The sequence below is a fragment of the Cryptosporangium minutisporangium genome, from assembly GCF_039536245.1.
Classification (GTDB): domain Bacteria; phylum Actinomycetota; class Actinomycetes; order Mycobacteriales; family Cryptosporangiaceae; genus Cryptosporangium; species Cryptosporangium minutisporangium.
Map to the genome: position 1 here is coordinate 56,571 of NZ_BAAAYN010000019.1, position 47,826 is coordinate 104,396.

Genomic DNA, 47,826 nt, shown 5'->3' on the forward strand with positions numbered 1-47,826 from the left:
TTCGCTCTGGGCCGGCGCTCGGAGCGGATGCTCGCGTCGCTGAAGGACTGGATGGGCGCCCACAACGCGGTCATCATGTCGGTCCTGTGCCTGGTGATCGGGGCCAAGCTCATCGGCGACGCGATCGGGGCGCTCAGCGGGTGAGGACGGCTGCTCCGGGCGGTGGTTCCGCTGGTCCGGCGGTGCCGGCCCCGGGGGCACTGACGAGGACGCGAGGGCACCTGCCCGCGCCACGACGGCGGAGCGGGACGTCGTGCGGCCGGCCGACCGGGCGCCGGATCCGGAAGCAACCGACGCCCGCCCGGCAGGCGTAGATCTAGAAGCCGACCACCGGATGGGGGACGTAAGGCTTCCCGAGTGTCTCGAGTTCCTCGGCGGTGAGGTCGATCTCGACCGCCGCCACCGCATCGTGGAGATGCGACAGCTTGCTCGCACCGACGATCGGCGCGGTCACCCCCGGCCGGTGCAACAGCCAGGCGAGCGCGATCTGCGCACGCGGGACGCCGCGCTCGGCGGCGATCCGGGCGACCGCGTCGATCACCGCGCGGTCGGCCTCCTCGGTGGCGTCGTAGAGCGAGCGGCCGAAGCGGTCGTTCGCGCTGCGGGCGGTGGTGACCTCGGGGTCGCGGGTGAGGCGGCCACGGGCCAGCGGCGACCACGGGATGACGCCGATGCCCGCGTCGAGGCAGAGCGGCAGCATCTCCCGCTCCTCCTCGCGGTTGAGCAGGTTGTAGTGGTTCTGCATGCTCACGAACTTCGTCCAGCCGTGTCGCTCGGCGGTGTGCAGGTACTTCGCGAACTGCCACGCCCACATCGAGCTGGCACCGAGGTAGCGGGCCTTGCCGGCCTTCACGACGTCGTGGAGCGCTTCGACGGTCTCCTCGATCGGCGTGTGCGGATCGAACCGGTGGATCTGGTAGAGGTCGACGTAGTCGGTGCCGAGGCGGCGCAGGCTGTGGTCGATCTGGGCGAAGATGGCTTTGCGGGAGAGTCCGGCGCCGTTCGGACCCTCGTGCATCCGACCGTGCACCTTCGTGGCGAGAACGACCTCGTCGCGGTTTGCGAAGTCGCGGAGCGCGCGGCCGACGATCTCCTCGCTGCTGCCGTCCGAATAGACGTTCGCGGTGTCGAAGAAGTTCGCGCCGCTCTCGAGCGCCTTACGGATGAACGGACGGCTCTCGTCCTCGGGCAGGGTCCAGGTGTGGTTGCCGCGGTTCGGATCGCCGTAGGTCATGCAGCCGAGGCAGATCCGGGAGACTTCCAGGCCGGTGTGTCCCAGTCGGGCGTATTTCATGGGGCGATCTTCCCTCGGCTCGGGCGGTCAGGCTCCCGTGAGGCGGTCGTGCCAGGCGACCGCCGCCGGGTCGGTCAGGCTCGCCACCTGATCGATGACGACGCGGAGCCGCGCGGCGTCGTCGGGTGCGCTTCTCCACAGCGGGGCGAACACCGGGTCGAGCTCGTCCGGAGCCTTCCGCAGCAACGCCTCGACCAGCGTCACCAGGATCTCCCGCTGCCACTCGTAGCGGGCGTCCGCACCCGGGCGGTTCATGACGTAGCGCAGCGCCAGCCCTTTGAGCAGGGCGCACTCGGCGCGGATCGTTCTGGGGACGATGAGGTCCGCCGCGTAACCGCGCAGAGGCTCCGGCCCGGCCTTTTCCCGGGTGGCGCGCACCGCCACGGCGGACAATCGGCCGACCAGCGCGCTGGTCACGTGCTTGAGCCGGGACTGGGCGAGGTAGCTCCCGTCGTACCCGGCGAGCCCGTTGACGACCGGCTCGGCGAGCAGTTCGTCCAGGACGGTCTGCAGGTCGCTCGGGCTCTCGGGTGAGTAGGCGCGCGCGACGTCGGCGCAGAGCGCGAGCCGCTCGTCCGGGTCGGCGAGCAGCTCGATCCGGACGTGCCCGGCGTGCACACCGTCCTCCAGGTCGTGCACGGAGTAGGCGACGTCGTCGGCCCAGTCCATGATCTGCGCCTCGAGGCACCGTTTGTCCTGCGGCGCGTCGTCTCGGTACCAGTGGAAAACCGGGAGGTCGTCGCGGTAGACGCCGAACTTGCGGGTGCCGGGTTTGCGCTCCCACGGGTACTTGGTGATCGCGTCGAGCGTGGCGCGGGTGAGGTTCAGCCCGGCGCCGGGGACCTTGGCCTCCAGGCGGCTCACCACCCGCAACGTCTGAGCGTTGCCCTCGAAACCGCCGGCGGCTCGTGCGACCTCGTCGAGCGCGTCCTCGCCGTTGTGACCGAACGGCGGGTGCCCGAGGTCGTGCGCGAGGCCCGCGGTGTCGACGACGTCCGGGTCGGCGCCGAGCGCGACGCCCATCTCGCGGGCGATCTGCGCGACCTCCAGCGAGTGCGTGAGCCGGGTGCGGAGGAAGTCGTCCTGGCCTCCGGTGATCACCTGGGTCTTCGCCGCCAGCCGCCGGAAGCCCGCGGAGTGCAGGACGCGGGCCCGGTCGCGTTGGAACGGGGTCCGGCCGGTGCCGGGGTCCTTCGCCGGCTCGGCGACCCGGCGCTGTGCGCCCCGTGTACCCCAGGCGTCGTCGTCCATCACGACGCAGCGTAACTCGCTCCGGGTGGGGCAGCCCTCGCCCGGCGCGCGCCGCGGCCGCCCGTGCTCGGGGCGCCCTGCCTCACGCGCTGTGGGCGGGGATGGTTGGCGTGCTTCCCGGGTGGCGCGGACCGCTACCAGACCGCGCGGGCTGACCCGGACACGAGCACCGACCACACCCCCTGCCGGACCTCCCACGACCGCCGACGCACCTCGTCGCTCACCTCGCCGTCGGTGTTCACCCGGAACGGCTCGGCGCCGTCCGCCACCAACAGCGACACGTGCCGGCCGCGGTGTACCCGCACGTCTTCTCGCCTGATGTGGACGCCGTCCCGCAGCGCCATCCCGTACGCGTACCGGTTCCGCGGACCGTGTACCGCGGCCACCACCACGTCCAGCAGCCCGTCGTCCGGCTCGGCGTTCGGGGCCAGCGGTGTGCCCCCACCGATCGACCGCCCGTTGCTCACCCCCAGCATGAGGATCGGCCGGCCGGCGTCGTGGACCCGCACACCGTCCACTTCGACGTCCATCGCCCAGCCCTCGCTGCTGAACCCCGCGACCAGGCCGCCCAGCGGATAGGCCGCCACCCCGAGCGCGGGCTTCCAGCCGGTGGCCAGCCGGCCCGCCTCCGCCCCGACGCCGGCGTGGGCGGCGTTGACCAGTACCTCACCGGTGTCGTCGACCGCGATGTCGAGGGTCCGTGGCCGTCCTTCCAGCACGGTCTCGGCCGCGCCGACCGGGTCGAGCGGGATCCCCAGCGTCCGCGCGAGGTCGTTGCCGGTACCCAGGGGAAGGAGCCCGAACGGACGTCGTGGATCGAGCAGGTGCGCGTTGTAGAGCAGCTGGACCGCCGCGTGCAGCGAGCCGTCACCCCCGGCCAGCACGGTCAACCGCTCCCGGTGGACGCGGAGCGCGGCACCGAGCGCATCCAGGTCCGCGGTGCGGACCACGATGACGTCGGCCACCCGGCGTAGAACATCGACGGCCTTGTCGACGGCGGCGAGTTCGGTGCTGCCAGCACCCTCGTTGACGACCACTAGCAGCTCTTGCGCCATGTGCCGACCCTAGCCAGGACGGTTGTCCACAGCGACTCGGGCACCGCTGCGGAACGTCGTACCGGCCTGCCAGAGTGCTCTCGTCATCCGCCGGAGCGCGTTCCCAGGAGAGTTTGATGTCCGCTTCCGAAGCCAAGCTTGCGACGATCCGTAAGCTGCTCGCCCAGGCCGAGGACGCAGCCGCCAGTCCGGCCGAGGCCGAGACGTTCACCGCCAAGGCCGCCGAGCTGATGGCCCGGTACGGCGTCGACCGGGCGATGCTCGCCGATGGCGACGAAACCGTCGACGCGATCGCCGACCGGGTGATCCGCCTCGATCCGCCCTACGCGCTCGACAAGATAGGCCTGCTCAGCGGCATCGGGCAGGCGCTCGGGCTGCACGTCGTCCAGCGCACCGGGTTCGGCGTGCGCGGCAAGGAGATCTCGGCGCTGCTGTTCGGGTACTCGTCCGACCTCGAGCGTGCCGAGATCCTGTTCACGTCGCTCCTGGTCCAGGCCGCGCGTGGACTGGCCGCCGCCCGGGTTCCGACGCACGAGAACAAGGCCGCGTACCGGCGCGCGTGGCTGGCCGGGTTCAGCACGACCGTGCGGCTGCGGCTGGCCGACGCCGAGCAGCGGGCGCGCGCGGAGGCCACCGAGGCGGCGTCCACGAGTGCGACGGGGCGCCCCGCTGAGCTCGTGCTCGCCGATCGGCGGCACGTCGTCGACCAGCGCTTCGCCGAGGCGTTCCCGAGGTTGCGGTCGGCGCCCCGCCGGGTGCTGAGTGGCAGCGGGCACGGGGACGGGATCGTCGCCGGCCACCGCGCCGATCTCGGCGGCGCCGCCCTGCCGACGCGACGCCGCTCCCTCGGCCGCTGACCCGGAGGCACCCGCCCGCGGCGGCTCCCCCGCGTCAGCGGCTGTCCGAGCCGCCCTCCTGCGCCACCGTGGCCCGCGCCGCCTCGAGGCGCGCCACCGGCACGCGGAACGGCGAGCACGAGACGTAGTCCAGCCCCACCTTGTTGAAGAAGTGCACCGAGTCCGGGTCACCGCCGTGCTCACCGCAGACACCGACCTTGAGGTCCGGCCGGGTGGCCCGCCCCTTCTCGGTACCGATCCGCACCAGCTCTCCGACGCCGTCCTCGTCGATCGTCTCGAACGGGCTGACGCCGAAGATCCCGACCTCCAGGTACGTGGAGAAGAACGCCGCCTCCACGTCGTCGCGGGAGAAGCCCCACGTCGTCTGGGTCAGGTCGTTGGTGCCGAACGAGAAGAACTGGGCGGCCTCCGCGATCTGGTCGGCGGTGAGCGCCGCCCGGGGCAGCTCGATCATCGTCCCGATCATGATCGGCAGGTCGCAGCCGGTCTCCTCGGCGACCTCCTTGAGCACCTGCTCGGTCTCGCCGCGGATGATCTCCAGCTCCTGCACCGAGCCGACCAGCGGGATCATGATCTCCGGCCGGGGATCCTTGCCGAGCTTCACCAGCTGGGCCGCCGCCTCGGCGATCGACCGGGTCTGCAGGTTGAACAGCCCCGGCACGACCAGTCCCAGCCGGACGCCGCGCAGCCCCAGCATCGGGTTCTGCTCGTGCAGCCGGTGGACGGCCTGCATCAGCCGCAGGTCGTTCTCGTTCTTCTCGCCCCGCGACTCCGCCAGCGCGACCCGGACGGACAGCTCGGTGATGTCCGGCAGGAACTCGTGCAGCGGCGGGTCGAGCAGCCGGATCGTCGTCGGCAGCCCGTCCATCGCGGTGAGCAGCTGCAGGAAGTCCCAGCGCTGCAGCGGCAGCAGCGCTTCGAGCGCCTGGTCCCGCTGCTCGTCGTCCTCGGCCAGGATCAGCCGCTCGACGTGCTGACGCCGCTCGCCGAGGAACATGTGCTCGGTGCGGCACAGTCCGATGCCCTCGGCGCCGAACCGCCGTGCCCGCTCGGCGTCCTCGGCCGTGTCGGCGTTGGCGCGGACGCCCATCCGGCGGGCGCTGTCCGCGTGCGTCATGATCCGGTGCACTGCGGAGACCAGGTCGTCCTTCGCCGTGGAGACGTCGACCTGACCCTCGAAGTACTCGACCACCGGCGAGTCCACGACCGGTACCTCACCGAGGTAGACCCGGCCGGTCGAGCCGTCGATCGAGATGACGTCGCCCTCGTGCACCTCGGTGCCGTCCGGCGCGGTGAGGAACCGGCGCTTGGTGTTGACCTGCAGTTCCTCGACACCGCAGACACAGGTCTTGCCCATGCCCCGGGCGACCACGGCCGCGTGCGACGTCTTGCCACCGCGGCTGGTCAGGATGCCCTGGGCGGCGATCATGCCGTTGAGGTCGTCCGGGTTCGTCTCCCGGCGAACGAGGATGACCTTCTCCCCCGACCGCGACCACTTGACCGCGGTGTACGAGTCGAACACCGCCTTGCCGACCGCGGCACCCGGCGACGCCGATATGCCCCGACCGAGCTGGTGCACCTTCGCTGACGTGTCGAACTGCGGGAACATCAGGTGGACGAGCTGCTCACCGGTGACCCGCTGGACCGCCTCGTCGAGGTCGATGACGCCCTCGTCGACCAGCTGCGACGCGATCCGGAACGCGGCGGCTGCGGTGCGCTTCCCGACCCGGGTCTGCAGCATCCAGAGCTGGCCGGCCTCGATCGTGAACTCGATGTCGCACAGATCGCGGTAGTGCCCCTCCAGCGTGGCCATGATCTCCATGAGCCGGTCGTAGGAGGTCTTGTCGAGCTTCTCCAGGTCCTGCAGCGGCACCGTGTTCCGGATGCCGGCGACGACGTCCTCGCCCTGGGCGTTCTGCAGGTAGTCGCCGTAGACGCCCTGCTCGCCGGTGCCCGGGTCACGAGTGAACGCGACCCCGGTGCCCGAGTCCATGCCCATGTTGCCGAAGACCATCGCGACAACGTTGACCGCGGTACCGAGATCGGCCGGGATGCGCTCCTGCCGCCGGTACAGCACGGCGCGGTCGGAATTCCAGGAGTCGAACACCGCGTTGATCGCCGCGGTCAGCTGCTCCCGGGGGTCCTGCGGGAAGTCCGCGCCGGTGTGCTCCCGCACGATGCCTTTGTAGACGTCGACCAGCTGCCGTAGGTCGTCGGCGTCCAGGTCGAGGTCGTTGTGCGTGTCCTTCGCGCGCTTGATCTCCTCCAGCGCCTCCTCGAAGGCCTCACCCTCAATGTTCTGAACGGTCTTGCCGAACATCTGGATGAGCCGTCGGTAGGAGTCCCAGGCGAACCGGTCGTTGTCGGCCTGGCGTGCGAGCCCCTCGACCGACTGGTCGTTGAGACCGACATTGAGGACGGTCTCCATCATCCCCGGCATCGAGAACTTCGCCCCCGACCGGACGCTGACCAGCAGCGGGTCGTCCGGGTCTCCGAGCTTCTTGCCCCGGGCCTTCTCCAGCGCGGCCAGGTGAGTGGCGACCTCTTCGTCCAGGCCTTCGGGGGTCGAGCCGGTGTTCAGATACGTCGTGCAGGCCTCGGTGGTGATCGTGAACCCGGGCGGGACCGGCAGACCCAGGTTGGTCATCTCGGCGAGGTTGGCGCCCTTGCCACCGAGGAGGTCCTTCAGCTCCTTGTTGCCCTCGGCGAAGGCGTAGACGTACTTCTTCCGATCGTCCTTCAACGCGGCCTCCGTTTGGTGTGCATCAACCGACGGGTTACCGGCCTCGTCGTCGCGGAGCGTCACGGGTTCGGGCACGAGTCGTTCTCCCTCGTCACCGGCGCTGGGGATGGCCAGAGGTTAGTGAGACCGTCTCCATGCTGGTGCCCGTTGTGAGCAGACGCACGCCGCTTGCACTGACTGTTCCGATTCAGCCCGGCCGGGTTACCCGCAAACCTCCATAACCGCACGTGAGAAGGGTCGCACGTAGCTTCGCAGACATCGAGCGGTAACCCGTTGAGCGGAAGACTGGTGCGGTCTCGCTACGCTGCGCGCGGGATCCGGGTGACCGTCGGAGAGAGACACGCGTGAGCACGGCGCAGCCCCTTCGGAACAACGACCCGCGGCAACTCGGGCGTTACCGACTAATTGGACGGCTCGGCGCCGGCGGTATGGGCATCGTCTACGCCGGAATCGCCGAAGAGCCCGACGGCCGCGAGCGCCAGGTGGCCGTGAAGGTGATCCATCCGCACCTGGCCGACGCTCCCGAGTTCCGGACCCGCTTCCGGTCCGAGGCTGCCCTCGCGGCGCGGGTGGCCCGCTTCTGTACGGCTGCTGTCCTCGATGTGGACGTGGAGGGCGAGCAGCCGTACCTCGTCACGGAGTTCGTCGACGGTCCCACGCTGCAAGAAGTCGTCGACGAGCAAGGACCGTTGAGCGGTGGTGCGCTCGATGCGGTGGCGATCGGCATCGCAACCGCGCTGGTCGCGATCCACGAGGCCGGCATCGTGCACCGCGATCTGAAGCCGAGCAACGTCATCCTGTCGCGGTTCGGGCCGCGGGTGATCGACTTCGGCATCGCCCGAGCCGCCGACCTGGTGAGCGGGCTGACCAGCGGCGCCATCGGCTCGCCGCCCTACATGGCGCCGGAGCAATTCCGCGGTGACCCGATCACCGCCGCGACCGACATCCACGCCTGGGGCGCCGCCGTGTGTTTCGCCGGCACCAGCCAGCCGCCGTTCGGAGTGGCGGCGCCGGAGGTGATGCTGTTCCGGACGCTGGAGCAGACCGCGGACGTGAGCTCGCTGGACGAGCCGATCCGGGACCTCGCGGCGGCGGCGCTCAGCAAGGACCCGGCCGAGCGGCCGACCAGCCGGCACCTGCTGGAGACGCTGGCGCTGCACCGCCCCGGCGCGGTCCCCGACCTTCCGCTCGGCGCCCCCACGTCCGAACGTGCGGCGGCGCGCGGCGCGGCGTCCCCAGGTCTGGCGTCCGTGGAGCCGGCGTCCACCGGGGTGGCGTCCGACAGCACTACGGCACAGCTGAACGCCGACGGACGACTCACCGCGCAGACACCGACCGACGCCGCACGTCCGCAGCCAGGCCCGCCCCCGGTGGCCGAGGACACCGCGGCCGAGGACGCGGTCACGCCGGACGCTCCGCGGCGGCGGCGGCGCGCGCCCCTCCTCGTGGCCGGCGCGCTGGTCACCGCGTTAGCGGCGGGCGCCGCCCTCTGGGCGACGTCGCCGTGGCAGGCAGCGGAGCCGACGACCGAGCCGTCGAAGGTCTCCGACCTCACCGTCCGTCAGTACGACGCCGACGACGGTGCGCTCGGCCCGGCAACGCCCCCGTCCAGCGCCCGCCGTGGCGGAACCGTCGTGCTCTTCGCGACCGCCCAGTACTGGGAGCTGGATCCGACGCTCAACCGCTACGCCGACGGGATGATGGTCAGCAACCGCCTGCTGGCCCGCACGCTCACCAGCTACCGCCGGGCGAGCGGCCGGACGACGCTCGTCGGCGACCTCGCCACCGACACCGGCCGCAGCACCGACGGCGGCCGCACCTGGGAGTTCACGATCCGGCCCGGCGTCACGTTCGCGAACGGCCGGGCGGTCACCGCGGAGGACGTCGCCCACGGCGTCGGCCGTTCGTTCGGCACGAAGGGCGGCTTCGACTATCTCGAGCGGTGGCTCGCCGGCCGGGACGACTTCCGCGCGGCCTGGTCCGGTCCGACCGCGTCGGCGCAGTACCCACCGGGCATCGAGGTCCTGGACGCCCGCACGATTCGATTCCGGTTCGCCCGGCCGCACCCCGACTTCCCGGCGGTGGCGGCGCTGCCGTCGACCGCCGCGGTCCCGAAGGGCTGGAAGCCGACGAAGACCGAGCCGGTGCCGGTCACCGGGCCGTACAAGGTCGCCGCCGTCGGTAAGGACGAGCTCACGCTGGAGCGGAACCCGGCGTGGAACCCCGAGTCCGACCCGATCCGGACCGACTACCCGGACCGCTACGTCGTGCGCTTCAACGTCGAACGCGACGACGTGACCACGCAGCTGATGGCCGACGAGGAGCCGACCGGCATCCAACTCGGCACGATGGAGCCGTTCCGAGCCACCGAGGCGTACCAGCGCGGCGTGGCCAACCGACTGGTCGAGGGGGACGGCCAAGGCCACCGCGACCTCTGTTTCAACACCCAGCGCGTGAAGGATCCGAAGTTACGGCAGGCGCTGAGCCTGGCGTTCAATCCCGAGGCCGCCCTGGCCGCGCTCGGCGGTATCCACGTGGGCACGCTGACCACGAGCCTGCTCTCGCGGCGGCTGCCGGGTTACCCGCCGGACCAGATCCCGGGCCAGCGCTTCGGCGATCCGGATACCGCGGTCCAGCAACTGGACGGCGCGGACGTCACGCTGGTACTCGGACACATGGACAACCCTGACGGGGAGCGCTTCGCCCCCGCGATCCAGGCGGCGTTCGCGCGTGCCGGGGTGAAGGTCTCGCTACGACCGATCCCCTATAAGAGGTACGAGGCGACAATCGGCCGCCGCGACAACCCGTACGACATCTACCTCTGCAGCTGGGCGCCGGACTACCTGGACGGCAACGCGATGCTGCCGCTGCGGTTCGGCGGCGACACGATTCGCGCGGCGGGGAACACGAACCTCAGCTACCTCGATGTCCCCGCGCTCGACGCGGAGTTCGCCCGCGTCGCCGCGCTCCCCGATCGCCGCGTCGCGGCCGAGGAGTACGCAAAGCTCGACCGGCGGATCCGGGAGCAGTACGCGCCGGCGATTCCGTTCTTCGACCAGCGCCGGCTGGCGCTCCGCGGCTCGGCGGTCGGGAGCCTGTTCGTCAGCCCGCTCTGGGGGGTGCCCGACCTGGCGCAGGCGTGGGTGCGGACCTGACCGGGCGATACGGTGTGCGGGTGACAACCGTGTACAAAGTTCTCCGCGCCGACGAGTGGGCAGCCGCGCAGGCGGTGGAGCGTTACGAGGGCTCCCCTGACGATCTGCGCGACGGTTTCGTCCACCTCTCGACCGCTTCCCAGCTCCCCGGGACGCTCGACCGGCACTTCGGTGGTGAGACCGGGTTGATGCTGCTCACGGTCGACGCCGAGGCGCTCGGCGATTCGCTGCGGTGGGAGGCGAGCGCCGGCGGCGAGGCGTATCCGCACTACTACGGCGCGCTGCCGATGTCGGCCGTCACCGAGGCCACCCCGGTCCGCTCAGACCAGTAGCCGATCCAAAGCCCCGTCCTCGGCAAATCTGAAGCCCCTGCTTCGGCAAATCTAAAGTTCAACCCTCGGCAGAGACACCGCTCTCGTCCATCACGTGGTCGTCTTGATCTCGACGCGCTTAGCCGCCGGAGACGTCTAGTTCGGCGTCGACCGGGGCGGCGAGCGCGTCGGGATCGTCGAGCCATCCCTCGGGCAGCACCACCCGCCGCGCTCCGGTGGTGCGTCCGCGGGGCTCGCCGAGCTCCGCGGACGGGAACGGTGCGTCCGGGTCGAGGCGGGCCAGCAGGTCGTCGAGCTCGGCCAGGGTGCTCACCATGCCCAGCTCCCGCCGCAGCGTCGAGCCGACCGGATAACCCTTCAGGTACCAGGCCACGTGCTTGCGGAAGTCGGGCAGGCCACGGTCCTCACCCATCCACTCGGCGAGCAGCTCCGCGTGTCGGCGCATCGTCACCGCGACCTCGCCGAGGTTCGGGCGCACCCGCTCCGGACGCCCGGCGAACGCCGCCGCCAGATCCGCGAAGAGCCACGGCCGTCCTAGACAACCCCGCCCGACGACCACCCCGGCGCAGCCGGTCTGGGCCACCATCCGGACGGCGTCGTCGGCTTCCCAGATGTCGCCGTTGCCCAGGACGGGCACCTCCAGGGCCGCGGCCAGCTCGGCGATCGGCTCCCAGTTCGCGCGGCCCCCGTAGAACTGCGCGGCGGTGCGTCCGTGCAGCGCCACCGCGGCCACACCGGCGTCCTCGGCCGCGCGGCCGGCGTCCCGGAACGTGACGTGGTTCTCGTCGATGCCGATGCGGAGCTTCACCGTGACCGGCACGTCCGTACCGGCGGTGGCACGCACGGCCCGCTGGACGATCTGCGCGAACAGCTTGCGCCGGAACGGGAGCGCGGAGCCGCCGCCCTTCCGCGTCACCTTCGGCACCGGGCAGCCGAAGTTCAGGTCGACGTGGTCGGCGAGGTCCTCCTGCACGACCATCTCGACGGCCCGCCCGACGACGTCCGGATCGACGCCGTAGAGCTGGATCGAGCGGGGCTGCTCGTCGGGGGCGAACGTGATCAGCTTCATGGTCTTCTCGTTGCGCTCGACCAGAGCGCGGCTGGTGATCATCTCGCTGACGTAGAGCCCGGCGCCGTGCTCGCGGCAGAGCCGCCGGAACGCGACGTTCGTGATCCCGGCCATCGGCGCCAGCACCACCGGCGGGTCGACGATGTGCGGGCCAACGGTGAGCGGGCGAGCAGCGGTCAGAGCGGAAGACACGCCCTCCAGCGTCTCACGTCCGCCGGAGTGCCCCGCCGAGCCTTCCGGCCGACCTGCACCAGTGGTTGTCGCACCGTCCGGGCAGCGCACGAGGTGGCTGTCGCACCTTCCGGGCGATGCACAACATGGTTGTCGCGCTTTCGGGGCACCGCGCGAGGTGGTTGTCGCGCCTTCCGGGCACCGCGCGAGGTGGTTGTCGCGCTGTACGTGCCCTGGCACGGCAAGCGCGACAACCATATCGGCGGCACCCGGAAACAACGACAACCACCTCGGCGTGCACCCGGAAGCGTCGACAACCAGGCCCTCGCCGCCAGCGGGTCGGCTCGGCTCGCAGGGACGGCCCGCGCTCAGTGGATCGCGACGTCGGTGGCGCGCAGCGCGGTGCCCGCACGCCCCGACCGGGTGGCGAGCACCTCCGCGACGATGCTCACCGCGGTCTCCGCCGGGCTGCGCGCGCCGAGATCGAGCCCCACCGGCCCGTGGATCCGCGCCAGATCCTCGTCCGGCACCCCCGCCGCCCGGAGCCGCTCCCGCCTCGCCGCCTGGGTGCGCCGGGACCCGAGCGCCCCGAGGAAGCCCCGGCCGTGCGCCAGCCCGATCCGCAGCACTTCGTCCATCGCCGGGTCGTGGTTCAGCAGCACGAGCACGTCGGCGGGTCCGAACGCCGATACCGCCGCCACGGCGTCCGCCACCGAGGACACGTCGCGAGCCGACCAGCCGAGGAGCGACGCCTGCGCCGCCAGCGCCGACGCGAGCACCCCACCGCCGACGGTGACCACGGTCGGCGTCGGCACCCACGCGTCCACCAGGACGTCGTCGACCACCGCCCGACTGGTGGCACCCGTCGCGAGCAGCCGCGCCGCTTCGCCAACCGCCGCCGAGACCCCCTCGGCACCCCCGACGAAACCGCCCCCGCCCGGTGACCCGGACGGCTCCGACAACCCGGACGACCTCGACCCCGGCCCCGCGGACCCCGGCGACCCCGAGCGCCCCGGCCCCGGCGACGGAACCACCGCCGACTCCCCCGACGTCAGCGACGTCACCAACGCCACCGGCGTTCCGGCCGCCAACGCCGCCCAGACCGACGGCTCCGCCGCTGCGTGCACCAGCACCCGGGCCGACCCGGCGCACGCCAGGCCCGCCGCGACGGCGTCCGACTCGCTCACCGGCGCCCGGACGACCGACGGCTCACCCGACAGCGCCGCGGGCACGGCTCCGGAGATCACCGGATCCGCGACGCCGTGCAGCAACTCACCCACCCGCGCACCGTCGTCCCGCACCGCGAGCACCTCGCCCACGGGTACGGCACCGAACCCATGCACGTCGACCACCCGCGCGACCGCGACCCGATGCCCCGCGTCCAGCCACTCCGTCACCGTGCGCCCGATTTCCCGCATGGCCCCATCCTGCCGATAGGTTGCACATTCGCGTCCGCCATAGGGTCCAAAAATGTGCACCGCCTCGGCCGGCCCCCAAGCGATCACTCCATTCCGCGCTTGCCTGGGGTCCAGTGCGCCGAGACCCGCACCGAACGCCGCGGCCAGCCCCGCTCGTCCCGCAGGTACTGCCGCACCGCCAGGCACGCCTTCTGCTCCCCGGCCACGTACGCCGCCCCGGGCTCGTCGGGCAGGTCGAGCGAACGAACCGCATCCAACAGCCTTCCGTCCAAACACCACGGCAAGTCGGCCCCGAGCGGCGGGATCCGGTCAGCGGCGACCAGCGCCCCGTGCACCCGCGCGGAACCGGGCAACGCGGCCCGCATCGCCAGCAGCGGCACGGCCCCGGTCTGGTCGCCGATGAACAAGTGCCACGGCGCCGCCGGATCCAGGCCGAACACCCCGCGCGGCGACGTGAGCGCCACCCGGACGCCTGGCTCCGCGGCGGCCATCCAGCGGCTGCCCGGCCCGTCGGCGTGCGAGAACCCGCGCAGCACGAGCGTCGCGCCGGAGTGCGTCCAAATGGAGTAGGTACGCAAGCTCAAGCCGTTGCCGACGGAGAGCCGAACGCTCTGCCCCGCCGTGCACCGCCAGGCGCCGAACTCGGGTGCCGTGAGCGTGACCTCACGCGCCGAGCCGCCGATCGGGGTCACCGCGACGACCTCTGCGGACGTCAGGACCCGGTGGGCCAAAGACGTAAGCATGTTGACCATGCGCAGCAGCCTGGACCCTAATGTCCACATGAGGTCAAGCCGAACGATCGGGCAGGCCGCGCAGGAGTGCGGTGTCCGCGTCCACCTTCTCCGTCAGTGGGAGGACGCCGGGCTGCTGACCCCCGCCCGCGTGCACGGACAGCGCCGGTACACCGAGCCGGACGTCCTCCAGGTCAAGCTGATCAAGTTCGGACGCGAGCTGGGCATCGGCTTGGCCGGGCTGCGCGAGCTGCTCGCGGTCCGCGACACCGCCGACCGCGATGCGGTGCTCCGGCGGCGGAAGCAGCAACTGGAGCACCACATCGCCCTGGCCAGGCGCCAGCTGGAGCTGATCGAGCACGGCTTGGCGTGCCCGCACCCCGACTACCGCAGCTGCCCCGACGCGGTCGCCCTCGCCGGCCAGCCAGTGCTGGCCGACTGACCGACGCCTCGCTCACGCGGGGCACCGGGAAGGCGGATCAGCAGCCCAGCAGCCGCGTCGCCAGGTACGCCTCGACCGCGTCCAGACCCACCCGCTCCTGCGACCGGGAGTCGCGCTCCCGGATCGTCACGGCCTGGTCGTCGAGCGTCTCGAAGTCGACCGTGATGCAGTACGGCGTCCCGATCTCGTCCTGACGCCGGTACCGACGGCCGATCGCGCCCGCGTCGTCGAAGTCCACGTTCCAGTTGCGGCGGAGCGTGGCCGCCAGGTCACGCGCCTTCGGCGAGAGGTCGGCGTTCCGGGACAGCGGCAGCACCGCCGCCTTCACCGGCGCGAGCCGCGGGTCGAGCTGCAGCACCGTGCGCTTCTCCGGCACGCCCTTGGCGTTCGGCGCCTCGTCCTCGGTGTAGGCGTCGAGCAGGAACGTGAGCACGGTGCGGTCGACACCGGCGGCCGGCTCGATGACGTACGGCGTCCAGCGCTCGCCCTTCTCCTGGTCGAAGTAGGAGAGGTCAGCGCCGGAAGCCTTCGAGTGCGCCGACAGGTCGAAGTCGGTGCGGTTGGCGATGCCCTCCAACTCTCCCCACTCGGTGCCGGCGAAGTCGAACTTGTACTCGATGTCGACGGTGCGCTTCGAGTAGTGGGAGAGCTTCTCCTTCGCGTGCTCGTAGAGCCGCAGCCGCTCCTTGTTGATGCCCAGGTCGACGTACCACTGCAGACGGGTGTCGATCCAGTACTGGTGCCACTCCTCGTCGGTGCCCGGCGGGACGAAGAACTCCATCTCCATCTGCTCGAACTCGCGGGTCCGGAAGATGAAGTTGCCGGGCGTGATCTCGTTCCGGAAGCTCTTGCCCTGCTGGGCGATGCCGAACGGCGGCTTCTTCCGGGCGGTCTGCTCGACGTTGCGGTAGTTGATGAAGATGCCCTGCGCGGTCTCCGGGCGCAGGTAGGCCAGGCCCGACTCGTCCTCGACCGGGCCGAGGAACGTCTTGAGCAGGCCGGAGAACTGCCGAGGCGCCGTGAACGCGCCCTTCGTGCCACAGTTCGGGCAGTTGACGTCCGCCAGCCCGTTCGCCGGCGGCTTGCCGTGCTTGGCCTCGTACGCCTCTTCGAGGTGGTCGGCGCGGAACCGTTTGTGGCAGCTCTGACACTCGGTCAGTGGGTCGGTGAACGTCTCGACGTGGCCGGACGCCTTCCAGACCTCGGGCGCCAGGATCACGCACGAGTCGAGGCCGACGACGTCGTCGCGGCCGGTCACCATCGTCTTCCACCACTGGCGCTTGACGTTGGTCTTCAGTTCGACACCGAGCGGACCGTAATCCCAGGACGCCCGCAGGCCTCCGTAGATCTCGCTCGACGGGAACACGAAACCCCGTCGCTTACTCAGGTTGACGATGACGTCCATGCGGTCGGCGGGCACCGGGATCTCCATCCGGACTGGCAGTTCGGCGGCTTTGACGAGCCAGGCTACCCCGCGGACGCCGGGCAGCCGCCACCCCATTACGCCCTAGTCGCTGATCGTGTATCCGCTTTGCCCGATCAGCGAGGACAGATCACCGCCGCGTTGGTGTCGTCGAACAGGACCGGGAACGTCTCCTGCCGCGACGAGTTGCCCTGCCGGGCGACTCGTGCGGTGACCAGCCAGTTGTTCTCCGCGTCCACCTCGATGTCCGAGCCGACCTGGTATTCGGTCACCCGGGCGGTCTCCTCCTCGCCGGTGAACTCGGTCAGCGTGCGCTCGACCTTCTCTTCGGCGCACAGCCGCGAGTACGCCTGCGGGTACCGGCCCGCTTGCAGGTCACCGAGGTACGCCTCGACCGTCCCGACCGCGTCCTTCTGCAGCGTGTCGTAGCCGTACCAGACCAGGCCGCCGATACCGGTCACGCCGCCACCGCAGCAGAGCAGCAGCGTGGCGCCGAGCACCAGCGAGACGATCAGCACGGTCCGGTTCGGGCGCGGCACCGGCGGCGCGAACGCCGGGACGGCGCCCATGCCCGGAGGCGGGCTCGGCGGTGGTGGCAGCGCACGCAGTGCACGCTCGGCCCTGCGTTCGCGCTCGCTCAGCACGGGCGGCGGTCCAGGAACGCCGGGGACACCGGGGCCTCCCGGAACTCCCGGGCTTCCTGGGCCAAACCCGGCGGGGCCCGGAGCACCGGGGCTTCCCGGAATACCGCTCGGCGCACCGTAGGCCGGCCCGCCGTAGGCAGGTGTTCCTTCACCCGACGTGCCGTAACCGCCGCCAGAGGGTGGAACCCAGGTCATGACCGCTCACTCCGCACTCCCCCAGCCTGCCAAACCGCAGCGCGAACGGATAGCGGAGTCCCCTACTGAAGCAACTGGCGAAGCCGCCGGGATACTCAGCCGGACGTAGCCGGACGGTCACCGACCCGCGTCACGTCCGCGTCGGGAGCCCGATCCGTCCGGCCGGCCGTCTCCACCGCTCCGTCCCATGCCCCCATCAGCTCGAACGCGCTGGGCTCGTCGCTCGACTCCGCCAGCAACGTGCTCGCATGGACCTTCACGTCGAAATCCGACAGCGCGCGCCGGAAACTGCCGACCGAGTCCCACTCCGTGGTCAGTGCCCATGCCGTCGGCACATCGGCGGAGCGACCGATCCGCCCCCGGACGAACCCCGGCCGGACCGCGAACGCGCCGAGCGCCGCCCTGGCCCGCTCGAGGAACCCGGGACCATCCGCTTCCGGCACGTCGAACCGGCTGATGACCAGCACTACACTTCCTTCTCTCTTCGCTGCCACGATGGGTGGCCCACACGCTACCGATCCGGAGGCCTCGTGTCCGAAGCCCAGCGTCGTCTCGGGCCGCGATCGGCAGCCCTGCTGGCGTTCCTGCTCCGGTTGCCGCGGTTCGTCCTGGTGCTCGGCATCGTGGCGCTCGCCCTCGCCGCCGCGTTCCTGCCCGGCCTACCCGGCGCGGTCCTCGTGCTGGTGATCGCCGGTTTGCTCGCCTGGCTCGCGTGGCTCGCCTGGGACTCTTCGAGTCCTGGCGCCCGCCTCGGGCGGATGGTCGCGATCGTGGCGCTGCTCGCCTTCACGGTCACCAAAATCTGATCTACGCCTGCCGGGCAGGCGGCCCGGGCGCCGGTTCCGACGCGCCGCGGGCCGGGGCCGCGACGTCCCGCTCCGCCGTCGAACTCCCGAGGGTGCCCTCGCGTCCTCGTTACTACGTCGCGCACGCGCCGCTCGTCCCCACCGCCGGCCCACCGTCCGCCGGGGCGCGCCGGGTGGGCGGAACGCCCGCGAGTGGGCAGAATCACCGAGCGTAACCCCCGGATTGCTCCCTAGCGAGTTTGACATTCAATGTCGTGTGTAATGAGAATCGTTGTCATGTACCGCGGACCCCTCCGCGCGGTCGTCGCCGCGCTCCTCGCTGTCGGCGTCGCTTCGGCGGCAGCTGGCTGCTCCTCCTCCGATTCCAGTGCCGCCTCCGAGGGCGGCAAGCTCGACGTCGTCACGGCGTTCTACCCGCTGCAGTACGTCACGCAGCAGGTCGGCGGCGACCGGGTGGCGGTGACCAACCTCGTCGAACCCGGCACCGAGCCGCACGACCTCGAGCTGAGCCCGAAGCAGGTCGCCGAGGTGAACGACGCCGACGCGGTCGTCTACCTCCGCGAGTTCCAGCCTGCCGTGGACGACGCGATCGACCAGGGCGCGAAGGACAAGTCGCTCGACGTCGCGTCCGTCGCGCCGCTGGAGGACGGCTACGTCCCGCTCGAGGAAGGTGAGCTGCACGAGGACGAGAAGGGCAAGGACCCCCACGTCTGGCTCGACCCCACCCGCCTCGCCGGCATCGCCGACGCGGTCGCCAAGAAGCTCGGTGACCTCGACCCCGATCACGCCGCGGAATACACCGCCAACTCCAAGGCGCTGAACACGAAGCTGGACACGCTCGACGCCGAGTACAAGTCCGGTCTGGCCAGTTGCAAGCAGAAAACGATAGTCGTGAGCCACAACGCGTTCGGTTACCTCGCTACGAGGTACGGTCTCACCCAGGTGCCGATCACCGGGCTCACACCCGAGGAGGAGCCGTCGGCGGCTCGCCTGGCTGAGGTCGCGACGTACGCGAAAAAGAACGGGGTCAAGGTGATCTTCTTCGAGACGCTGGTCAGTCCGAAGATCGCCCAGGCCCTGGCCAGCGAGGTCGGCGCGAAGGCGGAGGTGCTCGACCCGATCGAGGGCATCGAGAAGGACTCCGCTGACGACTACTTCTCGGTGATGCGCAGCAACCTGACGAACCTGCGAGGCGCATTGTCGTGTCAGTGAGCGAACCCGCCCCAGTAGCCGAGACCGGCGCCGCAGCCCAGGCAGGCGCCGCGGCCGAGGCTGCCGCGGACGCCGATACGAACCCTGCCGGGACCAACCCGGTGGCCGCCGTCGAGCGCGCGACCGTCGTGCTCGGCGAGCGTCAGGTGCTCCGTGACGTCTCGCTCAGCGTCACCGCAGGCGAAGTCGTCGCGCTGCTCGGATCCAACGGTTCCGGGAAGTCGACGCTGGTCCGGACGCTGCTGGGGCTGGTTCCGCTCTCCGCCGGTGACGCCCGGCTCTTCGGCACCCCGGTCGGGGCGTTCTCCGACTGGCGCCGCGTCGGCTACGTGCCGCAGCGGGCCGGTGCCGCGACGGGCGTGCCGGCAACCGTCCGCGAAGTGGTCACCAGCGGGCGACTCGCCCGCCGCGGCTTCCTCCGCTTCGCGTCCGCCGCCGACCGGGCCGCGGTCACCGACGCGCTCGAGACCGTCGGCCTCGCCGACCGGGGCCGCGACCGGGTGTCCACGCTCTCCGGCGGCCAGCAGCAGCGTGTGCTGATCGCCCGCGCGCTGGCCGGCGCACCGGACCTGCTGGTCCTCGACGAGCCGAACGCCGGAGTGGACGCCGCCAGCCAGCGTGCGTTCGCCGACACGGTCCGCCGGCTCGTGGAGCGCGGGACGACGCTCCTGGTCGTCCTGCACGAGGTGGGGCCGCTGGCCGACCTGATCACCCGCACGGTGGTGCTCGACCACGGACGCGTCATCCACGACGGCGCGCCGTGGGCCGACGGGCACGTCGGAGCCCACTGGGTGGAGGGGGGCTACTGGATCGACACCGACCGGCACCACGTCCACGGCAACCCGACGACGAGTCCCTCCGGCGAGTGGGACGGCCTACCCGATCACGCCGGGCCGACCCGGTCCAGGCGGTGAACGCATGAGCATCCTGCAGTACGACTTCATGGTCCGCGCCCTGATCGCGGCGGTGCTGGTCGGGCTGACCGCCCCCGCGGTCGGGATCTACCTGGTCCAGCGGCGGATGTCGCTGGTCGGCGACGGCATCGGCCACATCGCACTCACCGGCGTGGCACTCGGCTTCCTCACCGGGAACTCCCCGGTGTTCAGCGCGGTGGTGGTGGCCGCGCTCGGTGCGGTGGCGGTCGAGTTGATCCGCTCGCGCGGTGGGGCGTCCGGCGACGTCGCGCTCTCGCTCCTCTTCTACGGCGGTATCGCCGGCGGTGTGCTGCTGATGAGCCTCGCGCCGAGCGGCGGCAACGTGAACCTGCTCGGGTACTTGTTCGGCTCCTTGCTGACCACGGCGCCGTCCGATCTGATCGTGATGGGCGTACTCGCCGCCGCGGTGCTCGTCTTCACCGTGGGGCTGCGGCCGTGGCTGTTCGCGATCTGCCACGACGAGGAGTTCGCCCGGGTCTCCGGGTTCCCGGTGCGCCTGCTCAACATCTTGCTGGCGGTCTCCGCGGCGGTGACGGTGACCGTCGCGATGCGGGTGGTCGGGGTGCTGCTGGTCAGCGCGCTGATGGTGATTCCGGTGGCCACCGCGCAACAGGTCTCGCGAGGCTTCGTCGCCACGATGGCCGGCGCGATGGGGCTGAGCGTCACGGTCGCGCTGACCGGCGCGGTCGGGTCGTTCTACCTGGACGTTCCGTCCGGCGCGTCGATCGTCGTCCTGGCCGTGCTGGTGTTCCTCGTGGTGACCGCGGTGGCCGCGGCCGTCCGGCAGCTCCGGCGTCGCTCCGCGGCCGCCCGTCCCGACCGAGGGCCGATCGTGGCCGCCGCATCGGCCGGGTCCGGCACCGCCTCGCTGGACGGTGCCGGCACGGCGGCTGAGTCGGCTGAGTCGGCTGCACCGGCCGCTTCGACCGGCGCGGGCGCGCCGAGCCGATGATCCGCCGCACGGTCGCTCGCGGCGCGCTCGGAGAAGCGGCCGTGCCGGAGGCCGTTGCGCACCCCGCCCCATCCGAACCCGCCCCATCCGGTCCGGCCGAACCCGATCTCACCGACACCGCGCCCGGCGGGACCGCGGTGTCCGCGTCCGCCGACGCGGACCGCTCGTCCGCGGCCGACCGATCTGCCGTGGGGAGCTACGCACCGGCGGCGGAGCTGCTGCGGGCGCTCGCCTCGCCGCTGCGGATCGCGATCGTCATGCGGCTCGACGACGGCGACCAGTGCGTCCACGAGCTGGTCGACGCGCTCGGGGTCCCCCAGCCGCTGGTCTCGCAACACCTGCGCGTGCTCCGCGGTGCCGGTGTGGTGGTGCCGCACCGGCGCGGACGTGAGGTCGCCTACTCGCTCGCCGACTCGCACGTGGCACACGTCGTCCGCGACGCGGTAGCCCATTCCGCGCATTCGGTTCGAGGACACATCGCCGGAACGCCGTCGACCTGAGAAGATGGACGGCGAGCCCGCCCGGCGGGCCGGAGAGGATGCACAATGCAGGCGAGCGTCGGCCGTACCACGCGTCAGCGGACGGCAGTCATGGCGTTGCTCTCCGAGGTCGAAGAGTTCCGCAGCGCACAAGAGCTGCACGAGCTACTCCGCCAGCGTGGCGATTCGGTCGGTTTGACCACCGTCTACCGCACCCTGCAAGCGCTCGCCGACGCCGAAGAGATCGACGTCATGCGCCCGCCCGGCGGTGAGCACCTCTACCGCCGCTGCTCCAGCGGCCACCACCATCACCTGGTCTGCCGGGCCTGCGGCCGCACCGTCGAGGTCGCCGGCCCGACCGTGGAGAGCTGGGCGAACCGCGTCGCAGCCGAGCACGGCTTCGCCGACGTGTCACACACCCTGGAGATCTTCGGCACCTGCGCCGAGTGCGCCGCCCGCGCCTGAGCGGGCGTTCGGCAGCAGCACGGCCTTACCGGTGATCCGGCCCTCGGAGAGCGCCGCCAGCGCCGCCTGCGCCTGATCGAGCGGGTAGCGGGCGGTCACCGCGGAGTTCAACGTGCCCGTCGCGGCCGCGGCGAGCACGGTGGCCAGGTCGGACCGGAACGCGGGGGTGGCCTCGCGGACGTAGTAGAGCGACCCCCGGCGTCCGTCGCCGCGCACCCGGCTACCCAGGTTCCATCCGGCGATCCGCCGTAACGCGCTCACCGCCGGCGCGAACCGCCATCCGGTGCTGTGCAGCGTCGACTGGCTGCCGAACCAGACCAAGCGCCCGCCGCGCCCGAGCAGCGCCCACGAGTCGGCCAGGCCCGCTCCGCCGATCGGATCGAAGACCGCGTCCACACCGTCCGGTGCCAGCTCGCGGATCCGCGCAGGCAGGTCGGGCTGGTGGTAGTCGAGCGGTTCGCCGCCGAGCGTCCGCACCAGGTCGTGTTTGGCCGGAGACGCCGTGCCGAGGACGCGTGCCCCGGCCGCGACGGACAGCTGCGTGAGCAGCGTCCCCACCCCGCCGGAGGCGCCGAGGACCAGCACCGTCTCGCCCGCCTGCACCCGCGCCGACCGGTGGACCAGCTGATGGGCGGTGACGCCGTTGGTCACGAGCGCGACGGCGTCCGCGGCGTCGAGCCCGTCGGGCACCGGCACCAAGCCCTTCGCCGGGAGCACGACATGCTCGGCCCAGGCGCCGGTGCGGGTCATCGCCGCGACCCGCTGCCCCGGCCGGAACCCGCTCGCCGCACCGGCCTCGACCACCGTGCCCACCAGGTCGTAGCCGGGCACGAACGGGTAGCGCGGCTGGCCGGGGTAACGGCCGATCGCCATCTGCACCTCGGCGAACATCACGCCGGCGGCCTCGACGCCGATCCGCACGTCGCGCCGCCGCACCGGAGGAAGCGCCCGGTCGGTGACGACCAGCCCCGCCGGACCGTTCGGACCGGTCAACACCGCTGCACGCACGTTCATTGTTATTCCCTCTCTTCTCTGTTAGAGGTTCTAACGCAAGAGTGAGGCTGTTACAGTGACGCTGTCAAGGGGGTAACGATGGGCACAGTCGACCGGCGCGAGCGGTACCGGGAGCAGACCCGCGAGGAGGCGAAGGAGGTCGCGCTGCGCCAGCTCGCCGAGTCGGGGCCCGGTGGGCTCTCGCTCAACGCGATCGCGCGGGAGATCGGGCTCTCCGGCCCGGCCCTCTACCGCTACTTCGCCAACCGCGACGCGCTGCTCACCGCGCTCGTCGTCGACGGCTTCCACGCACTCGGCGACGCGCTGGAGCGGGCTGCGGCGGACGCCGCAGCCCAGGCGCCGGAGCAGCGGCTACGAGCGGTTTTCCGTGCGTGGCGGAGCTGGGCGCTGGCCGAACCGCACTGGTACCAGCTGCTGTTCGGAACGCCGGTTCCGGGCTATCAGGCACCGGAGAGCACGATCGACGCCGCCGCCCGGAGCTTCGCCGCGGTGCTCCGGCCGGTCCGCGACGTGGCGGCCGAGCGCGACCGCGCCGACCCGACGCGGACGCCGCCCTCGCCGGGGCAGCTGGACGAGCAACTGGCGCGCTGGTACGCGGATCCGGGGGTGCCACCGCACCTGGTGCGCGCCACCGTGATCAGTTGGACACGGCTGCACGGCGTGCTCAGCCTGGAGGTCCAGGGCTCGTTCGGGCCGATGCAGTTCGACACCGCGCTGCTGTTCGAGTCCGAGGTGGACGCGCTCCTCGCGGCCCTCTGACGCTCGGCGGACGTCAGCTGTCGTACGGCTCGGCGGGCGGCTCGATGCGGGTCAGGGTGCGGACCGCGATCGTCGGCACCGCCTCCCGGCTGACCGGGTCGGTGCGGCGAGCCGGGTCGTACCCGCCGACGACCGTGATCCAGGCGTCCCGCTCCAACGTCGCGGGTTGGACGCCGGCCAGCGCGACCTTGAGCGGACGCCCGTCGGCCGCGCAGCAGCTCAGCACGATGCGGGTCAGGTACGCCGTGCCGTCGGGGCCGACCGTGACGAAACCGGTGAGCCGCGCCTCGCGTCCGCGGAGCGAAGCACCATTCTCCCAGATCGCGCGCGTGACGTAGTCGAGCACCGAGATCGTGACCGGGTCGCCTGCCGGCAGCGGTGGCAGGTCTGAACTCGGTTGCTGGACCGCGGTCGCCCCCTGCTTGTCCGCGGCGTACGAGCCGAGCGACGGCGGTCCGATCAGGAAGATCGTCAGCACGGGGAGCAGCAGCAGCCACGCCACCCGCGGACCGCCGTGGTGCGCATGCCCGTGCCCGTCGTCGGCCTCATTGGACTCGCTGGCCTCGCTGGACTCGCTGGCCGCGTTGGCCTCGACAGGCGGGGCCGAGTTTCCGAACAGTTCGCGCCAGAGAGTGATCACCGCCGCGACGACCAGGACGACGCCGGCCGCGACGAGGTACCAGCGCAGCCCGGGCTTCACGTACCGCAGATAGACGTCGGAGAAGACCGTGATCCGCAGTAGCGCGCCGCCGATCAGCAGCAGGACGATGCTCTGCGCTTCGCGGTTCACAGCAGCAGCCCTCCGACCAGAACGCTCACCAGGACCGCCACGGTGAACGTCACCGGGCCGAACCGGAGGGCGAAGCCACGCCCGAACGTCCCGGCCTGCATCGCGAACAGTTTGACGTCGATCATCGGCCCCACCACCAGGAACGCGAGCCGCGCCGTCAGCGAGAACTGGGTGAGCGACGCGGCGACGAACGCATCCGCCTCCGAACAGATCGAGAGCAGCACCGCGAGCAGGGCCAGCGCCAGCACCGCGAGCACGGGTTGCTCAGCGATCGCGTCGAGCCACTGCCGCGGCACCGTGACGTTGAGGAACGCCGCGGTGAGCCCACCGACGACCAGGAAGCCGCCCGCGTGGATCGCGTCGTGCCGAACCGACAGCCAGAACCCGGTCCAGCGAGACACGCCACCCAGGTCGGGCCGGGGCGGAATCCGGATCCACTCGGCCCGGCCGAATCGCAGCCAGAGCCAGCCCATCGCCACCGCGGTGAGCACCGACGCGACGAACCGCGCGAGCACCATCTCCGGCCGTCCAGGGAACGCCACGGCGGTGGCGACCAGCACGACCGGGTTCACGGCCGGAGCGGAGAGCAGGAAGGTCAGCGCCGCCGCGGGTGCCACCCCGCGCCGCACCAGCCCGCCGGCGATCGGCACCGAGCCGCACTCACAGCCGGGCAGCGCGACCCCCGCGACCCCGGCGACCGGCACCGCGAGCGCGGGGTGGCGTGGCAGCGCCCGGACGAAGAACGACGTCGGGACGAAGACCGCGATCGCCGCACTGATCAGGACGCCGAAGACCAAGAACGGCAGCGCTTGGACGACGATCGAGACGAAAATCGTGGCCCAGGTGCGGGCGGCCGGACTGTCGAAGAGCCCGACCAGCGGACCGCGGAACACCACGACCGCGATGAGGACGCCGGCCAGTACCTCTACCGAGCCGAGCCGGCGGGGGGTGGGCGCTTTCGGGGGTGCGTCCTGAACCGACACGATCTGCACCCTACCGGCGCGGGCCGTAGGCGTCGGGACTGCCCACAGGCACCAAACGTGAATAAGACATTCATTCTTTTGGACGAACATCCTGCGGCTCAGTGTGAGCAGGGGCACACTTATCGCCAGCGGCATCGTCTCGGAAGGGGTCGCCACCTTCCGGGACGGTGTCCTCCCGCGGCATCCGCCGAGACGCCGCCCTGCGGCGCACCCCTCGCGCACCGCAGGGCGGCCTTTCCCCCTCCCAAGGGTTCTGTGCCGTGGGCTGACTTGACTCGCCGATCCGCCATGACCATGCCGCATCGCTCTCAGCCGTGGGCTGACATTGACTCGCCGAGCCGCCATGACCGGGCCGTATCGCTCTCAGCCGTGGGCTGACATTGACTCGCCGAGCCGCCATGACCGGGCCGTATCGCTCTCAGCCGTGGGCTGACATTGACTCGCCGAGCCGCCATGACCGGGCCGTATCGCTCTCAGCCGTGGGCTGACATTGACTCGCCGAGCCGCCATGAGCTGCATCGCCCTCAGCCCATGGCGGTCGGCGGGTCCGCCCGGGCACGACGGCACAGGTGGGGTTTCCGCAACCGTCGCGCCCGGAACATCACCCGGCATCCGAAGGGCCCGCAACGAACGCCGGGGAGAGCGGACCGCGACCAGCGGCGTCCGGAGTAATCCGCCGCCGGACCGCTGAGACGCGCGGCCGGGCGCCAGACCGGGAACTGGCACCCGACCGCTCTCCACCCGACGCTCCCCGGCGAGGCGAACCCCGCGACCGTCGGGCGAGACCGCCCGACTCCATGGGACCCCGCGGGACCGTGGATCGGTAGAGTGACGCAGCGTTCACTCACTTTCACCTTGCGTTAAGTCTGTTACCCCTCGGTAGCTGCAGCAGGCACCGGGTTGGGTACCGCGCCGCCGTAGCGGCGGTCGCGGGACGCGTAGGTCTCGCACGCCCGCCAGATGTTCCGGCGATCGAAGTCCGGGAAGAGCGTGTCGTCGAACACCAGCTCCGCGTAGGCCGACTGCCACAGCAAGAAGTTGGAGATCCGCTGCTCACCGGAGGAGCGGACGAACAGGTCCACGTCCGGGATCTGCGGTTCGTCGAGGTACCGCGCGAACAGCTTCTCGGTGATCTTCTCCGGCGAGATGCGCCCGGCCGCGACCTCGCGCGCGATCGCCGCAGCGGCGTCCACGATCTCCGCCCGCCCGCCGTAGTTCACGCAGAACTGCAGCGTGAGGACGTCGTTGTCGCGCGTCATCTCTTCGGCCGACTCGAGCTCGGCGATCACGCTCCGCCACAGCTTCGGACGACGTCCGGCCCACCGCACCCGGACGCCCATCGCGTGGAGCTGGTCGCGTCGACGGCGGATCACGTCCCGGTTGAATCCCATGAGGAACCGAACCTCATCCGGCGAGCGCTTCCAGTTCTCGGTGGAGAACGCGTACGCCGAGAGGTACTTCACGCCCAGTTCGATACAGCCTTCGATGACGTCGAACAGCGAGTCCTCGCCACGCTTGTGCCCTTCGGTGCGGGGCAGGCCGCGCTGCTTGGCCCAGCGGCCGTTGCCGTCCATGATCAGCGCGACGTGCCGGGGCACCAGGTCGGCCGGGATCGCCGGGGGGCGCGCGCCGCTCCGGTGGGGCTCCGGCGGGCGGACGGCGCGCCGCTTGATCATCGAGACTTCTCCCCTGTGTTCGTGCGATCGACCAGCGGCAACGAGCGTAGGCCCCGTTCCAGGTGCCACTGCAGGTGGGCCGCCACCAACCCGCTGGCCTCGCGGCGGATCGGTCCTTCGGTGCGGCCGGCGTGGTTCCAGTCGCCGTCCAGCAACGCGACCATCAGCTCCAGCGCCTCCACCGACGGGGACGCCGACCCCGGCGGACGACAGTTCCCGCAGACGCAGCCACCGGCCTGCACCGAGAAGGCCCGGTGGGCACCGCGCAGGCCGCAGACCGCGCACGCCATCAGCGCGGGCGCCCAGCCCGCGTAGCTCATCGCGCGCAGCAGGTAGGCATCCAGGACGAGCGGCGCGTCGTGCTCCCCGGCCGCCAGCGCCCGCAGCGCCCCCACCGTCAGCAAGTGCAGCCGGAGCGCCGGTTCCCGCTCCTCGGCCGTCAACCGCTCCGCGGTCTCCGCGATCGCGCTCGCCGCCGTGTACCGGCCGTAATCGTCGACGATGTGCTTGCCGAACGGTTCGACGGTCTCCACCTGGCTGACGACGTCCAGCGAGCGACCCTCGTAGAGCTGCAGATCGACGTGGCTGAACGGCTCCAGCCGACCACCGATCCGGCTCTTGGTCTTGCGGACACCCTTGGCCACCGCCCGGACCCGGCCGTGCCTGCGGGTGAGCAGCGTGATGATGCGGTCGGCCTCACCGAGCTGCTGCACCCGGAGGACGACGCCGATGTCCCGGTAGGTGGGCACTCAGCAGTCCTTCTCAGAAGCCCAGCCGGCGGAGTTGACGCGGATCCCGCTGCCAGTCCTTGGCGACCTTCACCCGCAGGTCGAGGTAGATCCGCGTGCCGAGCAACGCCTCGATGTGCCGGCGGGACGTCGAGCCGACGTGCTTGATCCGCTCCCCGCCCGCGCCCAGCACGATCGCCTTCTGGCTCGGACGCTCGACGAACACCGTCGCATGTACGTCGAGCAGGTCGTCGCGGCCCTCGCGCGGCTCCATCTCCTCGACCACGACCGCGAGCGAGTGCGGCAGCTCGTCGCGGACGCCCTCCAGCGCGGCCTCGCGGATCAGCTCGGCGACCATCACCTGTTCGGGTTCGTCGGTCAGCTCGCCGTCCGGGTAGAGCGGCGGCGACTCCGGCAGGTACTTGGCCAGCAGGTCGGCGAGGAGGCCGACCTGCTCACCGGACTTCGCCGAGACCGGCACGACCTCGGCGAATTCGCCCAGTTGGGAGACCGCGAGCAGCTGCTCGGCGAGCCGCTTCTTGTCCACGAGGTCGGTCTTGGTGACCACCACGAGCACGTTCTTCTTCTTGAGCCCGGCGATCTCGTCGGCGATGAACCGGTCACCGCGACCGACCGGCTCGTCGGCGGGGACGCAGAGCGCGACCACGTCCACCTCCGACCACGTGGCGCGCACCAGGTCGTTGAGGCGCTCGCCGAGCAGCGTCCGCGGCTTGTGCAGGCCAGGGGTGTCGACGAGGACGAGCTGGGCGTCCGGCCGGTGGACGATGCCGCGGACGGTGTGGCGGGTGGTCTGGGGTTTGCTGCTGGTGATCGCGACCTTCGTGCCCACTAGCGCGTTCGTCAGCGTGGACTTGCCCGCGTTGGGGCGGCCCACGAAGCACGCAAACCCGGCACGAAATGAGAGGTCATCGGTCACCCCTTCATTCTCCCACTCCGCATGGCCCGCTCAGGGGCGAGCCTGACAGCCGCGCGCGAGGCGGTCGACGCCGATTTACGTCAAATCCGTTCCCAGCACCTCCGTGGAGGCGGATTTGACGTAAGTCCGCGGGCGGACCCGCTCAGACGCGGGAGCGGATCGCGCCGGACGGGTCGGCGACGAGGATCGGCGCGGCGGCGGTGAGGTCGTGAACGGCGGCGACGCCCAGGGCGTCGGCCTCGTCGGCGGTGGTGACCACGGCGGCCGCCTCCAGGCCCGGTGCCCCGCTGGACACCGCCATAGCGACCGCCACCTGCAGCGCGGAGAGCCCGAGCGACGGCAGGGCCACGGTCGACGCGGCGTAGGTCCGGCCGTCGGTGTCCCGCACTGCCGCTCCCTCCGCCGCACCGGTGCGCGCCCTGGTGGCACGAGCGAGCGTGACGATCTTCGCGTCTTCGGCGCTCAAATCAGACATCGGCGGTGCGACTCTCCTCGCTCAGTTCCTCTTCGGTCTCCGACTGGGCCTCCAGCCTCCGCACCAGCACGGTGCCGATCCGGTTCCGGCGCCCGCCGGCGCTCTCCGCGGTCAGCTCCAGATTCTGGATCCGGACGCTCGCTCCAGGGATCGGCACCTTGCCCAGCTCGTGGGCGAGCAGGCCACCGACCGTCTCGATGTCGTCGGAGTAGTCCGGCAGCTCCACGTCGAGCAGCTCGCCGAGGTCCTCGACCGGCAGCCGGGCCGTCACCCGCACCGACCCGTCGTCCAGCTCCTCGACCGGCGGCCGTTCGTTGTCGTACTCGTCGGCGATCTCCCCGACGATCTCCTCGAGGATGTCCTCGATCGTCACCAGACCGGCGGTGCCGCCGTACTCGTCGATCACGATCGCCATGTGGATGCGCCGCTGCTGCATCTCCCGGAGCAGGTCGGCCACCGGCTTGGACTCCGGCACGAACTCGGCGTCGCGCATCACCTGCTCGACCCGGAGCTGCCGGTCGGCCTCGGGCTGGCCCTGAACCCGCCGCACCATGTCCTTGAGGTACACGACACCGACGATGTCGTCGATGCTCTCGCCCAGCACCGGGATGCGGGAGAAACCGCTCCGCAACGCCAGCGACGTCGCCTGCCGGACGGTCTTCGTCCGCTCGATCCAGACGATCTCCGGCCGGGGCACCATCACCTCGCGGACGATCGTGTCGCCGAGCTCGAAGACGGAGTGAATCATCTCCCGCTCTTCGCTCTCCACGACCCCGCGCTCCTCCGCCAGGTCGACCAGCTCGCGCAGCTCGGTCTCGGTGGCGAACGGGCCCTCGCGGAAGCCGCGGCCGGGCGTCACCATGTTGCCGACCAGGATCAGCAACCGGGCCAGCGGATTGAGCACGCGGCCGAGCCACCGGGTGATCCCGGCGCTGGCCAGCGCCACCGGGTAGGGGTGCAGACGACCGATCGTCCGTGGGCCGACGCCGACCAGCACGAAGCTGACGACGGTCATGCTGCCGGCGGTGACCAGCGCGGCGAGCCAGCCCGGCCCCCAGCGGTCAATTGCTACCAGCGCGACCAGCGTCGTGGCGGTCAGCTCGCAGGCCAGCCGGATCAACAGCAGCAGGCTGACGTGCACCGGCAGGTTGCCGACGAGCGCGAGGAGGTTCGCCGCGCCCCGCGTACCGGCGCGCAGCATCTCCTCGGCCCGCGCCCGGGAGATCTGGTTGAACGCGGTGTCGGCCGCCGCGACCGCCCCGGCCACGACGACGAGCCCGGCGGCGGCCGCCAGCAAGCCCGGCGTGTTCATCAGTGATCGGAGATCGTCGGCTTGAGCGGGATGTCGGCGACAGCAGGGATACCGATGCTGCGCCGGTACGCGCTGATCAGCCGGTTCTGCAGACCGAACATCTCGCGCTCCTCCTCCGGCTCGGCGTGGTCGTAGCCGAGCAGGTGCAGGATGCCGTGGACGGTGAGCAGCATCAGCTCGTCCTCGGTGTTGTGCCCGGCGACCTTGGCCTGCCGTTCGGCCACGGCGGGGCAGAGGACGACGTCACCCAGCAGCGTGGGCTCCGGGCCGTCCTCGTCCGCACCCGGGCCTCGGTCGGCGTCGAGCTCGTCCATCGGAAACGCGAGAACGTCGGTCGGGCCGGTCTTCTCCATCCACCGGTGGTTCAGTTCGGCCATGTAGCCGACGTCGACCAGCAGGAGGGACAGCTCGGCCATCGGGTTGACACCCATCTCGTCCAGGGTGTTCCGCGCGACCGCCAGCAAAGCGGTCTCGTTGACCTCGTGGCCCGACTCGTTCGAGATCTCGATCGACATCGTCTACAGCGTCTCCAGACCGTTCCCGGCTCGTCCGTCGCCTGCTATCCAACACCGCCAGCCGGGCCCACGCGGAGCAGGCCCGGCCGCGGCGGCCGCGTCGAGTCAGCTACGACGGGCCGGACGCCCGCCCGCAGCCCGCCGCCCGCTCCCGTCGCGGGATGCCGGCGGGTGGTCGGAGTCGTACCGCGCGTACGCGTCGACGATGTCGCTGACCAGGTGGTGCCGCACGACGTCGGCGCTGCCCAGCTCCGCGAAGTGCACGTCCTCGACGCCGTCCAGAATGTCGCGGACGACACGGAGGCCGCTGGTGGCGCCCCCCGGCAGGTCGATCTGGGTCACGTCGCCGGTGACGACGATCTTCGAGCCGAACCCGAGCCGGGTCAGGAACATCTTCATCTGCTCGGGAGTCGTGTTCTGCGCCTCGTCGAGGATGATGAACGCGTCGTTGAGCGTGCGGCCACGCATGTACGCGAGCGGCGCGACCTCGATCGTCCCGGCCTGCATCAGACGCGGGATCGAGTCGGGGTCGACCATGTCGTGCAGTGCGTCGTAGAGCGGCCGCAGGTACGGGTCGATCTTCTCGAAGAGCGTCCCGGGCAGGAAGCCGAGCCGCTCGCCTGCCTCGACGGCCGGGCGGGTCAGGATGATGCGATTGACCTGCTTGGCCTGGAGCGCCTGGACGGCCTTCGCCATCGCCAGGTACGTCTTACCGGTACCGGCGGGGCCGATGCCGAACACGATCGTGTGCTCGTCGATCGCGTCGACGTAGCGCTTCTGGTTGAGCGTCTTCGGACGGATCGTGCGACCACGCCTCGAGATGATGTTGAGGGTGAGCACCTCGGCCGGGCGCTCCGCGCTACCCGACTTCAACATCGCGATGGTGCGGTTGACAGCGTCCGGAGTCAGCACCTCGCCGCGTTCGACCAGCGTGAGCAGCTCGGCGAAGAGCCGCTCGGCGAACGCGTTGTCAGCGGGGGTACCGGTCAGCGTGATTTCGTTACCGCGGACGTGGACGTCGGCGGTGACCGAACGCTCGATGAGACTGAGAATGGCGTCGCCGGAGCCCAACAGGCTGACCATCGCGTGGGCGTCGGGGACGACGATGCGGGTTTGCGCCGTGGTCGGCGCTTTGATCTCTGCCATGGGCCGGCCAGGGAGGCCGCTTCCGCCTGCTCTCTTACTCGGGATCTGACTGATTTGTCGGACGTACCCGGAGAGACTCAGCGCCCAACGGGGACGGCACCCTTCGATTCTACCGGCCCAACCCCCCACCTGCCTCGTGAGAATCAAGCCACCCGGCGCCACGGGGGACGAAGTGGGCTCCAATCCCCCGCCGCCGAGGCGCGACCACCCGAGCCGCCGCCCGCAGCGCGGCCGCGCGCACGTTCGGGCGCGCTTTCGGGAAACCACCTGGCGACGGGCGCGGAAGGACTGGCTCAGGGCGGCCGGAGAGCGGTGTCGCGCCCTCGGGACGTCAGTGAGCCCACTCGTCGTAGGTCTGTTGGGTGCGCGTGAAGCGGTAGGTGGCCCACCGCATCAGCTCCACCTTCCCGTCCGGACCGCGGAACAGCTCCAGCCGCTCGCCGGCTTCCCGCCCGGAGACCGTGCGCAGTAAGTCGGGCGCCTCGAACGCGAAGATCGCCGGCGGTGCGGCAGCCACCGCGCTCACCGACCGGCCCTCGAGATGGCCACGGTGCCAGCGGAACACGAACTCGCTGCCCTCCGACCACCAGCGCCCGAGGATGTCCACGTACTCCCGGGGCACCGGCTCGCCGATCGTCCAGGGCTGGATGTCGACCGGATCGTGTTCCAGGCTGGCGGCGATCAGCCTGTGCGGCGCGGCGGTGATGCCACCCGCGGTGCCGGACGAGCCGAGCACGGCGGCGCCGATCGTCACGCCCCGGCGGCACCAGACCCCCGCCAGGAAGCCGGGCATCGCCCCGTTGTGACCGACGTCCAACGCCCGGTCGGAGCCACTGCCCTGCGGCTTGGTCTGCAGTCCGAGACCCCAGCCGGTGTGCCAGTCCACCGGGTCGGTCACCACGACCGGCTCGTACATCTCCTCCAGCGTCGAACGCGCCAGCACGGCCGGGTCCGGCTTCGCGAGGAACAGCGCCCAGCGGGCCATGTCCCCGGCGGTGCTCCAGAGCTGAGCGGCCGCAGCGGCACCCTTCAGGTCGAAGTGCGGCTCCGGCCGGGCGTGGTCGGAGTACTCGTCGACGAGGTACCCCTGCGCGGCGGGCTCCCGCGGCAGGAGCGTGGTGTCGGTCAGGCCCAGCGGGTTGAGTAGCCGATCAGCCAACGCTTCCTCCCAGGTGGCGCCGGTCTTCGCGGCGACCAGCTGGCCGAGGAGGGCGAACCCCAGGTTCGAGTAGTGCCAGCGGCGGCGAGGGCTCAGGACGGCTTCGGCCTTGGCGACTTCCTCCAGCATCCGGGCGTCGTCGGGGACGTCGAGGGTGTCCCAGACGTTGCCCCAGGGCTCCCGCTGGAGCCCGGACGTGTGGTTGAGGATGCTACGGATCGTGAGCTGACCGTGCGCCGGGACCGCGAGGTGGGCGTCGATCGGGTCGTCGAGATCGAGCATTCCCGAGTCGCGTAGCTGCAGGACGAGCACCGCGGTGAGCGTCTTCGTGACCGAGCCGATTCTGAACTGTGTTTCGGGTCGAACCTCCGCGCCGTCTCCGGCGTCTCCGATGTAGAAGCTCCAGTCCGGACGATCGGCGCGGAACACCGCCGCAGCCACGGCCGGCACTCGCTCGTCGGCTTGGAGCGTACGAATGATCCGCTCGCAGGCAGCCGTCGCCTGGTCGGTCGGTGCCATCCCGGTTCTCCTCTCACCGCCGCACCCGAGAGGGTAACCACCGTCCGTACGGTTATGCCGTTTACACAGACAGTGTGACTTTTCCGTGCCAGCTCGGTGGAACCCCGTTACGCGGCGCTTTTGATTGAATACGGAGCGCGAGATTCAGGTCCAACGACCCGTGCGCGTGTTCACGACGGCCAGCGCCGCCACCCCGGCGGTCGACGTCCGGAGCACGGTCGGGCCGAGCCGCACCGGAACGGCGCCGGCGGCGACGAAGGCGTCCAACTCGTCCGGCGCGATACCGCCCTCCGGACCAACCACCAGCGCCACCGACGTCAGTCCGGTCGCCAGCGCGGTCACCGCCAGCGGCTCGACCGCGTCCTCGTGCAGTACGAACGCCGCATCCATCGACGTCAAGATCTTCCGAACGTCCGCAGTGGACGCCAAATCGGCGATCTCCGGCAGCCACAGCCGACGGGACTGCTTCGCGGCCTCCCGCGCGGTACTGCGCCAGCGCGCGAGCGCCTTGTCGCCGCGGGCTTCCTTCCACCGGGTGATCGACCGCGACGCCGACCACGGCACCACCACGTCGACGCCGGCCTCGGTCATCATCTCGACCGCGGCCTCGCCGCGGTCACCCTTCGGCAACGCCTGAACGACGGTGACGACCGGCGACGGCCGAGGCACCCGCTCCACGACGCGGACGTCGAGCCGCAGCGAGTCGCGCTCGGCAGCCACCACGACGCAGGACGCCCGGCCGCCGGCACCGTCGGCGAGCAGCAGCGTCTCCCCCGGCCCCAGACGGCGCACCAGTGCGGCGTGCCGCCCCTCGGGGCCGTCGAGCACCGCCGGGCCGACGGCCGGCAACTCTGCGATCAAAAAGACAGGATCGGTCATGACGACTCCTCCTTAGCGGTCGGAGCCGTCATGACCGATCGATCAACTCTGCTAGCCGCACTTCGCGCAAGCGCTCAGTCAAGCGTGTCCATTGAATGCGTCACGGACTTTGGAGAAAAAACCGCCTTGCTGCCGCATCGGCTCCGGGCGCTCCTCACCCCGCAGCTTGGCCAGTTCGCGGAGGAGACGCTCTTGCTCGGTGTCGAGGCGGGTCGGCGTCCGCACTTCCAGGTGGACGTGCAGGTCGCCGCGACCGTTGCCCCGTAGGTGCGGGACGCCACGCCCGCGGACGCGGACCACCGTGCCCGGCTGGGTGCCCGCCTTGACCTCGATCTGCTCCTCACCGTCGAGCGTCTTGAGGTTGAGCTGGGTGCCGAGTGCCGCCGCGGTCATCGGCAGCGAGACGCGGCAGTGCAGGTCGTCGCCCTGGCGGGTGAAGACGTCGTGCGGTCGCTCGTGCACCTCGACGTAGAGGTCACCGGGCGGACCACCACCGGGGCCGACCTCACCTTCGCCGGCCAGCCGGATCCGCATCCCGTCCTCGACGCCGGCCGGCACCTTGACGGTGAGGGTCCGGCGGCTGCGCACCCGGCCGTCACCGGCGCATCCGGGGCAGGGGTGCGGGATGACCGTGCCGAAGCCCTGGCAGGCCGCGCAGGGCCGGGACGTCATGACCTGGCCCAGGAACGAACGCTGGACCGTCTGCACCTCGCCCCGCCCGCCACAGACCTCACAGGTCGCCGGGTGGGTGCCGGGTGCGGTGCCCGCGCCGGAACACGTGGAACACCGGACCGCGGTGTCGACGGTCAGTTCCTGGTTGACGCCGAACGCCATGTCGACCAGGTCGAGGTCGAGCCGGATCAGAGCGTCTGAACCCGGTCGGGTGCGCGGACGCGGGCCGCGGGTGGTCGCGCCGCCGAAGAAGGCGTCCATGATGTCCTGGAAGCCCATGGTGAACGGGCCACCAGGGCCACCGCCGGGGCCGCTGCCCCCGCCGGGAGCCAGCGGGTCGCCGCCGAGATCGACGAGCTCGCGCTTGGCCGGGTCGGAGAGCACCTCGTACGCGGCCGAGACCTCCTTGAAGCGCTCCTGCGCCTCGGCGTCGGGGTTGATGTCCGGGTGTAGTTCCCGAGCGAGCCGGCGGTAGGCCCGTTTGATCTCCTCGGGCGTCGCGTCGCGCTCCACCCCGAGGATGCCGTAGTAGTCCTTCGCCACGTGTGTGTCCCCAACTCCGGAAGGCATATCCCTACCCAGCCCCGCTCAGTTCCCCGCGAGAATTTCACCGACGTACCGCGCGACGGCGCGGACCGCGCTGATCGTGCCGGGATAGTCCATCCGGGTCGGACCGACCACCCCGAGACCAGCCAGCGCGGTGTCACCAGCACCGTAGGCCGTCGTCACCACCGAAATGCCCCGCAACTCCTCAACCTGGTTCTCGTCGCCGATCCGGACCCGCAACATGCTCGGCGAGTCGACCTCGCCGACGAGCTTGAGGAGCACGACCTGCTCCTCGAGCGCCTCCAGGATCGGGAAGACCGACCCACGGAAGTCCACCGTACTGCGCGTGAGGTTGGCGGCGCCCGCCAGGACGACGCGTTCCTCGCGTCGCTCGACGAGCGTCTCGAGCAGGACGCTGGCGACCGTGGTGAGCGCCGGACGCAGGGCGGGCGTGATCGTGTCGAGCAGTTCCTCGACCCGTCCCGGGGCGTCGGAGAGCCGCTGCCCCACGAGCGCGTTGTTCACCACCGTCCGGAGGACGTTGACGTCGTCGTCGCCGATGCCGGCCGGGAACTCGACCGTGCGCTGGTCGACCCGGCCGGTGTCGGTGATCAGTACCAGCAGCAACCGGTTCACCGACAGCTGGACCAGTTCGATGTGGCGCACCGAGCTGCGAGTCAAGCTCGGGTACTGCACGACCGCGACCTGGCGGGTGAGCTGCGCCAACAACCGCACCGTGCGCGCCACGACGTCGTCCAGGTCGATCGCACCGGTCAACAGCGTCTGGATCGCCCGCCGTTCGGCGGCTGACAGCGGCTTCACACCGGCGAGCCGGTCGACGAAGAGGCGGTAACCCTTGTCGGTCGGGATCCGCCCGGCGCTGGTGTGCGGCTGGGCGATGTAGCCCTCTTCCTCCAGCACCGCCATGTCGTTCCGGATCGTCGCCGGGGAAACTCCGAGTTGGTGCCGTTCGGCCAATGCCTTGCTGCCGACCGGTTCCTCGGTGTTGACGTAGTCCTGCACGATCGCCCGGAGAACGGCCAGCTTCCGCTCGTCGAGCGTCACGCTGTCACCTCCCGACCACCCTGCTCCCCGGAGCGGGCCCCATGGAGTGGCCCCTCGATCTTGGCACTCCGTTGATGAGAGTGCCAAGCATACGGGCGGATAGGGCCGTCCGCTTCCTTCGTGCGCGGAGAATCACCCGCCGAACGGCGAATTCACGGGGCGCACTCGCGTCGCTACGGTCTCAGGCCCGGGCGGTCGCCTGTTCGGTGAGGCCGTCGCAGATCACCCGGCAGATCTCGCCCAGTTGGGCGACCTGCTCCGGGCTGAGGCGGTCCATCAAATGCTTCCGCACCTCCGCGACGTGTGCGGGCGCGGCGGCCTTGAGTACGGAGTAACCCTCGTCGGTGAGGACGGCGAGCGCGCCGCGTCCGTCGGTGGGGCAGCTCTCCCGGCGCACCCAGCCGCGCTCCTCCAGCCGGGAGACCGCGTGCGACAGCCGGCTGCGGGAGGAGAGGGAGGAATGCGCCAGCTCGCTCATCCGTAGCCGGTGGCCGGGGACGTCGGACAGCCGGACGAGGATCTCGTAGTACGTGTGGGGCATACCGGCGTCGCGCTGCAACTGGCGGTCGAGCGCCTCGTTCAACAGCCGGTTCGCTTCGATGTACGAGCGCCAGGTGCGCTGCTCATCCGGGCTGAGCCACCGCGTCTCCGCCACTGGACCACCTTCGCTCTTTCGCCTGCATCAGCGCCCCGAAGCCTAACCCGATCGTTGTGTCAGACCGGGTACTCCGGGTGGGCGTCTGTCACTCCGTCAGCATCCGACCTCACCGGTTGTGAGCAGGCGACTTCTGTCACAGCCCCGACTGTCACCGGCGGACAGCAGCCGTACGCTGCCTGCGTGACCGATCCCACCGCGCCGCGGCCGCCCGGTTCGCCCGAATCTGCGCCGTTCAGCGCCCCTCCGGGTCACCCGACGTCCGGCCCGGCGTACCCGACTTCCGGACCGGCTTACCCGACCTCGTCCGGGGGTGCGCCGACGTCCGGTGGGGCCTACGGGAGCCCGGGCGACTACGGCCCGCCTGGCGGTTACGGCCGGCCCTACGGACAGCCCAGCAGTTACGGCCAGCCGGGTGGCTACGGGCAGCCGGGCGGTCACGCGCAGCCGGGTGGGCACGGGCAGCCGGGCGGTTACGCACAGCCGGGCTATGGGCAGCCGGGTGGGCACGGGCAGCCGGGCGGTTACGCACAGCCGGGCTATGGGCAGCCGGGTGGGCACGGGCAGCCGGGCGGTTACGCACAGCCGGGCTATGGGCAGCCGGGTGGGCACGGGCAGCCGGGCGGTTACGGGCAGCAAGCCGGGGTGAGGCAACCCACGCACGGCGGATACCCGGCCGCGGCACCGGTCGACGACACGCAGACCTGGAACCTGGTCGCGCACTTCGGTGGCGTTCTCGGGGTGGTCGTCGGCGGGACGGTCGCCGGGTGGGTGGCGCCGCTGATCGCCTACGGTGTCCGCGGCAACACGAACCCGAGCGTCCGTGCGCACGCGGTGGAGGCGCTGAACTTCCACATCACGTGGGCGATCGCGAACGTCGTCGCGCTGACGATCTTCTTCTGCGGCAGTGCGATCACCTTGGGCTTCGGCGCGTTCGTCCTTTGGGTGTTCCCGCTGGCCACGTTCCTGATGTCGGTGGTGTTCGGTGTCATCGCCGGCGTCAAAGCCGCGAACGGCGAGCTGTACCACTACCCATTGACGGTGAAGCTGATCAAGTAGCGGCTCGCGCGCTCAGGGCAGCAGGGCGCGTACCACCGCGTCGGCGAGCAGGCGACCGCGCAGCGTCAGCACCGCCTGGCCACCGCGGTGGGCCGCTGGGTCCAGCAGCCCGTCGGCCACCGCCTGCGCCGCTGCGGCGCGCCCTGCGTCGTCCAGAACCGGCAGGGGCAGTCCGTCGGCCAGACGGAGCCGGAGCAGCACGTCCTCCACCCGCCGGTCCTCGGCCTCGAGGACCTCCCGGGCCTGCGCCGGCGAGGTCTTGCCCGCCAGGCGGTCGGCGTACCGCGCCGGGTGGCGCACGTTCCACCAGCGGACGCCGCCCGCGTGGCTGTGCGCGCCCGGGCCGACGCCCCACCAGTCGCCGCTCCGCCAGTACAGCTCGTTGTGGCGGCACCGCGCAGCCTCGTCGGCCGCCCAGTTCGACACCTCGTACCAGTGCAGGCCGAGGGCCGAGAGCGCGGTGTCCGCCATCAGGTACCGATCGGCGAGCACGTCGTCGTCGGGCGCCGGCAGCACGCCGCGGGCGATCTGCCGCGCCAGCCGCGTCCCGTCCTCGACGATCAGCGCATAAGCGCTGACGTGGTCCACCCCGCCCGCCGCGACGGCCTCCAGCGACGCTGCCCAGTCCTCGTCGGTCTCCCCCGGCGTTCCGTAGATCAGGTCGAGGTTGACGTGCGCGAACCCGGCGCCCCGCGCCTCCTGGGCGGCCTGCACCGCCCGCCCCGGCGTGTGCCGCCGGTCGAGTACCGCGAGCACGTGCGAGCGCGCCGACTGCATCCCCAGCGACACCCGGGTGAACCCGGCTGCGCGCAGGGCGGCGAGCGAGGTGGGGTCCACCGACTCGGGGTTCGCCTCGGTGGTCACCTCGGCGTCGGTGGCGAGCCCGAAGACGTCGTCGATCCGGCCGAGGACCCGGGCGAGGTGGTCGGGCGGGAGCAGTGTCGGGGTTCCGCCGCCGACGAACACCGTGTCCACCCTGGGCAGACCGCCCGGTGCACCGCCGAGCACGGTACCGGCCAGATCGACTTCGGCGAGCGCCGCTTCCAGCCAGCTGTCGGCGTCGGTTCGTCCCGCGCTGCCCAGCTCACCGGGGGTGTAGGTGTTGAAGTCGCAGTATCCGCAGCGCGCCGCGCAGAACGGCACGTGCACGTAGATCCCGAAGCCACGCTCACCGAGCCGAGCGAGCGCGCTCTCGGGGAGTCGGCCGTCGTCCGGGGCGGGCTGCCCGTCGGGCGGTGGTCCAGCCATGTCTCCAGTGTGTCAGCAGTTTTGCGGAAGCAGCGCTTCCTCCTCACCGCATGCTTACGCGGACGTCGTAGGCTCGGGAGCGGGCGCCTCGGTACCCGCTCGGCGGCGTTCACAAACACACGGCGTTAACACTGGTGACGGCTTATTCCAAGGACGGAGATCGTGCTGCCAGAACGGAGGGGCGGGCGGATGCGCAAGGCGGCCGTGCTCGCGGTCGTGTTGATCGCTCTCGCGGCGGTGTCCGTGGTCGGCGTGTCCAGACTCACCAAACTGCACGTGCCGTTCCTGTCCGACACCTGCCGCAGCTACGCCGCCGACAAGGTGGTGCGCCTCGCGCCCGACCAGCTGACGCACGCGGCGACGATCGTGGCGGCAGCCGTGCGTCGCGACCTGCCGGAGCGGGCGGCCGCCATCGCACTCGCCACCGCGTTCCAAGAGTCGAAGCTCCGCAACCTCACCACCGGCGATCGCGACTCGGTGGGCCTGTTCCAGCAGCGTCCGTCCCAGGGCTGGGGCACCCCGGAGCAGCTGCAGGACCCCCGGTACGCCGCAGGCGAGTTCTACGAGCACCTGGTCAAGGTGCCCGGCTGGCAGAAGATGCGCCTCACCGACGCCGCCCAGGCCGTGCAGCGCAGCGCCCACCCGGAGCTGTACCAGAAGTGGGAGGCCGACGCGACGACGCTCGCGGCCGCGCTGCTCGGCGACGAGGCCGGCGCCGTCACCTGCCAGTTGCGCCGTCCGCCGGACCGGGTCGGGCCGGAGGCGAGCACCGCGCTGGTCGGCGAGCTCGCGGCCGACCTGGGCAAGCTCACGGTCAACCCGACGGTCGACGGCGACGTGCCGATTCTCACGGTCGCGGTGGGCGGCGGCAGCAAGTCACGGCTGGGATGGCAGTCCGCGCACTGGTTCGTCGCGAAGGCGCACGAGTACGGCGTCCGCCGGGTGGCGTTCGCCGGGGACGTCTGGACCGCCGACAGCGGAAAGTGGCAGCGCGACAAGTCCGCGCCGGGTGACAGCTACGTCGAAGTCAGGATGGCTGCGGCGAGTTAGCGCTAGCGGCGGTGACCAGTTTGCGGGCGCGCTCCTGGAGCTCGGGCGGCAGCTCGGGGGCGTCGAGCAGACGCGGTGCCAGCGACCGCTCGCCGGTGAGCGCGCGGAACACCTCGCCGATCGTCACCCCGTGGTCCGGGCGGTGGACGATCCGCACCGCGTCGCCGGCACCGAGGTCGCCCTCCTCGATGATCCGCAGGTAGGCGCCCGGCACCGCGCGGCGGGTGAAGCGCTTGACCAGATCCGGCACGTCCCAGAAGCCGGCGAACGTCCGGCAGGGAATGCGCGGCCGGCTGACCTCCAGAACCGTGCTCCCGACCTCCCAGCGCTCGCCGATCACCGCACCGGTGCAGTCGACACCGCTCGTCGACAAGTTCTCGCCGAACGCCCCGAACGGCACCTCCCGGTCGAGCTCGGCCGCCCACCAGGCCGCGTCCTCGCGGGCGTAGGCGTAGACGGCCTGGTGGTAACCGCCGTGGTTCTTCGTGTCGGCGATCACGTCACCGACCAGGCCGACGCCCTCGGCCCGGACCCGCCCCGGCACCGGACGCTTGTCGATGCCGGTACTCCCGACGCTCTGCGTCCACGGAACGACTCGCAGAACACCGATGTTGACCGATTCGACGACGCCGGGCGCAGGGAGGGTCATAACGTTCAGCCTAAGCGGGGCTCACCACGCCAGCTTCAGTCGCTACCGCTGCGGCGCAGGTAGGTCACCACCGCTAGTACCCGGCGATGGTCGTCGGCATCGAGCGGCAGGTCGAGTTTGGCCAGGATGTTGCCGATGTGCTTGGTGACCGCCGCCTCGGTGACGACGAGCGCCCTGGCGATCGCGGCGTTCGACCGGCCCTCGGCCATCAGCGCGAGCACCTCGGCCTCCCGGGAAGTCAGCCGGTCGAGCGGGTCGGAGCGTCGGCGCAACAGCTGCCGGATGACCTCCTGGTCGACCACCGTGCCACCGCCCGCCACGCGTGCCACCGCATCGGCGAAGTCGTCGACGTCACCGACCCGGTCCTTGAGCAGGTAGCCGACCCCGGCTCCGTCGGCGGTGTCGAGCAGCTCGGCCGCGTACGTCTGCTCGACGTACTGACTGAGCACCAGCACCGGTAGGTTCGGCCGCCGGGACCGCAGGGTGACCGCGACCCGTAGGCCGTCGTCGGTGTGTGTCGGCGGCATCCGGACATCGGTGACCACCAGGTCGGGATCGGTTCGCTCGACCGCGGCGTCCAGCGCCGGCGCGTCCCCGACCGCGGCGACGACCTCGTGGCCGTACCGGGTGAGCAGCGCGACCAGCCCTTCTCGCAGCAGCACGCTGTCCTCGGCCAGGACGATCCGCAGCACGGCGCTCTTGGACTCCGGGTCCATCAGCAGGGAATCTCCACGCGGAGCAGCGTAGGGCCACCGATCGGGCTGACCAGCGTGAGGACCCCGTCGACCACCGAGACGCGATCGGCGAGCCCCACCAGGCCGGTGCCGCGCCCCGCGTCGGCGCCGCCCACGCCGTCGTCGATCACCTCGACGATCAGCCGGCCGTCGTCGATCCGGCCACGCACGGTGGCCTCGGTCGCCTGGCTGTGCCGGTCGACGTTGGTCAGCGCCTCGGTGACGACGAAGTACGCCGCGGCCTCCACCTCGCGGGGCAGCCGACGTGGCAGCGCGATCTCCACGCTCACCGGCACCGACGCCCGACCGGCCACATCGGCCACCGCCGGCGCCAGGCCGCGGTCGGTGAGGAGTTGCGGGTGCACCCCGCGGATCAGCTCGCGCAGCTCACCGAGGGCCAGCTTCGCCTGCTCGTGTGCGGACGTCACCCGCCGGCCGGCGTCGGAGTCGGGCGGCAGGTCGAGGCGGGCCAGCCCGAGCTCGACGGTGAGCGCGACCAGCCGCTGCTGGGCGCCGTCGTGCAGGTCACGCTCGATGCGGCGCCGCTCGGCCTGGAAGGCGTCCACGAGCCGGGCACGCGAGCGGGTCAGTGCCACGACCCGCTCGCCGGGCTCGACCTCTCGACCGGCGAGCAGGAGGCGGGTGAGCTGCGCCCGGCCGGCCGCCCATGCCGTGATCAGGTAGGCGAACACCACCAGGAGGAGCAGCCCGATCGGGACGAGCGACCAGGCCTCGACCACGGTGTCGACCGACCAGCCGGGACCCATCTGCAGCCCGCTGCCCGAGTCGGGGTCCAGCCAGACGATCAACGGCGCTCCGAGCAGGATTCCGACGAACGAGCCGGCGATCATCAGACCCAGCATGTCGGCGATGCCGAGCACCGCGAGCAGCAGTGTGGCGCCGAACTCGCGCCAGGTCGCCACCTCGCGGTACCGCTGGGTGAACCACGCCCACGGTCCTGGCCGGGTCGGCGGCACGTGCGGGTCGACGACCGGCACGTCGTCGACCAGGCGGAGCCGCCAGCGTTCGATCGGCGCCACGATCAAGCCGGTGAGCGGGATCATCGCCAGGACGACCAACCCGACGAGGAACACCGACAGGACCGCACCGGTCACCGCGATGACGAACAGCGCCATCGCGATCACGAAGCCGAGCACGCTGCCGGACACCACGTAGACCAACGCGCGCCACGGCCAGGACGAGAACAGGAACCGACCCGGCGGGCGGATCAGCGCCTGCCAGGCGGTGCGGGGGCGCTCCCCCCGTCCGCTCACCGGCAGGTTGGGCGACGTCGCCGGTGGGCCGGGCAGGGTCAGGGTGGGCTCGATGCCGGTCATATTGGAGACGGTAGGTGGCGCCCACCGCGGTGTCGGTAGAGCTGGACATACTCCCGACGGTCGAGCGTGCTATTCCGTCTGCCCCACTCCCCTCCGGGAACCCCGCTGCTCTAGGCCGGCAGATCCCACGTGATTTCGGGGAGGCCCGCATCGGCCAGGGCCTTGTTCGTCGCGCTGAACGGACGGCTGCCGAGGAAGCCGCGAGGGTTCATCGGGCTCGGGTGGCCTGCCTCCAGGACGACGTGCGCCGGGTTGGTGACCAGCGCGGCCTTCTTCCGGGCGTAGCTACCCCACAGCAGGTACACCACGCGGTGATCGAGGGCGTTCACCGCGCGGATCGTCGCGTCGGTGAACTCCTCCCACCCCTTGTTGGCGTGCGAGCCCGGCTTGCCGCCACGCACGGTCAGCACCGCGTTGAGCAGCAAGATGCCCTGCTCGCCCCACGGGGTGAGCTCGCCACTGGCGGGCATCGGACTCCCGACGTCGGCGGCCATCTCCTTGAACACGTTGCGCAGCGACGGGGGCACCCGGGTGCCGGCCCGGACGCTGAAGCACAGCCCGTGCGCCTGCCCGGGACCGTGGTACGGGTCTTGCCCGAGCAGCAGCACCCGGACCTGATCGGGCGCGCAGAGCCGGTACGCGGCGAACAGGTCCTCGACCGGCGGGTGGACGGTCTGCTCCGCGTACTCCCGCTCGACGTACTCCCCGAGTGCCGCGACGCGCTCCCGGTCGAGGAACGGCGTCAGCACGGCCTGCCACGGCTCGGGCAACAATCCGATCAGGTCGAGTGGCATCGCGGCTGCTCTCTCTTTCGTCCGGTCCGACTGCGTGCACGCTAGGGCACCGGTACGACAGTTCGTGAACCACCCACTGTGGACCGAGAGGTAGGCCCAGCTCTACCTCGGGGTCTCCACCCTTCCGGCGTGACCGACCGGGTCCGCGGGCGGTTGGCTCAAAGCATGCTCGCCACCGACCAGACCGCCATCGTCGCCGCCGCACTCCACGGCGTCCGGAAGGTCTACCGCACCCGGAGCCAGCGGGTCACCGCGCTCGACGGGGTCACACTCACGTTCCCGACCGGAACCTTCACCGCGGTGATGGGGCCGTCCGGGTCGGGCAAGTCGACGCTGCTGCAGTGCGCGGCGGGCCTCGACTCCCCCACCGAAGGCACCGTGGAGGTCGCCGGAGTCCTCGTCGACAAGCTGAACGAAACCCAGCGCACGCTGCTGCGACGCGACCGGATCGGGTTCGTGTTCCAGTCGTTCAACCTGCTGCCGTCGCTGACCGCCGCGCAGAACGTCGAGCTGCCGCTGCGGCTGGCCCGACGACGCCCCTCCGCTGCCCAGATCGGGGACGCGCTGGCCGCCGTCGGGCTCGCCGAACGCGCCCGGCACCGCCCGACCGAGCTCTCCGGTGGACAGCAGCAGCGGGTCGCGATCGCACGTGCGCTGATCAGCCGCCCCGCCGTGCTCTTCGCCGACGAGCCGACCGGCGCCCTCGACAGCACCACGTCCCGCGAGGTGTTGACGCTGCTCCGCGGCCTGGTCGACCAGGATCGCCAGACGGTCGTGATGGTCACGCACGACCCGATCGCCGCCTCCTACGCCGACCGGGCGGTGTTCCTCGCCGACGGTCGCGTCGTCGGTGAACTCGCCGCACCGACCGCCGACGCGGTGGCGGCCCGCCTCGCCCACCTGGAGTCCTGATGCTCGCACTGGACACGCTGCGGTCGCGCTGGAGCGGGCTGCTCGGCACGATGGTCGCGGTCGCGCTCGGGGCGGCGCTGATCAGCGGTGCCGCGCTGCTTCTCGCCGGCGTGGCCGCGCGGGACGGCGTCCAGACCACGCTCGCCCGGTACGCGGCGGCGTCGATCGTCGTGCAGGGCGCGCGGCAGTCCGACGACCAACTGGCCGAGCAGCCACCGCCGCCGCCCGGCCTGGCTACGCGGCTGGCGTCCGTCCCGGGCGTCGCGGCGGCGATTCCGGACGTGCTGTTCACCGCCCGACTCGATCGAGGGTCGGTCGAGGGGCACGGCTGGTCGAGCGCCCGGTTGGCCGGAGCGTCGCTGGTACGGGGCACTGCGCCCGCCGACGGTGAGGCGGTCGTCGGACGCGAGCTGGGTATCGCCCCGGGCGGCACGCTGCGCCTGCGGACGGCGGACGGCGAGCACCGGCTGCGCGTCTCCGGGCTGCTGGATCGGCCCGGTCTGTACGTCTCCGACCGAGACGCGGCCCGGTGGGGAACGGTTCGCGCCGTCGGGGTCCTGTCCAACGCTCCTGTCGACGAGGTGGCAGCGGCCGTCCGCCGGGTCGGCGGACCATCCGTCGTGGTGCGTACCGGCGACGACCGGGTGCTGGCCGAGCCGAACCCGGACCGGGTGCAACTCGACGACGCGACGTCGCTGCTCGGTGTCTCCGCCGGGCTGGCCGGGTTCGTCGCGATCTTCGTGGTCGCCTCGACGTTCGCGTTCGCCGTTTCGCAGCGCCGTCGCGAGTTCGCGCTGCTCCGGCTGGTCGGTGCGTTCCCCCGGCAGGTGCGGCGGATGGTGTACCTGGAGGCGCTGCTCGTCGGGGGTGCCGCCGCTGCCGCCGGATCGGTGCTCGGCATTCCGCTCGCACACGTGTACGCCTGGAGCTTGCAGCGGGCCGAGCTGGTGCCGTCGTCGTTCGCGCCGCACGCCCGGCTGTGGCCGCTGACGCTCGGGTTCGGGATCGGGCTGGTGGTCGCGCTGATCGGCTCCTGGACCGCCGCCCGCCGCGCCGGACGCGTCCCGCCGGTGGACGCCCTGCGGGACGCCGCGGTGGAGCGTCGCCCGATGACGGTCGGCCGCTGGTTCTTCGGGCTGCTGTTCCTCGCGGGTGCGGTGGCGATGATCGTGGTCGCGGGACAGATCGAGAACGAGGCGGCGATCGCGCTGACGGTCTTCGTCGGCGAGCTGTTCGTCGTGGCGTTCGCACTGCTGGCCCCGGTGCTGCTGCCGCCGGTGATCCGGTTGGTCAGCCTTCCGCTGGCGTCCGCACGGGGCGCCGAGCCGATGCTGGTGCGGCAGGGAGCGCTGACCGCGGTACGCCGGGTGGCGTCGACGGCGGCGCCGGTGCTGGTGACCGTGGGGGTGGCCGGTTCGATGATCGGCGCGATCGCCACCCTGGCCCAGGCCACCGACGCCGATCTGCGGGCCCGCCTGACCGCTGACCACGTCGTGGTGCCGGCCGGCGCCGCGGGCGTGGATGCGGCGGTGCCGGCAGCGATCCAGGCAGCCACACCCGACGCGGTGGTGTCGGCCCCGCTGGCCACCACGGTCTGGGAGGTCACGCCGGTCGATCCGGACGGAGGAGGACGCCTCGGCCACGGGATCACCGGCGACGTGCTCGGGGTGGACCCCGCCACGCTGCGCCGCACGCTGGACGTGGAGGTCGTCTCCGGGTCGCTGGACGACCTGCGCCCCGGCACGATCACGGTGCCGGACTTCTCCGGGCTGGAGGTCGGCTCACCGGTCATCGTGACGTTCGCCGACGGCGCGACCGAGCGGCTGCGGGTGGCCGCGGTCGTGTCCTCGCTCCAGTCGACCAGCGTGCTGGTACCGATCGACACGGTTCGCGCGCACGACCCCGGCGCCCAGGCACCCGCGGTGTACGTCCGGGGCTCGTCCGCCGACGCCGTCCGGGCGGCCGTCGGCGGGCTCGGCGTGGACGTGATCGGTCGGGCCGCCTACGCCGACAGCCGCAGCGCCGAGGCGAACGAGGGCAACCAGCTGGCACTGGTCGCGCTGCTGGGGGTGGCCCTGCTCTACACCGGGCTGGCGATCGTGAACACGCTGCTGATGGCCACGTTCGACCGGCGGCGCGAACTGGCTCTGCTGCGGCTCTCCGGGGCGACCCCTCGCCAGGGCGTCCGGGTGGTGGCCGGTGAGGCGGTGCTGGTCGTGCTGGTCGGCGTCGGGATGGCGGTCGCCGCCACGGTGTTCAGCCTGCTCGGCCTCGCCAATGCGCTCGGTCGCACGGTTGCGGACGCCACGCCGGTGGTGCCGTGGGTGCCGATCGGTGTGTCGACGCTGGTGTGCTTGGTGCTGGCACTCGGCGCGACGGTGCTGCCCGCGCTGACGATGCTCCGCCGCCCCGCCGTCGACCTAGCCGCAGCCCCCTAGCCCGGACGAGCGGCCGCCGCGAGGCCTTTTCGGGAAGACCACCGCACGCCGCGCGCTGAGGCACGCATTCTCGGGAAGAGCGGCCCTCCATGTGCCCGCAGAGGTGGCCTTCCCGGAAAAACTGGCCCGGGGCCCGGCGGCCCGGG

At 71.4% G+C, this 47,826-nt stretch carries 46 protein-coding genes (1 of these 46 cut by a window edge); 16 read left to right on the top strand and 30 right to left on the bottom strand.

The features are described 5' to 3' along the window. Nucleotides 1-144 carry the final stretch of a GAP family protein gene (locus ABEB28_RS15910; protein ID WP_345728872.1) on the top strand. The gene continues 534 nt to the left of window position 1, outside the view, so the window shows 144 of its 678 coding nt (coding positions 535-678); its start codon lies beyond the left edge, outside the window; its stop codon occupies nt 142-144. Between the two features lie 172 nt (nt 145-316). Here the strand turns inward: ABEB28_RS15910 and ABEB28_RS15915 are convergent, their stop codons facing one another. From ABEB28_RS15915 to ABEB28_RS15925, 3 genes are all read right to left on the bottom strand, one after another. Then, on the bottom strand, nt 317-1,294 hold the full coding sequence (locus ABEB28_RS15915; RefSeq protein ID WP_345728873.1) for an aldo/keto reductase: 978 nt from the start codon (nt 1,292-1,294) through the stop codon (nt 317-319). 27 nt (nt 1,295-1,321) lie between these two features. Further along, nucleotides 1,322-2,545 (bottom strand): deoxyguanosinetriphosphate triphosphohydrolase, encoded by a 1,224-nt coding sequence (locus ABEB28_RS15920; RefSeq protein WP_345728874.1) that lies wholly within the window; start codon nt 2,543-2,545, stop codon nt 1,322-1,324. 134 nt (nt 2,546-2,679) lie between these two features. Continuing rightward, nucleotides 2,680-3,600: a diacylglycerol/lipid kinase family protein gene (locus tag ABEB28_RS15925; protein ID WP_345728875.1), complete on the bottom strand. Its 921-nt coding sequence runs from the start codon at nt 3,598-3,600 to the stop codon at nt 2,680-2,682. Nucleotides 3,601-3,716: 116 nt separating this feature from the next. On the opposite strand from ABEB28_RS15925, the gene ABEB28_RS15930 reads away from it, so the two are divergent. Continuing rightward, nucleotides 3,717-4,457 carry a DUF2786 domain-containing protein gene (locus ABEB28_RS15930; protein ID WP_345728876.1) on the top strand — a complete coding sequence of 247 codons (741 nt, stop codon included), beginning with the start codon at nt 3,717-3,719 and terminating at the stop codon, nt 4,455-4,457. A 34-nt stretch (nt 4,458-4,491) separates the two neighbouring features. Here the strand turns inward: ABEB28_RS15930 and ppdK are convergent, their stop codons facing one another. Further along, nucleotides 4,492-7,200, bottom strand: a complete 2,709-nt coding sequence (gene ppdK, locus ABEB28_RS15935) for a pyruvate, phosphate dikinase (RefSeq protein WP_345728913.1) — start codon at nt 7,198-7,200, stop codon at nt 4,492-4,494. 344 nt (nt 7,201-7,544) lie between these two features. Between ppdK and ABEB28_RS15940 the strand changes: the two genes are divergently transcribed. Together ABEB28_RS15940 and ABEB28_RS15945 are read left to right on the top strand one after the other, a co-directional pair. Next, a complete protein-coding gene (locus ABEB28_RS15940; RefSeq protein WP_345728877.1) occupies nt 7,545-10,355 on the top strand; it encodes an ABC transporter substrate-binding protein in 2,811 nt (936 codons plus the stop codon). Between the two features lie 20 nt (nt 10,356-10,375). After that, nucleotides 10,376-10,687 carry a DUF952 domain-containing protein gene (locus ABEB28_RS15945; protein ID WP_376981024.1) on the top strand — a complete coding sequence of 104 codons (312 nt, stop codon included), beginning with the start codon at nt 10,376-10,378 and terminating at the stop codon, nt 10,685-10,687. 118 nt (nt 10,688-10,805) lie between these two features. Here the strand turns inward: ABEB28_RS15945 and dusB are convergent, their stop codons facing one another. From dusB to ABEB28_RS15960, 3 genes are all read right to left on the bottom strand, one after another. After that, nucleotides 10,806-11,948: a tRNA dihydrouridine synthase DusB gene (dusB, locus tag ABEB28_RS15950; protein ID WP_345728878.1), complete on the bottom strand. Its 1,143-nt coding sequence runs from the start codon at nt 11,946-11,948 to the stop codon at nt 10,806-10,808. A 347-nt stretch (nt 11,949-12,295) separates the two neighbouring features. Then, a complete protein-coding gene (locus tag ABEB28_RS15955; protein ID WP_345728879.1) occupies nt 12,296-13,345 on the bottom strand; it encodes an XdhC family protein in 1,050 nt (349 codons plus the stop codon). An 83-nt stretch (nt 13,346-13,428) separates the two neighbouring features. Continuing rightward, a complete protein-coding gene (locus ABEB28_RS15960) occupies nt 13,429-14,097 on the bottom strand; it encodes a siderophore-interacting protein (RefSeq protein ID WP_345728880.1) in 669 nt (222 codons plus the stop codon). Between the two features lie 28 nt (nt 14,098-14,125). Here ABEB28_RS15960 and ABEB28_RS15965 point away from each other — a divergent pair, with 28 nt between their 5' ends. Next, nucleotides 14,126-14,518: a helix-turn-helix domain-containing protein gene (locus ABEB28_RS15965; RefSeq protein WP_345728881.1), complete on the top strand. Its 393-nt coding sequence runs from the start codon at nt 14,126-14,128 to the stop codon at nt 14,516-14,518. Between the two features lie 37 nt (nt 14,519-14,555). On the opposite strand, the gene ABEB28_RS15970 is transcribed toward ABEB28_RS15965, so the two are convergent. The 3 genes from ABEB28_RS15970 to ABEB28_RS15980 all read right to left on the bottom strand — a co-directional run bounded on the left by ABEB28_RS15970 (nt 14,556) and on the right by ABEB28_RS15980 (nt 17,247). Continuing rightward, nucleotides 14,556-15,923, bottom strand: coding sequence for a glycine--tRNA ligase (locus ABEB28_RS15970; RefSeq protein ID WP_376981038.1), 1,368 nt, complete (start codon nt 15,921-15,923; stop codon nt 14,556-14,558). 134 nt (nt 15,924-16,057) lie between these two features. Then, complete coding sequence (locus ABEB28_RS15975) at nt 16,058-16,510, bottom strand: hypothetical protein (protein WP_345728882.1); 453 nt, start codon at nt 16,508-16,510, stop codon at nt 16,058-16,060. A gap of 365 nt (nt 16,511-16,875) precedes the next feature. Continuing rightward, nucleotides 16,876-17,247, bottom strand: a complete 372-nt coding sequence (locus ABEB28_RS15980; protein WP_345728883.1) for an antibiotic biosynthesis monooxygenase family protein — start codon at nt 17,245-17,247, stop codon at nt 16,876-16,878. 63 nt (nt 17,248-17,310) lie between these two features. Between ABEB28_RS15980 and ABEB28_RS15985 the strand changes: the two genes are divergently transcribed. The 6 genes from ABEB28_RS15985 (at nt 17,311) to ABEB28_RS16010 (ending at nt 21,629) form a co-directional block, all read left to right on the top strand. Then, complete coding sequence (locus ABEB28_RS15985) at nt 17,311-17,586, top strand: DUF6703 family protein (protein ID WP_345728884.1); 276 nt, start codon at nt 17,311-17,313, stop codon at nt 17,584-17,586. Between the two features lie 276 nt (nt 17,587-17,862). Further along, nucleotides 17,863-18,798: a metal ABC transporter solute-binding protein, Zn/Mn family gene (locus tag ABEB28_RS15990; protein WP_376981022.1), complete on the top strand. Its 936-nt coding sequence runs from the start codon at nt 17,863-17,865 to the stop codon at nt 18,796-18,798. A gap of 101 nt (nt 18,799-18,899) precedes the next feature. Next, a complete protein-coding gene (locus ABEB28_RS15995) occupies nt 18,900-19,712 on the top strand; it encodes a metal ABC transporter ATP-binding protein (protein ID WP_345728916.1) in 813 nt (270 codons plus the stop codon). Between the two features lie 4 nt (nt 19,713-19,716). Further along, the gene (locus ABEB28_RS16000) at nt 19,717-20,685 is read left to right on the top strand and encodes a metal ABC transporter permease (RefSeq protein WP_345728885.1); all 969 of its coding nucleotides are present in this window, start codon (nt 19,717-19,719) and stop codon (nt 20,683-20,685) included. Nucleotides 20,686-20,873: 188 nt separating this feature from the next. Next, entirely contained in the window at nt 20,874-21,185 is a 312-nt protein-coding gene (locus ABEB28_RS16005; protein ID WP_345728917.1) for an ArsR/SmtB family transcription factor, read from the top strand. A 45-nt stretch (nt 21,186-21,230) separates the two neighbouring features. Then, complete coding sequence (locus ABEB28_RS16010) at nt 21,231-21,629, top strand: Fur family transcriptional regulator (RefSeq protein WP_345728886.1); 399 nt, start codon at nt 21,231-21,233, stop codon at nt 21,627-21,629. Here the strand turns inward: ABEB28_RS16010 and ABEB28_RS16015 are convergent. After that, complete coding sequence (locus ABEB28_RS16015; protein WP_345728887.1) at nt 21,576-22,643, bottom strand: zinc-binding dehydrogenase; 1,068 nt, start codon at nt 22,641-22,643, stop codon at nt 21,576-21,578. The two genes, ABEB28_RS16010 and ABEB28_RS16015, sit on opposite strands and share 54 nt — an antisense overlap. A 78-nt stretch (nt 22,644-22,721) precedes the next feature. On the opposite strand from ABEB28_RS16015, the gene ABEB28_RS16020 reads away from it, so the two are divergent. Beyond that, nucleotides 22,722-23,402 (top strand): TetR/AcrR family transcriptional regulator, encoded by a 681-nt coding sequence (locus ABEB28_RS16020; RefSeq protein WP_345728888.1) that lies wholly within the window; start codon nt 22,722-22,724, stop codon nt 23,400-23,402. A 13-nt stretch (nt 23,403-23,415) separates the two neighbouring features. On the opposite strand, the gene ABEB28_RS16025 is transcribed toward ABEB28_RS16020, so the two are convergent. From ABEB28_RS16025 to ABEB28_RS16090, 14 genes are all read right to left on the bottom strand, one after another. After that, the gene (locus tag ABEB28_RS16025; RefSeq protein ID WP_345728889.1) at nt 23,416-24,192 is read right to left on the bottom strand and encodes a TIGR03943 family putative permease subunit; all 777 of its coding nucleotides are present in this window, start codon (nt 24,190-24,192) and stop codon (nt 23,416-23,418) included. Beyond that, on the bottom strand, nt 24,189-25,178 hold the full coding sequence (locus ABEB28_RS16030; protein ID WP_376981036.1) for a permease: 990 nt from the start codon (nt 25,176-25,178) through the stop codon (nt 24,189-24,191). The genes ABEB28_RS16025 and ABEB28_RS16030 overlap by 4 nt, the downstream gene beginning before the upstream one ends. A gap of 866 nt (nt 25,179-26,044) precedes the next feature. Continuing rightward, nucleotides 26,045-26,851: an isoprenyl transferase gene (locus ABEB28_RS16035; RefSeq protein ID WP_345728891.1), complete on the bottom strand. Its 807-nt coding sequence runs from the start codon at nt 26,849-26,851 to the stop codon at nt 26,045-26,047. Continuing rightward, nucleotides 26,848-27,600 (bottom strand): DNA repair protein RecO, encoded by a 753-nt coding sequence (gene recO, locus ABEB28_RS16040; protein WP_345728892.1) that lies wholly within the window; start codon nt 27,598-27,600, stop codon nt 26,848-26,850. The genes ABEB28_RS16035 and recO overlap by 4 nt, the downstream gene beginning before the upstream one ends. 13 nt (nt 27,601-27,613) lie before the next feature. After that, entirely contained in the window at nt 27,614-28,516 is a 903-nt protein-coding gene (gene era / locus ABEB28_RS16045) for a GTPase Era (RefSeq protein WP_345728893.1), read from the bottom strand. 142 nt (nt 28,517-28,658) lie between these two features. After that, nucleotides 28,659-28,991, bottom strand: coding sequence for a cytidine deaminase (locus tag ABEB28_RS16050; RefSeq protein WP_345728894.1), 333 nt, complete (start codon nt 28,989-28,991; stop codon nt 28,659-28,661). Next, the gene (locus ABEB28_RS16055; RefSeq protein ID WP_345728895.1) at nt 28,984-30,303 is read right to left on the bottom strand and encodes a hemolysin family protein; all 1,320 of its coding nucleotides are present in this window, start codon (nt 30,301-30,303) and stop codon (nt 28,984-28,986) included. Before ABEB28_RS16055 ends, ABEB28_RS16050 begins: the two co-directional genes overlap by 8 nt. Next, nucleotides 30,303-30,818 (bottom strand): rRNA maturation RNase YbeY, encoded by a 516-nt coding sequence (gene ybeY, locus ABEB28_RS16060; protein WP_345728896.1) that lies wholly within the window; start codon nt 30,816-30,818, stop codon nt 30,303-30,305. The genes ABEB28_RS16055 and ybeY overlap by 1 nt, the downstream gene beginning before the upstream one ends. 105 nt (nt 30,819-30,923) lie before the next feature. Beyond that, nucleotides 30,924-31,964: a PhoH family protein gene (locus ABEB28_RS16065; protein ID WP_345728897.1), complete on the bottom strand. Its 1,041-nt coding sequence runs from the start codon at nt 31,962-31,964 to the stop codon at nt 30,924-30,926. Nucleotides 31,965-32,295: 331 nt separating this feature from the next. Further along, nucleotides 32,296-33,642, bottom strand: a complete 1,347-nt coding sequence (locus tag ABEB28_RS16070) for a serine hydrolase domain-containing protein (RefSeq protein ID WP_345728898.1) — start codon at nt 33,640-33,642, stop codon at nt 32,296-32,298. Nucleotides 33,643-33,786: 144 nt separating this feature from the next. Beyond that, complete coding sequence (locus ABEB28_RS16075) at nt 33,787-34,521, bottom strand: 16S rRNA (uracil(1498)-N(3))-methyltransferase (RefSeq protein ID WP_345728899.1); 735 nt, start codon at nt 34,519-34,521, stop codon at nt 33,787-33,789. A gap of 78 nt (nt 34,522-34,599) precedes the next feature. Continuing rightward, on the bottom strand, nt 34,600-35,736 hold the full coding sequence (gene dnaJ / locus ABEB28_RS16080) for a molecular chaperone DnaJ (protein WP_345728900.1): 1,137 nt from the start codon (nt 35,734-35,736) through the stop codon (nt 34,600-34,602). 45 nt (nt 35,737-35,781) lie between these two features. Continuing rightward, nucleotides 35,782-36,804: a heat-inducible transcriptional repressor HrcA gene (hrcA, locus tag ABEB28_RS16085; RefSeq protein ID WP_345728901.1), complete on the bottom strand. Its 1,023-nt coding sequence runs from the start codon at nt 36,802-36,804 to the stop codon at nt 35,782-35,784. A gap of 181 nt (nt 36,805-36,985) precedes the next feature. Next, the gene (locus tag ABEB28_RS16090) at nt 36,986-37,459 is read right to left on the bottom strand and encodes a MarR family winged helix-turn-helix transcriptional regulator (RefSeq protein ID WP_345728902.1); all 474 of its coding nucleotides are present in this window, start codon (nt 37,457-37,459) and stop codon (nt 36,986-36,988) included. A gap of 183 nt (nt 37,460-37,642) precedes the next feature. Here ABEB28_RS16090 and ABEB28_RS16095 point away from each other — a divergent pair, with 183 nt between their 5' ends. Then, on the top strand, nt 37,643-38,518 hold the full coding sequence (locus tag ABEB28_RS16095) for a DUF4870 domain-containing protein (protein ID WP_345728903.1): 876 nt from the start codon (nt 37,643-37,645) through the stop codon (nt 38,516-38,518). A gap of 12 nt (nt 38,519-38,530) precedes the next feature. On the opposite strand, the gene hemW is transcribed toward ABEB28_RS16095, so the two are convergent. Then, complete coding sequence (gene hemW / locus ABEB28_RS16100) at nt 38,531-39,766, bottom strand: radical SAM family heme chaperone HemW (RefSeq protein WP_345728904.1); 1,236 nt, start codon at nt 39,764-39,766, stop codon at nt 38,531-38,533. A gap of 189 nt (nt 39,767-39,955) precedes the next feature. Between hemW and ABEB28_RS16105 the strand changes: the two genes are divergently transcribed. After that, nucleotides 39,956-40,816: a hypothetical protein gene (locus ABEB28_RS16105; RefSeq protein ID WP_345728905.1), complete on the top strand. Its 861-nt coding sequence runs from the start codon at nt 39,956-39,958 to the stop codon at nt 40,814-40,816. Here ABEB28_RS16105 and ABEB28_RS16110 read toward each other — a convergent pair. The 4 genes from ABEB28_RS16110 to ung form a co-directional block, all read right to left on the bottom strand. Further along, a complete protein-coding gene (locus ABEB28_RS16110; protein ID WP_345728906.1) occupies nt 40,794-41,465 on the bottom strand; it encodes an MOSC domain-containing protein in 672 nt (223 codons plus the stop codon). The two genes, ABEB28_RS16105 and ABEB28_RS16110, sit on opposite strands and share 23 nt — an antisense overlap. A gap of 35 nt (nt 41,466-41,500) precedes the next feature. Then, on the bottom strand, nt 41,501-42,181 hold the full coding sequence (locus tag ABEB28_RS16115) for a response regulator (protein WP_345728907.1): 681 nt from the start codon (nt 42,179-42,181) through the stop codon (nt 41,501-41,503). Continuing rightward, nucleotides 42,181-43,536, bottom strand: coding sequence for a sensor histidine kinase (locus ABEB28_RS16120; protein WP_345728908.1), 1,356 nt, complete (start codon nt 43,534-43,536; stop codon nt 42,181-42,183). Before ABEB28_RS16120 ends, ABEB28_RS16115 begins: the two co-directional genes overlap by 1 nt. A gap of 110 nt (nt 43,537-43,646) precedes the next feature. Continuing rightward, complete coding sequence (gene ung, locus ABEB28_RS16125; protein ID WP_345728909.1) at nt 43,647-44,330, bottom strand: uracil-DNA glycosylase; 684 nt, start codon at nt 44,328-44,330, stop codon at nt 43,647-43,649. A 165-nt stretch (nt 44,331-44,495) separates the two neighbouring features. Between ung and ABEB28_RS16130 the strand changes: the two genes are divergently transcribed. Then, complete coding sequence (locus ABEB28_RS16130) at nt 44,496-45,242, top strand: ABC transporter ATP-binding protein (protein WP_345728918.1); 747 nt, start codon at nt 44,496-44,498, stop codon at nt 45,240-45,242. Continuing rightward, on the top strand, nt 45,242-47,680 hold the full coding sequence (locus tag ABEB28_RS16135) for an FtsX-like permease family protein (RefSeq protein ID WP_345728910.1): 2,439 nt from the start codon (nt 45,242-45,244) through the stop codon (nt 47,678-47,680). The genes ABEB28_RS16130 and ABEB28_RS16135 overlap by 1 nt, the downstream gene beginning before the upstream one ends. Nucleotides 47,681-47,826 lie beyond the last annotated feature (146 nt).

Bases quoted from the DNA above. Each gene is read 5' to 3' on its own strand.
- ABEB28_RS16000 (WP_345728885.1), top strand. From the start codon at position 19,717: ATGAGCATCCTGCAGTACGACTTCATGGTCCGCGCCCTGATCGCGGCG.
- ABEB28_RS16065 (WP_345728897.1), bottom strand. From the start codon at position 31,964: ATGGCAGAGATCAAAGCGCCGACCACGGCGCAAACCCGCATCGTCGTC.
- ABEB28_RS15970 (WP_376981038.1), bottom strand. From the start codon at position 15,923: ATGGACGTCATCGTCAACCTGAGTAAGCGACGGGGTTTCGTGTTCCCG.
- ABEB28_RS15955 (WP_345728879.1), bottom strand. From the start codon at position 13,345: ATGCGGGAAATCGGGCGCACGGTGACGGAGTGGCTGGACGCGGGGCAT.
- ABEB28_RS16115 (WP_345728907.1), bottom strand. From the start codon at position 42,181: ATGGACCCGGAGTCCAAGAGCGCCGTGCTGCGGATCGTCCTGGCCGAG.
- ABEB28_RS16075 (WP_345728899.1), bottom strand. From the start codon at position 34,521: ATGACCGATCCTGTCTTTTTGATCGCAGAGTTGCCGGCCGTCGGCCCG.
- ybeY (WP_345728896.1), bottom strand. From the start codon at position 30,818: ATGTCGATCGAGATCTCGAACGAGTCGGGCCACGAGGTCAACGAGACC.
- ABEB28_RS16035 (WP_345728891.1), bottom strand. From the start codon at position 26,851: ATGATCAAGCGGCGCGCCGTCCGCCCGCCGGAGCCCCACCGGAGCGGC.
- ABEB28_RS16015 (WP_345728887.1), bottom strand. From the start codon at position 22,643: ATGAACGTGCGTGCAGCGGTGTTGACCGGTCCGAACGGTCCGGCGGGG.
- ABEB28_RS15990 (WP_376981022.1), top strand. From the start codon at position 17,863: ATGTACCGCGGACCCCTCCGCGCGGTCGTCGCCGCGCTCCTCGCTGTC.
- ABEB28_RS16105 (WP_345728905.1), top strand. From the start codon at position 39,956: ATGCGCAAGGCGGCCGTGCTCGCGGTCGTGTTGATCGCTCTCGCGGCG.
- hemW (WP_345728904.1), bottom strand. From the start codon at position 39,766: ATGGCTGGACCACCGCCCGACGGGCAGCCCGCCCCGGACGACGGCCGA.
- ABEB28_RS15920 (WP_345728874.1), bottom strand. From the start codon at position 2,545: ATGGACGACGACGCCTGGGGTACACGGGGCGCACAGCGCCGGGTCGCC.
- ABEB28_RS15915 (WP_345728873.1), bottom strand. From the start codon at position 1,294: ATGAAATACGCCCGACTGGGACACACCGGCCTGGAAGTCTCCCGGATC.
- ABEB28_RS16120 (WP_345728908.1), bottom strand. From the start codon at position 43,536: ATGACCGGCATCGAGCCCACCCTGACCCTGCCCGGCCCACCGGCGACG.
- ABEB28_RS16055 (WP_345728895.1), bottom strand. From the start codon at position 30,303: ATGAACACGCCGGGCTTGCTGGCGGCCGCCGCCGGGCTCGTCGTCGTG.
- ABEB28_RS16070 (WP_345728898.1), bottom strand. From the start codon at position 33,642: ATGGCACCGACCGACCAGGCGACGGCTGCCTGCGAGCGGATCATTCGT.
- ABEB28_RS15975 (WP_345728882.1), bottom strand. From the start codon at position 16,510: ATGGGCGCCGTCCCGGCGTTCGCGCCGCCGGTGCCGCGCCCGAACCGG.
- ABEB28_RS15965 (WP_345728881.1), top strand. From the start codon at position 14,126: ATGAGGTCAAGCCGAACGATCGGGCAGGCCGCGCAGGAGTGCGGTGTC.
- ABEB28_RS16130 (WP_345728918.1), top strand. From the start codon at position 44,496: ATGCTCGCCACCGACCAGACCGCCATCGTCGCCGCCGCACTCCACGGC.
- ABEB28_RS16135 (WP_345728910.1), top strand. From the start codon at position 45,242: ATGCTCGCACTGGACACGCTGCGGTCGCGCTGGAGCGGGCTGCTCGGC.
- ABEB28_RS16020 (WP_345728888.1), top strand. From the start codon at position 22,722: ATGGGCACAGTCGACCGGCGCGAGCGGTACCGGGAGCAGACCCGCGAG.
- ABEB28_RS16110 (WP_345728906.1), bottom strand. From the start codon at position 41,465: ATGACCCTCCCTGCGCCCGGCGTCGTCGAATCGGTCAACATCGGTGTT.
- ABEB28_RS15960 (WP_345728880.1), bottom strand. From the start codon at position 14,097: ATGGTCAACATGCTTACGTCTTTGGCCCACCGGGTCCTGACGTCCGCA.
- ABEB28_RS15925 (WP_345728875.1), bottom strand. From the start codon at position 3,600: ATGGCGCAAGAGCTGCTAGTGGTCGTCAACGAGGGTGCTGGCAGCACC.
- ABEB28_RS16050 (WP_345728894.1), bottom strand. From the start codon at position 28,991: ATGTCTGATTTGAGCGCCGAAGACGCGAAGATCGTCACGCTCGCTCGT.
- ABEB28_RS15930 (WP_345728876.1), top strand. From the start codon at position 3,717: ATGTCCGCTTCCGAAGCCAAGCTTGCGACGATCCGTAAGCTGCTCGCC.
- ung (WP_345728909.1), bottom strand. From the start codon at position 44,330: ATGCCACTCGACCTGATCGGATTGTTGCCCGAGCCGTGGCAGGCCGTG.
- ABEB28_RS16010 (WP_345728886.1), top strand. From the start codon at position 21,231: ATGCAGGCGAGCGTCGGCCGTACCACGCGTCAGCGGACGGCAGTCATG.